At 72.4% G+C, this 57,671-nt stretch carries 35 protein-coding genes (1 of these 35 running past the window's edge); 18 read left to right on the top strand and 17 right to left on the bottom strand.

From position 1 onward, the window contains the following. Positions 1-309 precede the first annotated feature (309 nt). From ACFP3R_RS11720 to ACFP3R_RS11700, 5 genes are all read right to left on the bottom strand, one after another. Complete coding sequence (locus tag ACFP3R_RS11720) at positions 310-4,182, bottom strand: galactose-binding domain-containing protein (protein WP_380635420.1); 3,873 nt, start codon at positions 4,180-4,182, stop codon at positions 310-312. 276 nt (positions 4,183-4,458) lie between these two features. Continuing rightward, complete coding sequence (gene yjfF / locus ACFP3R_RS11715; RefSeq protein ID WP_380635418.1) at positions 4,459-5,469, bottom strand: galactofuranose ABC transporter, permease protein YjfF; 1,011 nt, start codon at positions 5,467-5,469, stop codon at positions 4,459-4,461. Beyond that, positions 5,466-6,431, bottom strand: coding sequence for an ABC transporter permease (locus ACFP3R_RS11710; RefSeq protein WP_380635417.1), 966 nt, complete (start codon positions 6,429-6,431; stop codon positions 5,466-5,468). The genes yjfF and ACFP3R_RS11710 overlap by 4 nt, the downstream gene beginning before the upstream one ends. After that, complete coding sequence (locus ACFP3R_RS11705; protein ID WP_380635555.1) at positions 6,428-7,954, bottom strand: sugar ABC transporter ATP-binding protein; 1,527 nt, start codon at positions 7,952-7,954, stop codon at positions 6,428-6,430. Before ACFP3R_RS11705 ends, ACFP3R_RS11710 begins: the two co-directional genes overlap by 4 nt. A 100-nt stretch (positions 7,955-8,054) precedes the next feature. Beyond that, entirely contained in the window at positions 8,055-9,026 is a 972-nt protein-coding gene (locus ACFP3R_RS11700) for an ABC transporter substrate-binding protein (protein ID WP_380635415.1), read from the bottom strand. 254 nt (positions 9,027-9,280) lie between these two features. Between ACFP3R_RS11700 and ACFP3R_RS11695 the strand changes: the two genes are divergently transcribed. The 12 genes from ACFP3R_RS11695 to ACFP3R_RS11640 all read left to right on the top strand — a co-directional run bounded on the left by ACFP3R_RS11695 (position 9,281) and on the right by ACFP3R_RS11640 (position 27,986). Beyond that, complete coding sequence (locus ACFP3R_RS11695) at positions 9,281-11,680, top strand: immunoglobulin-like domain-containing protein (RefSeq protein ID WP_380635413.1); 2,400 nt, start codon at positions 9,281-9,283, stop codon at positions 11,678-11,680. A gap of 854 nt (positions 11,681-12,534) precedes the next feature. Beyond that, a complete protein-coding gene (locus ACFP3R_RS11690) occupies positions 12,535-15,021 on the top strand; it encodes an alpha-L-arabinofuranosidase C-terminal domain-containing protein (protein ID WP_380635411.1) in 2,487 nt (828 codons plus the stop codon). Between the two features lie 130 nt (positions 15,022-15,151). Next, positions 15,152-16,651: a family 43 glycosylhydrolase gene (locus tag ACFP3R_RS11685; protein ID WP_380635409.1), complete on the top strand. Its 1,500-nt coding sequence runs from the start codon at positions 15,152-15,154 to the stop codon at positions 16,649-16,651. Between the two features lie 99 nt (positions 16,652-16,750). Then, positions 16,751-17,785 carry a LacI family DNA-binding transcriptional regulator gene (locus ACFP3R_RS11680; protein WP_380635407.1) on the top strand — a complete coding sequence of 345 codons (1,035 nt, stop codon included), beginning with the start codon at positions 16,751-16,753 and terminating at the stop codon, positions 17,783-17,785. Between the two features lie 201 nt (positions 17,786-17,986). Beyond that, entirely contained in the window at positions 17,987-19,645 is a 1,659-nt protein-coding gene (araB, locus tag ACFP3R_RS11675; protein ID WP_380635405.1) for a ribulokinase, read from the top strand. After that, a complete protein-coding gene (locus tag ACFP3R_RS11670) occupies positions 19,646-20,299 on the top strand; it encodes an L-ribulose-5-phosphate 4-epimerase (RefSeq protein ID WP_380635403.1) in 654 nt (217 codons plus the stop codon). A 20-nt stretch (positions 20,300-20,319) separates the two neighbouring features. After that, positions 20,320-21,831, top strand: coding sequence for an L-arabinose isomerase (gene araA / locus ACFP3R_RS11665; protein WP_380635401.1), 1,512 nt, complete (start codon positions 20,320-20,322; stop codon positions 21,829-21,831). 30 nt (positions 21,832-21,861) lie between these two features. After that, a complete protein-coding gene (gene chvE, locus ACFP3R_RS11660; RefSeq protein ID WP_380635399.1) occupies positions 21,862-22,974 on the top strand; it encodes a multiple monosaccharide ABC transporter substrate-binding protein in 1,113 nt (370 codons plus the stop codon). 8 nt (positions 22,975-22,982) lie between these two features. Continuing rightward, positions 22,983-24,509: a multiple monosaccharide ABC transporter ATP-binding protein gene (gene mmsA, locus ACFP3R_RS11655; protein ID WP_380635397.1), complete on the top strand. Its 1,527-nt coding sequence runs from the start codon at positions 22,983-22,985 to the stop codon at positions 24,507-24,509. Then, entirely contained in the window at positions 24,506-25,720 is a 1,215-nt protein-coding gene (gene mmsB / locus ACFP3R_RS11650) for a multiple monosaccharide ABC transporter permease (RefSeq protein ID WP_380635395.1), read from the top strand. Before mmsA ends, mmsB begins: the two co-directional genes overlap by 4 nt. A gap of 249 nt (positions 25,721-25,969) precedes the next feature. After that, positions 25,970-27,094 (top strand): hypothetical protein, encoded by a 1,125-nt coding sequence (locus tag ACFP3R_RS11645; protein WP_380635394.1) that lies wholly within the window; start codon positions 25,970-25,972, stop codon positions 27,092-27,094. A gap of 106 nt (positions 27,095-27,200) precedes the next feature. Beyond that, entirely contained in the window at positions 27,201-27,986 is a 786-nt protein-coding gene (locus tag ACFP3R_RS11640; protein WP_380635392.1) for a DeoR/GlpR family DNA-binding transcription regulator, read from the top strand. A gap of 339 nt (positions 27,987-28,325) precedes the next feature. Here ACFP3R_RS11640 and ACFP3R_RS11635 read toward each other — a convergent pair whose 3' ends face one another. After that, on the bottom strand, positions 28,326-29,534 hold the full coding sequence (locus tag ACFP3R_RS11635) for a hypothetical protein (RefSeq protein WP_380635391.1): 1,209 nt from the start codon (positions 29,532-29,534) through the stop codon (positions 28,326-28,328). Continuing rightward, positions 29,531-31,042, bottom strand: a complete 1,512-nt coding sequence (locus ACFP3R_RS11630) for an alkaline phosphatase D family protein (RefSeq protein ID WP_380635389.1) — start codon at positions 31,040-31,042, stop codon at positions 29,531-29,533. Before ACFP3R_RS11630 ends, ACFP3R_RS11635 begins: the two co-directional genes overlap by 4 nt. A gap of 518 nt (positions 31,043-31,560) precedes the next feature. On the opposite strand from ACFP3R_RS11630, the gene ACFP3R_RS11625 reads away from it, so the two are divergent. Continuing rightward, positions 31,561-33,432, top strand: coding sequence for an FAD-dependent monooxygenase family protein (locus tag ACFP3R_RS11625; RefSeq protein ID WP_380635387.1), 1,872 nt, complete (start codon positions 31,561-31,563; stop codon positions 33,430-33,432). On the opposite strand, the gene galK is transcribed toward ACFP3R_RS11625, so the two are convergent. From galK to ACFP3R_RS11590, 7 genes are all read right to left on the bottom strand, one after another. After that, positions 33,429-34,526: a galactokinase gene (gene galK / locus ACFP3R_RS11620; RefSeq protein ID WP_380635385.1), complete on the bottom strand. Its 1,098-nt coding sequence runs from the start codon at positions 34,524-34,526 to the stop codon at positions 33,429-33,431. The two genes, ACFP3R_RS11625 and galK, sit on opposite strands and share 4 nt — an antisense overlap. Further along, complete coding sequence (locus ACFP3R_RS11615; RefSeq protein WP_380635383.1) at positions 34,516-35,514, bottom strand: LacI family DNA-binding transcriptional regulator; 999 nt, start codon at positions 35,512-35,514, stop codon at positions 34,516-34,518. Before ACFP3R_RS11615 ends, galK begins: the two co-directional genes overlap by 11 nt. Before the next feature lie 131 nt (positions 35,515-35,645). Then, a complete protein-coding gene (locus ACFP3R_RS11610) occupies positions 35,646-36,212 on the bottom strand; it encodes a dienelactone hydrolase family protein (RefSeq protein WP_380635381.1) in 567 nt (188 codons plus the stop codon). A gap of 186 nt (positions 36,213-36,398) precedes the next feature. Next, positions 36,399-37,664, bottom strand: coding sequence for a glycosyltransferase 87 family protein (locus ACFP3R_RS11605; protein ID WP_380635379.1), 1,266 nt, complete (start codon positions 37,662-37,664; stop codon positions 36,399-36,401). Then, positions 37,654-38,901, bottom strand: a complete 1,248-nt coding sequence (locus tag ACFP3R_RS11600; protein ID WP_380635377.1) for a mannosyltransferase — start codon at positions 38,899-38,901, stop codon at positions 37,654-37,656. Before ACFP3R_RS11600 ends, ACFP3R_RS11605 begins: the two co-directional genes overlap by 11 nt. Continuing rightward, positions 38,894-40,627, bottom strand: coding sequence for a polyprenol phosphomannose-dependent alpha 1,6 mannosyltransferase MptB (gene mptB / locus ACFP3R_RS11595; RefSeq protein WP_380635375.1), 1,734 nt, complete (start codon positions 40,625-40,627; stop codon positions 38,894-38,896). Before mptB ends, ACFP3R_RS11600 begins: the two co-directional genes overlap by 8 nt. Before the next feature lie 664 nt (positions 40,628-41,291). Next, the gene (locus tag ACFP3R_RS11590) at positions 41,292-42,464 is read right to left on the bottom strand and encodes a S8 family peptidase (RefSeq protein WP_380635373.1); all 1,173 of its coding nucleotides are present in this window, start codon (positions 42,462-42,464) and stop codon (positions 41,292-41,294) included. 235 nt (positions 42,465-42,699) lie between these two features. Between ACFP3R_RS11590 and ACFP3R_RS11585 the strand changes: the two genes are divergently transcribed. Next, positions 42,700-44,544 (top strand): DNA/RNA non-specific endonuclease, encoded by a 1,845-nt coding sequence (locus tag ACFP3R_RS11585; protein ID WP_380635372.1) that lies wholly within the window; start codon positions 42,700-42,702, stop codon positions 44,542-44,544. A 6-nt stretch (positions 44,545-44,550) separates the two neighbouring features. On the opposite strand, the gene ACFP3R_RS11580 is transcribed toward ACFP3R_RS11585, so the two are convergent. The 3 genes from ACFP3R_RS11580 to ACFP3R_RS11570 form a co-directional block, all read right to left on the bottom strand. Continuing rightward, the gene (locus ACFP3R_RS11580; protein ID WP_380635370.1) at positions 44,551-45,084 is read right to left on the bottom strand and encodes a hypothetical protein; all 534 of its coding nucleotides are present in this window, start codon (positions 45,082-45,084) and stop codon (positions 44,551-44,553) included. 205 nt (positions 45,085-45,289) lie between these two features. Beyond that, positions 45,290-46,858, bottom strand: a complete 1,569-nt coding sequence (locus tag ACFP3R_RS11575; protein ID WP_380635368.1) for an ABC transporter substrate-binding protein — start codon at positions 46,856-46,858, stop codon at positions 45,290-45,292. 19 nt (positions 46,859-46,877) lie between these two features. Continuing rightward, positions 46,878-49,313: a hypothetical protein gene (locus ACFP3R_RS11570; RefSeq protein WP_380635367.1), complete on the bottom strand. Its 2,436-nt coding sequence runs from the start codon at positions 49,311-49,313 to the stop codon at positions 46,878-46,880. A gap of 527 nt (positions 49,314-49,840) precedes the next feature. On the opposite strand from ACFP3R_RS11570, the gene ACFP3R_RS11565 reads away from it, so the two are divergent. The 4 genes from ACFP3R_RS11565 to fxsT form a co-directional block, all read left to right on the top strand. Further along, the gene (locus ACFP3R_RS11565; protein ID WP_380635365.1) at positions 49,841-49,987 is read left to right on the top strand and encodes a DUF1059 domain-containing protein; all 147 of its coding nucleotides are present in this window, start codon (positions 49,841-49,843) and stop codon (positions 49,985-49,987) included. A 149-nt stretch (positions 49,988-50,136) separates the two neighbouring features. Continuing rightward, positions 50,137-52,071 (top strand): DHA2 family efflux MFS transporter permease subunit, encoded by a 1,935-nt coding sequence (locus ACFP3R_RS11560; protein ID WP_380635553.1) that lies wholly within the window; start codon positions 50,137-50,139, stop codon positions 52,069-52,071. A 128-nt stretch (positions 52,072-52,199) separates the two neighbouring features. Next, positions 52,200-53,729, top strand: a complete 1,530-nt coding sequence (locus ACFP3R_RS11555) for a VMAP-C domain-containing protein (RefSeq protein ID WP_380635364.1) — start codon at positions 52,200-52,202, stop codon at positions 53,727-53,729. Positions 53,730-53,935: 206 nt separating this feature from the next. Further along, positions 53,936-57,671, top strand: the 5' portion of a protein-coding gene (gene fxsT / locus ACFP3R_RS11550; RefSeq protein ID WP_380635362.1) for an FxSxx-COOH system tetratricopeptide repeat protein. It continues 140 nt past the right edge of the window; only the first 3,736 of its 3,876 coding nucleotides appear in the window; it begins with the start codon at positions 53,936-53,938; the stop codon falls past the right edge of the window.

Below are 57,671 nucleotides of genomic sequence, written 5' to 3'. Positions count from 1 at the left end.
CGGACGTCTTCACGCCGTCGTGGATCCGGTACCGCCGGGGGAGGTTCGGCGGTCCCGACCCGATCGCCAGCCCAGGTCCCGCTCCGGCGCGACGTGCAGGGTTCGGCCGCCGCCCCCGCCCGAACCGCCCCCGCCCCCGGTGGCGGCGTACCGGCCCTCGGTCGAGCTGCCGGCCAACCCCGCGGCTCCGTGCTGCGGCCGGGGCAGGTGCCCGAGCGGGAGCGGCTGACCGCCGAACTGGGTCTGCACGGGTGAGACGATCGCGTCCCCCGGCGGCCGTGGCCACCGGGGGACGCGGGGTCGTCGCGCTTACGGGTTGATGTCGAGGGTGAAGGTGGTGGTGCGGTTGCGGATGTCCTCCTGGTTGTTGCTCAACCGCAGGTTGTTGAACGTCGCCGAGCCCACCGCCGGGCCCTGACCGGCCTCCGGCATCTCGTTGACCCAGATGCCGATACCCGACTTGGCCTCGAACGCGTCACCGCTGAGCCGCGCCCCGGAGATCGAGACGTTGGTGAACACCGTGTCCTGGACCGGGTTCTGGGGCTGTCCGCCCACGTAGTTGGTCTGGAACATGATGCCGCTGTAGGTCGGGTCGATGATGTCCACGTCGTTGACCCGGATGCCCCGGAACGGCTTGGACGCCGAGAACATCCAGATCGCCGGGAACGTCTGCGCGCCCCAGAAGTGGCCACCGGCGCGCACCAGCGTGATCCCGCTGAACGTGGTCGGCTCGGGCCCGAAGCCGTTCATCGGGTAGCCGAAGTCCAGCGAGCTGATCGTGACGCCCGAGTAGGTCAGCGTGTCGGCCACGTAGATGTTGCGGAAGGTGTTGAGGTAGCCGCCGTACACCGCCAGGCCCGCCGCGCGCCACGGCGTCAGGGACGTCAGGTTCTCGTAGGTGTTGTTCTTCTCGTCCGCGCCGCCCGCGTCGATCGCCGAGAACAGCGCGAAGCTGTCGTCACCGGTCGAGCGCGCCTCGATGTTCTGCACGAGGTTGTCCGTGCTGCCGTTGGTCATGTTGATGCCGTCGGCGAACATGTTGCGGATGCGCGAGTTCTTGATGGTCATGAAGTCGGTGTTCGCGCCCCAGTAGAGGCACACCATGTGCTCGGCCCAGATGTTGTCGATGGTGATGTTGGCGACGTTGCTGAAGTCGAACACCTTGCCGGGGCCGTCGATCCGCGACACGTAGTTGCCGAAGAACGAGAACCCGCTGAACGTCGAGCCGTTGACGGAGGCTTCGGCGCGGAAGCCCGCGTCGGTGTTCTCCTGCGTGCTCGGCACGACGAACCTGGTGAACCACGGCCCGGCGCCGATCACGCGCACCGGCTTGCCGTACACCTGGAACTTCTGCGCGGTGGTGTAGGTGCCCGCCGGCAGGTAGACGCCGAGCAGGGTGCCGGTGGTGTCCATGCGGAACCGGTCGAGCGCGTTCTGCACGTCCTGGTGGCCGAACCCGGTGGGCGTGGTGTAGCGCGCCGGGTCCGGGTTGCCCTGCGCCGCCACCTGCTCGAAGTTGACGAAGTCGACGGCGTAGGTGGTGGTGTTGGCCGCGTCCTTCTGGAGCTTGATCTTCGTGCCCGCCGGGAACGTGCCGTTGAGCAGGACGTTGGCCTCGTCGTAGATGTGCCGCGGTCCGCCGGCGCTCGGCGAGTTGCCCGGGTTGGCCTCGTTGCCGTAGAGCCAGATGTGCCGCGAGGTCAGGTCGATGGCCTTGTGGAACGTGCCGTTGACGTAGACGTTGAGCGTGGAGTTGATCCCGCCGCCGCCCGGGGCGTCGGGGATGGAGAAGCGGGTGACCAGGGTGTTGGTCGACACGCCGGTGGTGAACTCGACGGACGCGCCGGTGCTGTTCAGCGTCACCGCGCGGCGGCCGGACGCCTCGCCGGCGAGGTCGCCGATGGTGCGGTTCGGGCCGATCTTCTGCGCGCCGCCCGCGGTCACGCCGTCCTCGGCCTCGACGTGCTGCCACGGCACGTTCGCGCCGCGGCCGACGAACAGCGGCTGGTTGGACAGGTTGTTGCCCTGCCGCGCGGCGATCTCGTTGGCGTCCACCGCGACCTGCGCGCGCACGGTGTAGTTGCCGTTCGCGGCGGTCCACGAGCCCAGGTTGACCTGCGGGCTCGACTGGCCGGGCTGGAGCGTGCCGGTGAAGCTGCCGGTCAGCGTGCGCACCGTCCCGCCGGAGGCGTTGAGCAGGGTCAGCGTGACGCCGTGCGCGCCGCCGGCCGAGGCGATGCTGCCGTCGTTGCGGATCACCGCGGTGAAGGTCGTGCTCTGGCCGTTGGAGGGGTTGCCGGGCGACCAGCTGATCGTGCCGACGAGGTCCGAGCTGGGCACCGGGGTGATCACCAGCGGAGACGGGTGCACGCGGGCGTTGTTGGCCTCGTTCTGCTCGACGACCTTCTTCGTCTCGTCGACCTTGGCGGTGTACTCGTAGGAGCCCGCGCCGCGCGCGCCGATGTTCGCGGTGACGGTCGCGGACGCGCCCGCCGCCAGCGCGCCCACCTGGGCGGTGCCGACGGACTGGGTGCCGAGGAAGAACGTCACGTCGGTGGCGCCGGACGCCGCCGTGCCCGCGTTGCGCACGGTGGCCGACAGCGTGACCGCGGCGCTCTCGACCGGGTTCGTCGGGGTGAACGAGGTGCCGGTGACGGTCAGGTCCGGGTTGGGCGCGGCCACGCCGAACACCTGGAACTCGGCGACCTGGCCGCCGGGCGCGCCGCTGTTGGCGGTGATGCGCAGCTGCACGTCCGCGACGCGGCCGGACAGCGGGATGCTCACCGAGTTGCCCGAGGCCGGGTTGAACGCGTAGTCCCGGGCCGGGACCAGGCTGGTGAAGCCGGACGCGCTCTGCTCGCGGCCCAGCACCTGGATGTTCTGCGTGCGGGAGCCCCACGCGGTCGACGGGTTGAGCTTGACCACCACGGAGCTGAGGTCGGCGTTGGAGCCGAGCTGCGTGGTGAGCGTGTTCGGGTAGGTGGCGCCCTCCCAGTAGGTGTTCAGGTCGTCGTCGTTGGCGTTGGCCGCGACGAAGGTGAACGTGTGGGAGCTGGCGGTGATCGGCCTGCCCTTGGCCAGGTTCTGGCCGCTGCCGCCCGACCCGGGCCGGGTCACGGTGTTGCTGGGCGGCGACTGGTTGCCCGCCGCGTCCTTGGCGATCACGTGGTAGCTGACCGCGACGCCGTCGGGCTGGGTGTCGGTGTAGGCCAGCACGGTGCCCGCGACGCTGGTGCGAAGCTGGCCGTTGGCGTAGACGTCGTAGCCGGTGACCCCGGTGTCGTCGCCGGCCGCCGACCAGGTGAGCCGGATCTGCCCGGACTGCGGCGTCGTGTACGCCAGGTTGGTCGGCGCGCTGGGCGCCTGGGTGTCGCCGCCGGAGGTGCCGTGCACCTCGAACTCCGAGACCTGCCCGGCGGGCCAGCCGGTGTTGCCGGTGATCAGCAGCCGCAGGTACCGCGTCGTGGTCGCGGTGAACGGGATGGTCACCGTGTTGTTCGAGGCGGGGTTGAACGTGTACTGGGCCGACGCCACCAGGTCGCTGAACGAGGTGCCGTTCGCGCTGTGCTGCACGGCCAGCGTCTGGGTGCGGGAGCTCCAGTTCGCGGTGGGCAGCTTCAGCACCACGCGGTCGACCTTCAGCGCCGCGCCGAGGTCGGCCCGCAGCCACTGCGGGAACGCGTTGTTCGAGCTCTCCCAGTAGGTGGTCTGGTTGCCGTCGCCGGCGTTGCCCGGCTGGTAGACGTCGCTGTGGCTGCTCGCGGTGTAGGTGGCGGGCAGCAGGGCCTGCGCGTCGACGACCCGGCGGACGTCGATCTCGGCCAGCTGCGCGCCGTCGTCGGCGCTGTTGCCGGTCACCTCGACCTGCACGTAGCGGACCAGGGTCGGGTCGACGTCGAACGTCACCTGGTTGCCGGCGGCGGGGCTGAACGTGTGCGTGCCGGAGGGCACGAGCGTGGCCAGGCCCTTGCCGTCCAGGCTGGTCCGGACGCTGAGGGTCTGCCGCCGTTCGCCCCAGTGCTCGGGCACCGACAGCCGGACCTGGTCGATCCGGGTGGGCGCGCCGAGGTCGAGGCCGACCGTCCGGGGGAGGGAGTCGGTCTGCCAGTAGGTGTCCCGGTCGCCGTCGTTCACCAGGGCGGTGGAGGGCGCGCCCTGGGCGGCGGGGGAGACCAGGGTCAACGCGGTCAGGGACAGTGCGAGCAGTGCTGCGGCTAGGCGTGAACGAGCACGTGTCGTCGATGACATCGGTGCCGGCCCTTCTCTTGGGGCGGTGCAGGGGGAGCCGCAAGCAGGGGGAACTTCCGAGTTGTCGATAAGTTCCGTCCGCTTGTCGATTTTTTGCGCAGTGCGCTCGAAGAGTTACAGACCGGCTGTGTGAAAGTCAACACATCAGACGCACGCCGAAGGCCGCCCGCGGAAAGCGGACGGCCTTCGGGGGAGCTCCGGGTCGGGCGGCTAGCTCCGCCGCACGATGACCCGCTGGAGCGCGATGAACGCCAGCAGCAGGGCCCCGATCACGATCTTGGTCCACCAGGAGGACAGCGTGCCCTCGAACGAGATCAGCGTCTGGATCGTGCCCAGCACCAGCACGCCCACCACCGAGCCGACCACGAAGCCGACCCCGCCCGACAGCAGACTGCCGCCCACCACCACGGCGGCGATGGCGTCCAGCTCCATGCCCACCGCGTGCAGGCTGTAGCCGGACAGCATGTAGAGGCTGAACAGCAGGCCGGCCAGCGCCGAGCAGAAGCCGCTGATCCCGTACACGCCGATCTTGACGCGCGTGGTGGCCAGGCCCATCAGCCGCGCCGAGGACTCGCTGCCGCCCACCGCGTACACCGTGCGCCCGAACCTGGTCAGGTGCAGCACGTACACCGCGGCCAGCACCGCCACCAGCGCGATCACCACGCCGTAGGTGATGGTCACGCCACCGGGCAGCTCGATCGTGCCGGTGGCCAGCGAGCGGAACGCCGGGTCCTTGATCGACACCGACTCCACGCTGATCACGAAGCACAGGCCGCGGGCCAGGAACATGCCCGCCAGGGTCACGATGAACGGCTGCACGCCGAACCGGTGGATCACCCAGCCCATCGCCAGGCCGAGGCCGGAGCCGGCCGCGAGCACCGCGAGCACCACCAGCAGCGGCGGCCACCCGGCGCGCAGGGCCGCCGCCGCGATCATCGTCGACAGCGCCACCACCGAGCCCACCGACAGGTCGATGCCGCCGGTCAGGATCACGAAGGTCATGCCGACCGCGAGCACGATCAGGAACGCGTTGTCGATGAACAGGTTCGCCACCACCTGCCCGGACGCGAACCCCTCGTAGCGCACCGAGCCGACGCCGAACGTCGCCACGAACACCACGAACGTCGCGATCACCGGCAGGAACCGCGAGGGCACCCGCCGCGGGCCGCGGGGCGCGGGCGCCCTCGGGGCCGTCTTCTCCCCGGCCGTCGTCGCCGTCATCGCAGCGCCACCCCTCGCCTCACCCGGATCCTGATCGGCGCCTGCACCAGGCACACCGCGATCACCACGACCGCCTTGAACACCAGCGTGATCTCCGGCGCGACGCCGGCCGTGTAGACCGTCGTGGTCAGCGTCTGGATGATCAGCGCGCCCAGCAGCGTGCCGGTCAGCGAGTACCGGCCGCCCGCCAGCGAGGTCCCGCCGATGACCACCGCCAGGATCGCGTCCATCTCGATCCACAGCCCGGCGTTGTTGGCGTCCGCCGCGCTCACGTTGGAGCTGATCATCAGCCCGGCGACGCCCGCGCACAGCGCCGCGAACACGTACACCGTCCAGATGATCGTGCGCGACCGCACGCCCGCCAGCCGCGACGCCTCCGGGTTCACGCCGACCGCCTCGATCAGCATCCCCAGGGCCGTGCGCCGGGTCGCCAGCGCGACCAGGCCCAGCACCGCGAGGCTGATCAGGATCGCGATCGGCAGCACCAGGAAGCCCGCGCCCACCTGCCGGTAGACGGGGGAGTCCACGGTGATGATCTGGCCCTCGGTGATCAGCATCGCCACCCCGCGCCCGGCCGTCATCAGCACCAGGGTGGCGATGATCGGCTGGATGCCCAGCACCGAGACCAGGAAGCCGTTCCACAGCCCCAGCACCGCGCACAGCGCCAGCGCCAGGCCCATGGCGACCCACGGGTTGCCGCCGGAGGCGATGTGCGTGCACGTCACCGCGCCCGCGATGGCCGCCACCGCGCCCACCGACAGGTCGATGCCGCGGGTGGCGATGACCAGCGTCATGCCCAGCGCGATCAGCAGCGTCGGCGCGCCGTTGCGCAGGATGTCCACCAGGCTGCCGAACAGCGCGCCGTCCTGGATCCGCAGCGCGAAGAACGACGGCGTGAACACCACGTTCACCAGCAGCAGGGCGGCCAGCGCCAGGGCCGGCCAGAGCAGTCGGTTCCTCACGAGGCCACCGCCTTGTCGATCGGCGCCACGACGACCCGGGCCTCGGCGGGGTCGTCGACGTGACCGGCGATCAGCTCCATCACGTCGTCCACGCCGGCGTCGCCGCCCAGTTCGGCCACCATCCTCCGGTCGCGCATCACCACCACCCGGTCGGAGATGCGGACCACCTCCTCCAGCTCGGCGGAGATGAACACGACCGCCATCCCCTCGGTGGCCAGGTCCGCCACCAGCTTCTGGATCTGCGCCTTCGCGCCCACGTCGATGCCGCGCGTCGGCTCGTCCAGGATCAGCAGCCTGGGCTCGGTCACCAGCCACCGCGCCAGCAGCACCTTCTGCTGGTTGCCGCCGGACAGGTCGCCGACCACCTTCTCCGGGTCGGCCGGCCTGATGTCCAGCGCCTCGATGTACTTCGCCACCAGCTCGTCGGCGACCTTGCGCGGCACCGGCCGGGCCCAGCCGCGGGCCGCCTGGAGGGCCAGGATCAGGTTGTCGCGCACGCTCAGGTCCGCCACGACGCCCTCGGCCTTGCGGTCCTCCGAGGAGAACGCGATGCCCGCCGCGATGGCCGACCGGGGCCCGCGCAGGTTCAGCGGCTCGCCGTCCACCAGCACGCGGCCCGAGTCGGCCCTGTCCGCGCCGTAGAGCAGCCGCGCCACCTCGGTGCGGCCCGAACCGAGCAGCCCGGCCAGGCCCACCACCTCGCCCGCCCGGACGGTCAGGTCGAACGGCTCCACCGAGCCCTTGCGCCCGAGGCCCTCGGCCACCAGCAGCGGCTCGCCGGGCGTGCCCGAGCGGCGCTCGATCTCCTCCAGCAGGCCGACCTCGCGGCCCAGCATGGCCGACACCAGGTCGATGCGGCTCAGCGACGCGGTCAGGTGCTCGCCCACCAGGCGGCCGTTGCGCAGCACGGTCATCCGGTCGGAGATCTCGTAGACCTGCTCCAGGAAGTGCGTCACGAACAGCACCGCCACGCCCTCGTCGCGCAGCACCCGGATGATCCGGAACAGCTCCGCGACCTCGTCGGCGTCCAGGCTGGAGGTCGGCTCGTCCAGCACCAGCACCCGCGCGTCCACCGCCACCGCCCGCGCGATGGCCACCAGCTGCTGCACCGCGATCGGGTGGCTGCCCAGCACCGACCCGGGGTCGACGTCCAGCCCGATGCGCGCCAGCAGCTCGGCGGAGCGCCCCCGCATGGCCCGGCCGTCGATCCGGCCGAACTTCCGCGGCTCGCGGCCGAGCAGGATGTTCTCCGCGACGGTCAGGTTCGAGCAGAGGTTGACCTCCTGGTACACCGTGCTGATCCCGGCCGCCTGGGCCTGCGCGGGCCCGCCGAACGAGACCGCCTCGCCCGCGTACCGGACCTCGCCCGCCGCGAGGCGGTGGACCCCGGTCAACGCCTTGATGAGCGTGGACTTGCCCGCCCCGTTCTCACCCATCAGGGCGTGGACCTCACCCGGGAACAGCCGGAAATCCACCTCCTCCAGGGCTCTCACGCCGGGGAACTCAACCGAGATGCCCCGCATGTCGACGACCGGCTCGGTCACCGGACAACTCCCCTCGCACGGCTGGGCGCGGCCCCCCGCCACCACACCCGGGGGGTGGCTGGGGACCGCGGTCTGGAATTCAGTACTTGCGCTCGGGGAGCGCGGCCTTGGCCTGTTCGGAGGTGAAGGTGGTCTCCTCGGTCACCACCCGCGTCGGGACCTCCTCGCCCGCCACGACCTTCTTCGCCAGCTCCATCAGCTGCTTGCCCAGCAGCGGGTTGCACTCGACGATGAAGTTGATCTCCCCGGCGGCCAGCGCGGTCATGCCGTCCTTCACCGCGTCCACGGTGATGATCTTGATGTCCTTGCCGGGCACCTTGCCCGCCGCCTTGATCGCCTCGATCGCGCCCAGGCCCATGTCGTCGTTGTGCGCGTACACCACGTCGATGTCCGGCACGGACTTCAGGAACGCCTCCATGACCTGCTTGCCGCCCGACCGCGTGAAGTCACCGGTCTGCGAGGCCACGACCTTGAGGTTCGTGCCCTCGATGGCCTTCTCGAAGCCCTCCTTGCGGTCGATCGCGGGGGCCGCGCCCGTGGTGCCCTGGAGCTCGACGACGTTGGTCGCGTCGCCGGCGTTCTCCTTCAGCCACTCGGCGGCCTTCCTGCCCTCCTCGACGAAGTCGGAGCCCAGGAAGGTCTTGTAGAGCGAGGTGTCCTCCGAGTCGACCGCGCGGTCGGTCAGGATCACCGGGATGTCGGCCCGCTGGGCCTCCAGCAGCACGGTGTCCCAGCCGGTCTCCACCACCGGGCTGAAGGCGATCACGTCCACCTTCTGCTGGATGAACGACCGGATCGCCTTGATCTGGTTCTCCTGCCGCTGCTGCGCGTCGGAGAACTTCAGCTCGACGCCCGCCGCGGCGGCCTCGTCCTGGACCGACTTCGTGTTCGCGGTGCGCCACCCGCTCTCGGCACCCACCTGGGCGAAGCCCATGGTGATCTTGCCGTCGTCGGCGCCCGACGACCCCGCGTTCCCGGACCCTCCGGAGCCGCACGCGGTCAGCGCGGCCAACAGGACCGCGCTGGCGGCGGTCGCGATCTTCTTGAGCACTGGTCTTCCTCCGTGTGAAACCGAGACACTGGCGGGGTCGGCGAACCGCGTGACGGTGGTCACCTGGGCCACAAGAGTGAACGCTCACAATCGCCACGTCAACCCCCACGAAGCGTCAACTTCATGCGCTTGACATGTTTGGAGAGACGGACATATGTTAGCGCTCACTTTTGTGACTCAGCGCACGTCGACCCCCGGCCGTCCTGTTCACGCCGCGCGGTGAACCCCGCGCTCGACGACGAGAGCGACGCCCCATGTTCTCCCTTCGCCACCGTCCACGCACCATCGCGACGGTCCTCATCGCGGCCCTCGTCGCCGCGATGACGAGCGGCACCCCCGCCGGCGCCGACCCGACCGCCGCCGATGGCCCTGCCGGCGCCGCCAACGGTCCTGCCGCCACCGCCAACGGCCCCGCCACCGCTGCCTCCGGTGGCTCCGTCGCCAACGGCCCTGTCGCCAACGGCCCTGTCGCCGTCGCCGGCAGCCCCGCCGTCGCCAATGGTCCCGTCGCCAACGGTCCCGCCGCCACCGCCGACGGTCCCACCGACGGGCTGGCCGCGCACTACCCGCTCACCGAGACGGCGGGAACCGTCGTCCGGGACGCCTCGGGCGCCGGCCGCGACGCCACCGTCCTCGGCGACGCCACCCCCGCCGGCCCGGACGGCCTCCAGCTCGGCGGCACCGACGGCCACGTGAAGCTGCCCGACCACCTCCTGCGCGGCCTGACCGAGGTCAGCGTCTCGGTCCAGGTCCGCCTCGCACCGGACCAGGCCACCCCCTACTTCATCTGGGGCCTGGGCAACTCCTCGGGCAGTTCCGGCAACGGCTACCTCTTCACCACCGGCAACGCCTACCGGACCTCCATCGCCACCGGCAACTGGTCCACCGAGCAGACCACCACCGCGGGCCGCGACCTCGCCCGGGGCGTGTGGAAGACGCTGACCTACACCCTCGCCGACGGCACCGCCGTGCTCTACGAGGACGGCGTGGAGGTCGCCCGCAACACCGGCGTCACCACCACCCCCGCGATGATCGGCAACGGCAGCACCACGGCCAACCACCTCGGCCGCTCGGTCTACCGCGGCGACCGCCACCTGAAGGGCGCCGTCCGCGACTTCCGCCTGTACGACCGGGCCCTCACCGCCGCCGAAGCCCACGACCTCGGCTTCGTCCCGGTCGAGGAGAAGGCCCGCCGCGACCTGGCCTCCCTCGACCTCGGCGACCTGTCCGCCGTCACCGCGAACCTGACCCTCCCCACCACCGGCCCGTACGGCTCGGCCATCGGCTGGCGGTCGAGCGACCCGCGGCACGTGACCGATCACGGCGTCGTCACCCGCCCCGCGGCCGGCGAGCGCCCGGTCACGCTCACCCTGACCGCGAGCGCCGCCGACCAGACCCGCCGGTTCCCGGTCACCGTGCTCCCCGGGTTGACCGACCGCCGGAAGGTCGACGAGGCAGCCGCCGCCCTGGCGGTGTGGAACCCGCAGGACATCCGGGGCAACATCACCCTGCCCACCACCGGCCTCCACGGCACGCGCGTGACGTGGAGGACGACGAAGAAGAAGGTGATCACCGAGACCGGCGAGGTCACCCGCCCCGCCCACGGCGAGCGCCCGGAGCGGGTGCTCCTCCTGGCGGTGGTCGAGAGCGGCAAGCGGAAGGCCGTCCGCCTCTTCTCCGTCACGGTGACGCCGCTGCCGCGGCAGCAGCCCTACGAGGGCTACCTGTTCGGCTACTTCACCGGCGAGGGCACGGCCACCGGCGAGCAGGTGCACTTCGCCGCCAGCCGCGGCAACGACGCGCTCAAGTGGGACGAGCTGAACGGCGGCAAGCCGGTGCTCACCTCCTCTCTGGGGGACGGGGGCGTGCGCGACCCGTTCATCATCCGGTCGCCGGAGGGCGACAGGTTCTTCCTCATCGCCACCGACCTGAAGATGCACGGCAACGGCAACTGGGACCTGGTGCAGCGCAGGGGCAGCCGCCACATCGAGGTGTGGGAGTCCACCGACCTGGTCAACTGGTCGGAGCAGCGCCACGTGCGGGTATCACCGGAGACGGCGGGCAACACCTGGGCGCCCGAGGCGTACTACGACGAGTCCATCGGCGCGTACGTCGTCTTCTGGGCCTCCAAGCTCTACGCCGCGGACGACCCGCAGCACACCGGCAACACCCACAACAAGATGCTCTACGCGACCACGCGAGACTTCCGCACCTTCACCGAGCCGGAGGTCTGGGTCGACCCGGGTTACTCGGTCATCGACTCGACCGTGATCCGGCACGGCGCGGAGTTCTACCGCTTCACCAAGGACGAGCGGAACAACACCTCCACCACCCCGTGCAGCAAGTTCATCCTGGCCGAGAAGTCGACCCGGCTGCGCGACACCTCCTACGACTTCGTCGCCGACTGCATCGGCAAGGGCTCGATCAACCAGGGCGAGGGCCCGACGGTGTTCAAGTCCAACACCGAGGACAGGTGGTACCTGTTCATCGACGAGTTCGGCGGTCGCGGCTACGTCCCCTTCGAGACCACCGACCTCGCCTCCGGGCAGTGGCGGCCCGCCACCGGCTACGAGCTGCCCAGCCGGCCACGGCACGGCACCGTGCTGCCGGTGACCAAGGCCGAACTCGACCGGGTCCGCGCCGCCCACCCCTGACCCGACGACCCGACCCCCGACACCACCACCTCCACCCCGATCCGCGGCCGGTCGCACCGACATCCACGACGCGACCGGCCGCACCCCCAGCTCCCGGGGGCACGAGCGGTGAGCCACGGGACCCGACCGGCGTTCCGCAGGGGTACTGGCGGTCCCCTGCGTGGCGCGGTAGGCGTTGCGCGGCGGCACCGAGCGTGCCTCGCGGGGCCCGGGTGTACCCCGCAGGACGCTGCCGCGCCCTGCGGGGTACGGCCGGTGCTTCGCGGGAGGCGGCACCCCCGCCACCCGCGAAGCACACCCGACTCCTGTCCTCGGAGCCCGGCCGCACGTGACCTCGAAGCTCGATTCGGCCTGGGGCCGGCTCGGGCTCGGGCTGAGACCGGGTCGGCCGTGCCGGAGTCGGAGCCGGCCGGAGCCGGAACTGACGCTGGTGCCGAGGTGGGGCCGGGCTGGTGCCAGGGCTGGGCCGACCCTGGTGTCGGTGTCGGTGCTGGTGCTGGTGCTTGTGTTGTCGAGGCGCTGGCATCGGGACGACCGGCCTGGTGGGTGGTCGGAGGTCCGGGGTTGCCGGCTTCTCCGGGCCGCCGTGCCTCGACGGCCGGCGGATTCCCGCTACCGCAGACCTTGCCGCCCCAGACCCCGCCGCCCCAGACCCCGTCCCAGACTCCGCCGCTGACCCTGCCGCTGCTGACCCTGCCGCTGCTGACCCCGCCGCCGCTGACCCCGCCCCCACAGACTCCGCCGCCGCTGACCCTGTCCACGCCCGACCCGGTACGGCCCCACCCGGTCCGTGCCCGGAGGCGGGCCCGACCGAGATGTACGCGTTGCTTTTCCCTGATCTCCCTGGAGCACGCATGTCCCGCGTAGTGATGGCCGCGGCACTCGTCGCCGGTCTGCTCGTCGCCGTGCCCGCCTCGGGTGCGGCGGCCGACACCGACTACACCCTCACCATCGACCCGAGCGGCAAGGGCGCCTCGATCGAGGACACCATGTACGGCGTCTTCTTCGAGGACATCAACCGCGCCGCCGACGGCGGTCTGTACGCCGAGCTGGTGCAGAACCGGTCGTTCGAGTACAGCACCGCCGACAACGCCGGCTACACCCCGTTCACCGGGTGGGCGCCCACCGGCGGCGCCCTCGACGTGGTCAACGACGACGGTCGCCTGAACGAGCGCAACCGCAACTACCTCCGGGTCGGCCTGCCCGCCGGCCTCATCAACGCCGGGTACAACTCCGGCATCAACGTGGAGAAGGGCAAGCGGTACGACTTCTCCGTCTGGGCCCGCACGGACCAGGCCGCCGGCACCCCGCTGGAGGTCGGCCTGACCGACCCGGCGGGCGAGGACCTCGCCGCGGAGCTGAGGCTCCGGGTGCGCGGGGACGGCTGGACCAGGTACACCGGCACCTTCAAGGCACGGGAGTCCTCCACCACCGGCCGCCTCCTGGTGACCGGCGGGGGCACGGGCACGCTCCGGCTGGACGAGGTCTCCCTCTTCCCGCAGGACACCTTCAAGGGCCGGTCCAACGGCCTGCGCAGGGACCTCGCCGAGAAGATCGCCGCGCTCGAGCCCGGGTTCGTGCGCTTCCCCGGCGGCTGCCTGGTCAACACCGGCAGCCACTACGGCTACGACGAGTCCTCCAACTGGGAGCGCAAGCGCTCCTACCAGTGGAAGGACACCATCGGCCCGGTCGAGCAGCGCGCCACCAACGCGAACTTCTGGGGCTACAACCAGTCCTACGGCCTCGGCTACTACGAGTACTTCCAGTTCTCCGAGGACATCGGCGCGATGCCGCTGCCCGTGGTGCCCGCCCTGGTGACCGGCTGCGGCCAGAACCGCGCCACCGACGACCCGGTGCTGCTCCAGCGCCACATCCAGGACACGCTCGACCTGATCGAGTTCGCCAACGGCCCGGTCGACTCGACCTGGGGCCGCAAGCGCGCGGAGATGGGGCACCCGAGGCCGTTCAACCTCACCCACCTCGGGGTCGGCAACGAGGAGAACCTGGCCGACGAGTTCTTCGAGCGCTTCACCCGGTTCCGCGCCGCGATCGAGGCGAGGTACCCGGACATCACGATCATCGGCAACTCCGGGCCCGACGACACCGGCGCCAACTTCGACCGGCTCTGGCAGCTCAACCGCGAGGCCGGGGTCGACGTGGTCGACGAGCACTACTACAACAGCCCGAACTGGTTCCTGGAGAACAACGACCGGTACGACGGCTACGACCGCACCGGGCCCAAGGTCTTCCTGGGCGAGTACGCCTCCCAGGACAACCGCTTCTACAACGCCCTGGCCGAGGCCGCCTTCATGACCGGCCTGGAGCGCAACGCCGACGTGGTCGAGCTGGCCTCCTACGCGCCGCTGCTGTCCAACGAGGACTACGTGCAGTGGCGACCGGACATGATCTGGTTCAACAACCACGCCTCCTGGGGCTCGGCCTCCTACGAGGTGCAGAAGCTCTTCATGACCAACGTGGGCGACCACGTGGTGCCCAGCACGGCCTCCGGCACGCCCTGGAGCCCCTCCCCGATCACCGGCGCCATCGGGCTCTCCTCCTGGGCCACCTCCGTGGCCTACGACGACGTGGAGGTCACCTCCGCGGACGGCCGGGAGCTGTTCGCCGACGACTTCTCCGGCGACGCGGGCAACTGGACCGGCAACGGCTACGGCCGCTGGGGCGTCCAGGACGGCGCCTACGTGCAGTCCGACGCCACCGCCACGAACCCCCTCGTCACCGCCGGCGACCCGGGCTGGAGCGACTTCACCTTCAGCGTCAAGGCCACCAAGCTGTCCGGCAGCGAGGGCTTCCTGATCCCCTTCGCCGTCAACGGCGCCGGCAACCCGTACTTCTGGAACCTCGGCGGCTGGAACAACACCCGGTCCGCGGTGGACGGCGGCAACCAGTCCCGCGTCTTCCACTCCGACAACACCACCATCGAGACCGGCCGCACCTACGACCTGCGCGTCGAGGTGCGCGACCGCACGGTGAAGCTCTTCATCGACGGGCGGCTCTGGGCCGGGTTCACCGACGAGGCGAGCCAGGCCCCCGAGCCCTTCCGCCAGGTGGTGACCCGGGACGAGAGGACCGGCGACCTGGTCGTCAAGGTGGTCAACGCCCAGGCCGACGCCGCCAGGACCAGGGTCGACCTCGGCCGGGACACCAGGGTCCTGCCCCTTGCCGAAGCCACCGTGCTGGAGGGCCTGCCGGACGACGTGAACACCGAGCACACCCAACCCATCAGGACGCGCAAGGCGCAGGTGCGGGTCTCCGGATCGTTCACGCACACCTTCCCGCCGCACTCCGTGACCTTCTTGCGCCTCAAGGACAAGCGGCGATGACAACCCCTGGACACGCGGTGAATTCGTCATGGCGCCACGGTATCGAACAAGTGTTCGACAAGGGCTCCGGGTTCTCCATGATCACTCGATCAAGTGACCGGCGAAGCCGCCCCCGATTGGAGTTCCCCTGATGCCCGACCGCAGTTCGCCCGACCGCAGATCCCTCGACCGCAGATCGCTGTTCCGCGTCGGCGGCGCGCTGGCCGTGGCGGGAGCCCTGCCCGCGTCGGTGACCGCCGCCTCCGCCGAGCCGCGGGCGCGGTCCGGCGGCGACCCGAACGGACCCGCGTTGACCACCCGCAACCCCCTGGTCGAGCAGCGCGCCGACCCGTTCATCACCCGCCCGACGGACGGCACGTACTACCTGACCGGTTCCGTGCCGGAGTACGACCGCGTCGTGGTGCGCGGCGCGCCGACCCTGGACGGCTTGGCCGGCGCCGAGGAGACCACGGTCTGGCGACGCCCGTCGTCCGGCGCCATGGGCGGCTACATCTGGGCTCCGGAGCTGCACCGCATCGACGGCAAGTGGTACATCTACTTCGCCGCGGGCGATTCCGACCAGCCCTTCCGCATCCGCACCTACGTCCTGGAGTCGGCCGACGCGGACCCCCGCGCGGACGCCTGGGTGCTGCGCGGCCGGGTGGTCACCGCCTGGGACACCTTCACCCTCGACGCCACCACCTTCGAGCACCGCGGCCGGCGCTACTTCCTGTGGGCGCAGGGCGAACCGGGCATCAACACCAACAGCAACCTCTACATCGCGGAGATGGCCTCGCCGCTGGCGCTGAAGACCGCGCCCGTGCGCATCGCCGTGCCCACGCTGGACTGGGAGGTCCAGGGCTTCCGGGTGAACGAGGGCGCGGCGGTGCTGGTCCGCAACGGCCGCGTGTTCGTCACCTACTCGGCCAGCGCCACGGACGCCCGCTACTGCATGGGCCTGCTCACCGCCGACGAGAACGCCGACCTGCTCGACGCGCGGTCGTGGACCAAGACGCCCACGCCGGTCTTCACCACGAACGACGCCACCCGCCAGTACGGGCCGGGGCACAACTCGTTCACCACCGTCGGCGACCAGGACGTGCTGGTCTACCACGCCCGGGACTACCGCGACATCACCGGCGACCCGCTGTTCGACCCCAACCGGCACACCCGCGTGCAGCGGCTGCACTGGAACGACGACGGCACGCCGAGCTTCGGCGTCCCGGTGGGCAAGGGCGGCCCGATCGCGCGCCTGTCCCCACTGGACTCCCCGGGGCTGCACGTGCGCCACTTCGCCTACCGCCTCCGGGTGGAGGGCAACGTGCGCGAGCTGGCCGACTCCCAGTTCCGGTTCGAGCCGGGTCTCCTGGGCTCCGGCACGACGTCGATCCGGTCCGTCAACCACCCCACCCGCTACGTCCGGTTCGACGGCGCCTCGCTGCGGCTGGACCCGAACGAGGGCACGGACGCCTACCGGCGGGCCGCCTCGTTCACGAGGGTGGCGGGGCTGGCCGACCGGGACGGGGTGTCGCTGCGGCTGTCGGCGGACCGGTCGGCCTACGTGGCGCACGACGGGTCCGGGCGGTTGGTGGTCGCCAGGCCGGGCCACGACCGGAGGGCGCGCGAGCGGGCGACTTTCCGGCTCGGCTGATCACATCCGCCCGGCGGGGGACGGTCCCTGGTGGACAATGAACCAGGCGCCTTTTCGGCGAAGAACACGTGTTATCGCTAACATCAAAGGTGCACGGCCATGAGCAGAGATGGGGCGGTAGTGGAGCAGAAGACCTCGCGCGATCCCGCGATGACGGATGTCGCCCGGCTCGCCGGGGTCTCGCACCAAACGGTGTCGCGGGTGCTGAACGGTCATCCCAACGTCCGGGAGCAGACGCGGCTGCGGGTGCGGGCGGCGATCGCCGAGCTGGGCTACCGGCCCAACAAGGCGGCCCGCGCGCTGGTCACCGGCCGCTCCCAGCTCATCGGGGTGGTGGCGCAGAACTCCACCCTGTACGGGCCCGCCTCGCTGCTCGGGGCGTTCGAGCAGGCCGCGGCCGAGGCCGGGTTCGCGGTCAGCGTGGGCCGGGTGAACGTGCTGGACCGCGCGTCCATCTCGGCGGCCGTGGAGCGGCACCGCGACCAGCGGGTGGCGGGCATCGTGGTGATCGCGCCGACCGCGTCGGCCAACGACGCGGTCGGCGCCGTCTCCGCGGGCATCCCGCTGGTCACCGTGGACGGCGACCCGGAGCGGTCCACGCCGCTGGTCACCGTCGACCAGGCGGCGGGCGCCTTCGCGGCCACCCGCCACCTGCTCGACGCGGGCCACCGCACGGTGTGGCACGTCTCGGGCCCGCCGGACTGGTTCGACAGCGCGGGCCGCGTGCGCGGCTGGCGGTCGGCGCTGGAGGCGGCGGACCTGGAGGTGCCGCCGCTGGTGCCCGCGGACTGGAGCGCCGCCTCGGGGTACCGGGCCGGGCAGATGCTGGCCCGGATGCCGGAGGTCACCGCGATCTTCGCGGCCAACGACCACCTGGCCCTGGGCATCCTGCGGGCGATGAGCGAACGCGGCCGCAACATCCCGCGCGACGTCAGCGTGGTCGGCTTCGACGACGTGCCCGAGGCGGCCTACTTCATCCCGCCCCTGACCACCATCCGCCCCGACTTCGACGCGGTTGCCCGGGAGACGCTCGGGCTGCTGCTGGCCCAGGTCGGCGACGGCGAGGTGGGCGCCTCGCAGCGCACCATCGCGCCGGCCCTGGTGACGAGGGACAGCGTCGCGCCGCCCGCCTGAAAAAACCCGTCCGTGAGGAGCGCGCCCGGGACGAGCCGGGCGCGCAACTTTTTCGTGTTCCTCGAACGGTGTTCGGCCGCCTAGGCTGACCTGGTGGCCGCAGCCCACGGCACGTCTTCGTTGTGCACGTTCACCTGGCTGTTAAGAGCACGTTGCGGGCGGGTCTTGACGCGGTGAATGTTAGCGATAACACTCCCTCACATGGCGAGTGAACCGTTGGTGGTGGGTGTCGACTTCGGCACGTTGTCCGGCCGCGCGGTCGTGGTGCGGGTGCGGGACGGCGCCGAGTTGGGCACGGCGGTGCACGACTACGGGCACGGCGTGCTGGACCGGGCGCTGCCCGACGGCCGCCCGCTGCCCCCGGACTGGGCCCTCCAGGTGCCCCGGGACTACGTCGACGTGCTCCGCACCGCCGTCCCGGCGGCCATCGCGGACGCGGGCGTCGACCCGGCCGACGTGATCGGCATCGGCACGGACTTCACCGCGTGCACGATGGTCCCCACGACCGGGGACGGCACGCCGCTCAACGAGCTGCCGGAGTTCGCGGGCGAGCCGCACGCCTACGTCAAGCTGTGGAAGCACCACGCCGCCCAGGGCCAGGCCGACCGGATCAACCAGCTGGCCGAGCAGCGCGGGGAGACCTGGCTGCCCCGCTACGGCGGCCTGATCTCCTCGGAGTGGGAGTTCGCCAAGGGCCTCCAGCTGCTGGAGGAGGCCCCCGAGGTCTACGCGGCGATGGCCCACTGGGTCGAGGCCGCCGACTGGATCGTCTGGCAGCTGTGCGGCACCTACGCGCGCAACGCGTGCACGGCCGGCTACAAGGGCATCCACCAGGACGGCTACCCGTCCACCGACTTCCTCAAGGCGCTCAACCCCGACTTCGCCGGTTTCGTCGCCGAGAAGCTAGACCACCCGCTGGGCCGGCTCGGCGACCGGGCCGGGTTGCTCACCGCGGCGGCCGCGGCCTGGACCGGCCTGCCCGAGGGCATCGCGGTGGCCGTGGGCAACGTCGACGCGCACGTCACCGCGCCGGCCGCGCGGGCCGTCGAGCCCGGCCAGATGGTCGCGATCATGGGCACGAGCACCTGCCACGTGATGAACGCCGACGTGCTGCGCGAGGTGCCCGGCATGTGCGGCGTGGTCGAGGGCGGCATCGTGCCCGGCCTGTGGGGCTACGAGTCGGGCCAGAGCGGCGTCGGCGACATCTTCGCCTGGTTCGTCGACCACAACGTGCCCCCGCACTACCACGAGCAGGCGCGCGAGCGCGGCATCTCCGTGCACGAGCTGCTGACCGAGCTGGCCGGGCGGCAGCGCATCGGCGAGCACGGCCTGGTCGCGCTGGACTGGCACAGCGGCAACCGGTCGGTGCTGGTCGACCACGAGCTGTCCGGCCTGGTGCTGGGCCAGACCCTGGCCACCCGCGCCGAGGACACCTACCGCGCGCTGCTGGAGGCCACCGCCTACGGCACGCGGGTGATCGTGGACTCCTACACCGACGCGGGCATCCCGGTGACGGAGCTGGTCATCGCGGGCGGCCTGGTGAAGAACCGGCTGCTGATGCAGATCTACGCCGACGTGCTGGACCTGCCGCTGTCGGTGATCGGCTCCGAGCAGGGCCCGGCGCTCGGCTCGGCGATGCACGCCGCGGTCGCGGCGGGCGCGTACGCGGACATCCGCGCGGCGGCCGGGGCCATGGGCTCGGTCCGGCGCGGCGTCTACCGGCCGGTCCCGGAGCACGTCGCGGCCTACGAGCGGCTGTTCGTCGAGTACCAGGAGCTGCACGACCACTTCGGGCGCGGCGCCAACGAGGTCATGCACCGGCTCAAGGCCCTGCGCCGCGCCGCCAAGGGGGAGGACTAGATGTCGGTCCTGGACGACCTGCGCCGCACGGTCTCCGACCTGCACCGGGAGTTGGTCCGCTACGAGCTGGTGATCTGGACGGCGGGCAACGTCTCGGCCCGCGTGCCGGACCGGGACCTGATGGTGATCAAGCCGTCGGGGGTGTCCTACGACGAGCTGGGGCCCGAGGCGATGGTCGTCACCGACCTGCACGGCACCCTCGTCGAGGGCGACCTGGCGCCGTCCTCGGACACCGCCGCGCACGCCTACGTGTACCGGCACATGCCCGAGGTGGGCGGCGTGGTGCACACCCACTCGCCCTACGCCACCGCGTGGGCGGCGAGGGGCGAGCCGATCCCGTGCGTGCTCACCATGATCGCCGACGAGTTCGGCGGCGAGATCCCGGTGGGTCCGTTCGCGCTCATCGGCGACGACTCGATAGGCCGCGGCATCGTGGAGACGCTGCGCACCAGCCGCTCCGGGGCGGTGCTGATGCGCAACCACGGCCCGTTCACCGTCGGCAAGGACGCCCGCGCGGCGGTCAAGGCCGCGGTGATGCTGGAGGACGTGGCGCGCACCGTGCACTTCGCGCACCAGCTGGGCAGGCCCGACCCGATCGAGCAGCACCACGTCGACCGCCTGCACGCCCGCTACCAGAACGTCTACGGGCAATGAGCCCACGAGGGGAGCTCCGCATGTCCTCTGCCGCTGCGAAGCCGCAGGTCTGGTTCCTGACCGGGAGCCAGCACCTCTACGGCCCGGACACGCTCGAACAGGTCGCCCAGCAGTCGCAGCAGATCCAGCGGATGCTCACGGGGTCGGGGCGCATCTGCGCCGAGATCGTGTGGCGGCCGGTGCTGACCGACACCGCCGCGATCCGCGACGTGATGCTGGCCGCCAACAGCGACCCCACGTGCATCGGCGTGATCGCCTGGATGCACACGTTCTCGCCCGCCAAGATGTGGATCACCGGGCTGGACGTGCTGCGCAAGCCGCTGCTGCACCTGCACACGCAGCTGAACGAGGCGCTGCCGTGGGCGACCATCGACATGGACTTCATGAACCTCAACCAGGCCGCGCACGGCGACCGCGAGTTCGGGTTCATCCAGACCAGGCTGGGCGTGCCGCGCAAGACCGTCGCGGGTCACGCCAGCGACCCCCGGTTGGCCGAGCGCATCGACGGCTGGGTCCGCGCGGCCACGGGCCACCACCACCTGAACGGGCTGAAGCTGGCCCGTTTCGGGGACAACATGCGTGGTGTCGCGGTGACCGAGGGCGACAAGGTCGAGGCGGAACTCCGGTTCGGCGTCAGCGTCAACACCTACGGCGTCAACGACCTGGTCGAGGTCGTGGACGCGGTGCCCGACGACGAGATCGACCTGCTGGTCGCCGCCTACGCCGACACCTACCGGCTCGCGCCCGAGCTGGCCAAGGGCGGGGACCGGCACGACTCCCTGCGCTACGCGGCGCGCGTCGAGGCGGGCCTGCGCCGGTTCCTCACCGACGGCGGCTTCGGCGCGTTCACCACGAACTTCGAGGACCTGGGCGGGCTGCGGCAGCTACCGGGCCTGGCCGTGCAGCGGCTGATGGCCGACGGCTACGGCTTCGGCGGCGAGGGCGACTGGAAGACCTCGGCGCTGCTGGCCGCGGTCAAGGCGATGGGCACGGGCACGGGCCGCGGCACGTCGTTCATGGAGGACTACACCTACCACTTCGGCCCCGGCGAGCCCAAGATCCTGGGCGCGCACATGCTGGAGGTCTGCCCGACCATCGCCGCCGACCGCCCCGGCTGCGAGATCCACCCGCTGGGCATCGGCGGCCGGGAGGACCCGGTGCGGCTGGTGTTCGACGCGGCCCCCGGGCCCGCCGTCGTGGTCGGCCTCGCTGACCTGGGGGAGCGGTTCCGCCTGGTGGCCAACGAGGTCGAGGTCGTGCCGCCGGACGAGCCGCTGCCGAGGCTGCCCGTGGCGCGCGCGGTGTGGAAGCCCGCGCCGTCGCTGTCCACCTCCGCCGAGTCGTGGCTGACCGCCGGCGGCCCGCACCACACGGTGATGACGCAGGCCGTGGGCGCGGAGACGCTGAACGACTTCGCGCAGATGGTCCGCACCGAGCTGGTCGTCATCGACCGGGACACGACCACGGCGTCGTTCGCCGACCGCCTGCGCTGGAACCAGGCGTACTTCCGGCTCGCGCAGGGCCTGCGCTAGCGCGCGCCACCACAGGGAGAGGGAGAAACAATGAGGTTTCCGCGGATCGCCGCCATCGCCGCGGCCGGTCTGGTGCTCGCCGCCTGCGGGTCGACGGAGAAGACCGTCGACCAGCAGAGCGGCTCCACCGAGGACGCGCTGGTCGGGGTGACCATGCCGACCCGCTCGTCGGAGCGCTGGATCCACGACGGTGACAACATCAAGAAGGCGTTGGAGGCGAAGGGCTACCAGGTCGACCTCCAGTACGCCGAGAACGACATCCCCACGCAGGCCAACCAGATCGAGAACCAGATCACCAAGAAGGCCAAGCTGCTGATCGTCGCCTCGATCGACGGCACCGCGCTGACCAGCCAGCTCCAGCAGGCCGCCGACGCGAAGATCCCGGTCATCTCCTACGACCGGCTCATCCGCAACAGCCCGAACGTGGACTACTACGCCACGTTCGACAACTTCAAGGTCGGCGTGCAGCAGGCGACCTCGCTGCTGACCGGGCTGGAGGTGGTCAACCCCGACGGCAGCCCCGGCCCCGCGACCGGGCCGGTCAACATCGAGCTGTTCGCGGGCTCGCCCGACGACAACAACGCCACGTTCTTCTTCAACGGCGCGATGTCGGTGCTCCAGCCGCACATCGACAAGGGCACCCTGGTCGTCAGGAGCGGGCAGACCGACTTCCGCACCGTGTCCATCCTGCGGTGGGACCCGGCGACCGCCCAGCGGCGCATGGAGGACATCCTCACCTCCAGCTACCAGGGCGGCGCGCTGGTGCAGGGCGTGCTGTCGCCCTACGACGGCCTGTCCATCGGCATCCTGTCCGCGCTCAAGAGCAACGGCTACGGCGGCGGCACCACGCCTTATCCGATCGTGACCGGCCAGGACGCCGAGGTCGCCTCGGTGAAGTCGATCATCGCCGGTGAGCAGTACTCGACCATCCAGAAGGACACCCGCGAGCTGGCCGAGGTGACCGTGGACATGGCCGACGCGGTGCTCAAGGGCGGCAAGCCCGAGGTCAACAACGAGAAGGACTACGACAACGGCGTCAAGGTCGTCCCGTCGTACCTGCTGGAGCCGGTCATCGTCGGCAAGGACAACTACAAGCAGGTCCTGGTCGACTCGGGCTACTACACCGAAGACCAGCTGAGGTAGTACGGGGCATGTCCGACGACATCCTGGTGATGCGCGGCATCACCAAGCGGTTCGGCGGGGTCACCGCGCTGCGCGACGTTTCGCTCGCCGTGCGGCGCGGTGAGATCCACGCCATCTGCGGCGAGAACGGCGCGGGCAAGTCCACGCTGATGAAGGTGCTCTCCGGCGTGCACCCGCACGGGTCCTACGAGGGCGGGATCGTCTTCGAGGGGCAGCCGTGCTCCTTCGGCGGCGTGCGCGACAGCGAGCGCCGCGGCATCGTGATCATCCACCAGGAGCTGGCGCTGTGCGGCCAGCTGTCCGTCGCGGAGAACCTGTTCCTGGGCAACGAGCGGGCCGAGCGGGGCTTCATCGACTGGAACCGCACCAACCACGCGGCGGGCGAGCTGCTCGCCCGCGTGGGCCTGCGGGAGAACCCCACGACGCCCGTGCACGACCTGGGCGTGGGCAAGCAGCAGCTGGTGGAGATCGCCAAGGCGCTGGCCAAGGACGTCCGGCTGCTCATCCTGGACGAGCCGACCGCGGCGCTGAACGACGACGACTCCGCGCACCTGCTCGACCTGCTCGACGGCCTGCGCGCCGAGGGCGTCACCTCGGTGATCATCTCGCACAAGCTCAACGAGGTGAAGCGGATCGCCGACAGCATCACCATCCTGCGCGACGGCCGCACGATCGAGACGCTGCCCGCCCGCGAGGTGGACGAGGAGCGGATCATCTCGGGCATGGTCGGCCGCGACCTGGAGCACCGCTTCCCGCCGCGCACGCCCCGGGTGGGCGAGGAGGTGCTGCGGATCGAGGACTGGACCGTGCACAGCCCGTCGCAGCCGGACCGCGTCGTGGTGGACCGGGCCAACCTGGTGCTGCGGCGCGGCGAGATCGTCGGCCTGGCCGGGCTGATGGGCGCGGGGCGCACCGAACTGGCGATGAGCGTGTTCGGCCGCTCCTACGGCGTCGACGTGTCGGGGCGGGTGGTCAAGGACGGGCGCGAGATCGACACGCGCACCGTCCGCAAGGCCATCCGCCACGGCCTGGCCTACGTCAGCGAGGACCGCAAGCGCTACGGCCTCAACCTCGTCGAGGACGTCAAGCGCAACGTCTCCGCGGCCGGGCTCGGCAAGCTCGCGAGGCGCGGCTGGGTGAACGAGAACGAGGAGTTCTCGGTCGCCGAGCGGTTCCGGCGCTCGATGAACATCAAGACCTCGGGCGTGGGCACGCGGGTCGGCACGCTGTCCGGCGGCAACCAGCAGAAGGTCGTGCTGGCCAAGTGGATGTTCACCGAGCCGGACGTGCTCATCCTCGACGAGCCCACGCGCGGGATCGACGTGGGCGCGAAGTACGAGATCTACTCGATCATCAACGAACTGGCCGACCAGGGGCGCGCGGTGCTGGTCATCTCCTCCGAGCTGCCGGAGCTGCTCGGCCTGTGCGACCGGGTGTACGCGCTGGCCGAGGGCCGCGTGACCGGTGAGCTGACCCGTGCCGAGGCCACCCAGGAACGCCTGATGCAGCACATGACCCAGGGACAGACCTCATGACCACCAAGACCGCGCCGACCCCGCTCCCGGAGCAGGCGCGACCGCAGCGGCGGTTCACCGTCAACATGCGGCAGTCCGGCATCTACGTGGCGTTCGCGTTGATCGTGGCGCTGTTCGCGGTGCTCACCGACGGCGCGCTGCTCCAGCCGCAGAACATCTCCAACATCATCGTCCAGAACTCCTACGTGCTGATCCTGGCCATCGGCATGATCCTGGTGATCATCGGCGGCCACATCGACCTGTCCGCCGGGTCGGTGGTGGCGCTGACGGGCGCGGTCTGCGCGGTGCTGACCGTGCAGCTGGGCGTGCCGTGGTGGCTCGCGGTGCTGATCACGCTGGCCGCGGGCGCGGTGATCGGCGCGGCGCAGGGGTACTGGGTGGCGTTCTTCGGCATCCCGGCGTTCATCGTCACGCTGGCGGGCATGCTGGTGTTCCGCGCGCTCACCCTGACCGTGCTGGGCAACCAGGGCATCGGGCCGTTCCCGGAGCAGATCCGCACCCTGGCCAACGGCTTCACCTCCGGCTACCTGGGCAACGTCGGCCTGGGCCCGCTGGGCGGCGCGGACCTGGTGAGCCTGCTGGTCGGCGTCGCGGTGGTGGCCGGGTTCGCGTTCACCCAGTGGCGCAAGCGCAAGGCCCGGCTGGGTTACGGGCAGGTCGTCGACCCGTTCCCGGTGTTCGTGCTCAAGATCGTGCTGGCGGCGGCGGTCGTGCTGGCCGTGGTGGTGCAGCTGGCCCGGTTCCGCAACCTGCCGTGGGTGCTGGTGCTGCTGGCCGTGCTGGCGATGGGGTACTCCGTGATGGCCGACCGGTCGGTGTTCGGCCGGCACGTCTACGCCATCGGCGGCAACCTCCAGGCGGCCACGCTGTCGGGCGTGAAGGTCAAGCAGGTGACCTTCTGGGTGTTCGTCAACATGGGCGTGCTGTCGGCCCTGGCGGGCATCATCTTCGCGGGCAGGCTCAACCAGGCCGGGCCCACCGCGGGCACCTCGTTCGAGCTGGACGCGATCGCGGCGGCGTTCATCGGCGGCGCGGCGGTGCAGGGCGGCGTGGGCAAGGTGGTCGGCGCGATCACCGGCGGCCTGATCATGGGCGTGATCAACAACGGCATGTCGTTGATCGGCGCGCCCAGCGAGCGGGTGATGCTGGTCAAGGGCCTGGTGCTGCTCGCGGCGGTGGCCTACGACGTGTGGACCAAGCGGCGGGCGTGACCCACCGCGCCGTCGAGGGCGCGCCCGAGCCCTTGACGGCGCACCGCCCATCCGGTCTACTACCGTTCTGGGAACGCTCCCAGGCGTGGTCGGCGCTTCGTGCCGCCGCGTCCGCGGTTTTCGGCGGCGGTCCGTCGTCCCCCGACGGACCGCCGCCAACCCCACCGACGAAACCTCCACCCCCGAAAACCCCAAGGACATCCGCCGCCATGTAGGAAAGCGCTTACCAAACCGATGCAGGAGACCCCGATGAAAGCTCTGCTCGCCGTGTCAGCGTTGACCGCGGCGCTCCTCCAGGTCGCCACCGCACCCCAGGCGCAGGCCGCCTGCGGCGACGGCTCGTACAACGCCGAGGTCACCGGTTCCGGGAGCAGCTTCACCGCCCGGAACGGCAGCCGGACCGTCTACACCGGCAACAGCCTGCGCGCCGCCCTCCAGGCCGCCAACGACAGCCTCACCGCGAACCGCACCTCGAAGGAGCGGATCGTCGTCCGGGCCTCCGGCTCCATCCCGGCGGGCGAGCGGTACTCGATGCGCAGCTACACCACGATCGACCTGTGCGGCACCATCGACGTCACCGGATCCGGCTCGGGCGACTACGCCCCGGTGTACGCGCGCGGCGTGCGCGACATCGAGGTCCAGAACCTCACCCTCACGGGCACGCCGCTCTACGGCATCTTCATGCGCAACGTCACCAACGTCGTCATCGGCACCGTGAACATGCGCCTGTCGCGCGGCCTCGGCGTGCGCATCGACAACCGCGGCGACACCAGCCAGTGGACCCGCAACGTCCGCATCGACTACGCCTACGTGCAGGGCGCCAGCTCGCACGCCGTGGAGACCTACGGCGTGGACGGCCTGACCATCGGCACGGTCGTGGCGCGCGGCGTCGGCGAGTCGGGCCTGCTGCTCAACCAGACCATCAACGCCACCGTCGGCACCGTGGACGCGGAGAACGCGGGCACCGGCACCGGCTACGCCGCCTTCCGCACCGCCAACCGCAACGGCCGCGTCGGCAGCAGCTACCCGATCAACGTCCGGGTCGGCCAGGTCATCGCCCGCGGCGGCGGCCGGGGCATCTTCTGCGTCTCGGAGAGCGGCGGCCTCCAGATCGACCGGGTGGACATCGCCAACACCGGCAACAACGCCATCCTGATCGAGAACTGCTACAACGTGACCATCGCCGCCCAGAGCGGCACCGTCTCCGGCCCCGGCGACATCCGGCTGGCGGCGCGCAGCGAGTTCCCGGTGACCAGCGACATCGTCATCCAGAACCTGCGGGTGTCGAACTCGGCCATCCGCGAGAGCCCGTGCGGCAACAACACCACGTTCCGCAACAACACCCTGGTCAACACGAGCCAGAGCATCTGCTGACCCGGCCCGACCGGGACGCGGGGCGGGGCGGTACCGCCTTCTGAACCGTTCCGCCCGGCGTCCCGGAATCGGTACTGTGCGGTGCCTGGGGTGCGGGAGGTGCCGCGTGAACCGTTACGACCGGTTGAACGCACTGCTGGAGCTCGTGGCCGAACGCGGGCGGGTCGAGGTGGACGACATCGCCGTCGAGCTCGACGTCTCCGGCGCGACCATCCGCCGGGACCTCGACCACCTGGCCGAACAGCAGCTGCTCACCCGGACCAGGGGCGGGGCGGTCGCCCACGCGGTCGCCTACGACCTGCCGCTGCGCTACCGGACGGTGCGGCGGGAGGGGGAGAAGCAGCGCATCGGGCGGGCGGCGGCCGGGCTCGTCACACCGGGCGCGGTGGTCGGCATGAACGGCGGCACGACCACCACCGAGGTGGCCCGCGCGCTCGCCACCAGCGCGGAGTTCGGCGGCGCGGACGGCGACGGCCTGGTCACCGTGGTCACCAACGCGCTGAACATCGCCACCGAGCTGGCCGTGCGGCCGCAGGTGAAGCTGGTGGTGACCGGCGGGGTGGCGCGGCCGCAGACCTACCAGCTGATGAGCCCGCTCGCCGGGAAGATCATCAACGAGCTGAGCCTCGACGTGACGTTCCTCGGGGTGGACGCGATCGACCCCGACTCGGGCGCCTACTCCCACCACGAGGGCGAGGCCGACGTGAACCGGCTGCTCGCCACCCGCGCCCGACGCGTGGTCGTGGTGGCCGACTCCGCCAAGATCGGGGCCCGCGCGTTCGCCGAGGCGTACCCCATCAGCGGCGTCCACGTGCTGGTCACCGACACCGACGCCGCCCCCGAGGACGTGCGCCGGTTCCGCGCGCGCGGGGTCGAGGTCAGGCTGGTCTGACCGGCGGTCCACTGTGGTCCGCACATGAGGTTCCCTCGCGGAGGGACCGGCCCGGTTGCGGTCCGGTCACACCGTCGCGCGGGGTGCTTGACACCGGCCTGTGCCGCGGGACACAGTAGCCGCCGATTTCGGACGTCGGATCTGGGGAGCGTTTCCGGGACGAGGGGCCCGGCACGGCACGCTCGGTGTTCACGTCTTGACCGCGGTGGGAGGACGAAGTGCCACGCGGTTCTCGGGCCGGTTGTCACGTGATGGGAGAGCCGTGACGACCGGCCACTAACGGAAGGGGGTGCGCCGCGCCGGCGCGGCGCACCCCCGGTACCACCGTCCCGCCCGGGGTCACCAGGTGCTGTTGACCAGCCCGGTGCCCAGGTAGACCTGGTCGAACCCGTTGCCGTCCTGGTCGTCGGTGTAGGCGACGGTGATCCGCCCCCACGCGTCCACGCCCAGCGCCGGCTCGTCCTGCCGCCCGGTGGCGGTCGAGACGGTCGCCTGCCGCGGCAGCCTGCCCTCGACCGTGCCGTCCGGGTTCAGGCCCTGCGTGACCACGTCCTGCGCCCGCACCCAGGTCACCACGACGTTCAGCTGGTCGTCGAGGCCGATCCGCGGGTCCGTCCCGGCCTGGTCGGGGTCGGCCAGCACGGTGTCGGCGGCGGTCCGGGGCACCCCGGCGGCGGTGAACGACCGGGCGGCCACCGCGGCGACGCCCGGGTGGTCGGTCTCCCAGGCCACCGCGAAGTCGCCGTTGAAGTTCGCCGCCACCACCGGGCGCCGCTGCTGCCCGTCACCGGCGGCGTTGGCCGTGCCCTGCGCCAGCCTCACCCCGCCGGCCGGGGTCAGGACCTTGCGGCCGATGTTGAAGAACCCGTTGCCGTCGCCGTCCTCGTCCCACACCACGACCGCGTTGCCGGCCGCGCCCACGGCCACGTCGGGCCGCTGGTGCGTGCCGCCCGCGTCGTTCACCCGCACCTCGTAGGTCTTCGACGTCACCGACGCGAACCCGGCGGCCCGCACGGTCGGCTCCGCGCCGGTCTGCCGGTCCTCCCACACCACCGCGAACCCGGCGGTGTCGGGGTCGGTGGCCACCGCGGGGGCGAGCTGCTGGCCGTCCGCGCTCGCGTTGGCCCGCGCCGAGCCGGTCACCGCGCCGGTGGCCGACAGCGCCCGCACCTGGATGTTGTAGTAGCCGTTGCCGTCGGCGTCGTCGGCCCACACCACGACCGCGGTGCCGTCGTCGTGCAGGGCCACGTCCGGCCGCACGTGCCGCCAGTCACCGCTGCCGCCCGCCGAGAGCTTCTTCTCGTAGCGCGACGCGCCGTCCTTGAACAGCCGCACCCACACGTCGCTGTGCACCGGGTCGGTGGGCGTGGCGGCGTCGCGGTCGTCCTCCCAGACGACGGCCGTCCAGCCGTTGCGCACCGCGGCCACCGCGGCGTTGTCCTGGTCGCCGGTCGCGGTGCTGTTGGCCGTGGTCCACGTGGCCGCCGCCGACGCGGTGCCCGCGCCCAGCAGCAGGAGCCCGCACACCAGGGGGACGATCTTCTTCATGGCGCCTGCAATCCGGGGTTGCCCGCTTCGACGACGTAGCTCTGGAGGGTCCGGACCGGGTAGTCGCGGGTGGTGACCCGGTCGACGAAGCGGAAGTCGACGTCGACCCGCGTGGAGGTGGTCCGGGTGCGGACGTAGCCGCGGAGGTTCTTGTAGAACCTGACGTGCGGGTTGAGGGCGGACAGGCCGTTGTCCGCGGCGTTGCCGTCACCGCCCGAGGTGATCGAGGTGGTGACCAGCTCGGTGCCGACCACCCGGTCCCGGGCGTCGTAGTCGAGCAGCAGGTCCGCCGCCCACGACCGGTGCACGTCGCCGGTCAGCACGACGGTGTTGCGCAGGCCCGCCGAGTCCCAGCCGCGCTGGAGCCGGTCCCGGTTGGCGGTGTAGCCGTCCCAGGAGTCCATGGACCTCGCCCCGTCGGCCGAGGCGAGCTTCTGCGCGAAGAACACCTGCTGGCCCAGGAAGTCCCAGGTGCCCAGCCGCTGCCGCATCCCGTCGAGCAGCCACGCCTCCTGGGTCGCGCCGGTGAGGGTGCGCGCCGGGTCGTCGGCGTCCGCGCAGACCTTGGTGCCGTCGCCGCACGCCTGGTCGGCGCGGTGCTGCCGGGTGTCGAGCATGTGGAACGTGGCCAGGCCGCCCCAGCGCACCCGGCGGTAGAGCCGCATGTCCTCCGCCACCGGCCGCTGCGCCGGCCGCAGCGGCATGTGCTCGTAGTACGCCTTGTACGCCGCCGCGCGGCGCGCCCGGAAGTCGCCCGCGGGGGAGGTGTTGGCGCGCACCAGGCCAGCGTAGTTGTTCTCCACCTCGTGGTCGTCCCACACGACCAGCCACGGCGCGGCGGCGTGCGCGGCCTGGAGGTCCACGTCGGTCTTGTACTGCGCGTGCCGCACCCGGTAGTCGGCCAGGCCGGCGATCTCCGCCGACGGCGCGAACCCGCGCACCCGGGTGGTGGTCGCGGCGCCCTCGTAGATGTAGTCGCCCAGGTGCAGGACCAGGTCCGGGTTCTCCTCGGCCATCCGCCGGTAGGCGGTGAAGTACCCCTCCTCGTAGTGCGAGCAGGAGGCGAACAGCATGGTCAGCGCCGGGCTGGTGCCGGGCGCGGGCGCGGTCACGCCGCGGCCGACCGGCGAGATGTGCCCGGCCGCGCGGAACCGGTAGGAGTACTCGCGGCCGGGTTGCAGGCCGGTCACCTCCACGTGCAGGCTGTGCGCCCAGTCGCGCGTCGCGACGGCGGAGCCGCTGCGCACGACCTGGGTGAACCGGTTGTCGGTGGCGACCTGCCACTCGACGGTCACCGGGTCGGCCGCCATGCCGCCCAGGCCGTCGGCGGCGAGCGGGCTGGGCGCCAGCCGCGTCCAGATCACGAAGCCGTCCGGCGCGGGCTCGCCGGAGGCGACGCCCAGGGTGAACGGGTAGGCCAGGGCGTTCGCGACGGCGGGCGCGAGGATCGTCGCGCCCGCGCTCGCCACGCCGCCGGCGATGAGCGCTCGTCGGGTCAACGGGGACATCGGCACTCCTTCGGTGCAGGGCCGGGAAGAACGCTGCCGAAACTTCTGCGGGCCCCTGCCTACACCCACCAGGTGATCGACGCGTGTACGCGCGGTGGATCGGGGTGGGCGACGGGGCACGGCAAGACGGGATGCCGTAGCGGGCCCGTGGGGTGGGCGCACGCCCGGCGGGCAGCGGCCGCGACGGGTTCCCCGCCGGGGAACGGGACAGGCGGGTCCGGGGCGCCGCGACCCGGGTTCGTCCACATCGGACGACCGGGCTCGACGCCGACGGGCTCGGCCGCGGCGGACGACCACCGCGCCGGCCCGCTGGGAGCGGCGCCTGCGGCGGCGGACCCGGGCCGGGGGCCTCGGCGGAGTCCGGTCGCGGGCGAAGGGCATGATCACCCTCGTCGCTTGACGGTCCGTGGCGGGTTGGGTGAAAAAACCGCCGACAGGGTGTATCTGGAAGGGCCTCTGGCGCGTCAACACACCGGGTGAACCATTTTGGATCACCGTACGTGTTGGAGCAGCACTCGATGTCCATCCTTGAGGGGGAACCGGTCGTGACCGAGGCCGAAGCCAGGACCACGTTGATCAGGATGCCGCGGCGGCCGGCCGGGACCCCCGCCGGGGACTGGGCGACCGGCCTGTTCCCCCGGCTCGACCCGCTGCCGGGTGACCGCGAGCCGCTGCGCGTGGTGGTGGCGGGCGGTGGCCCGGTCGGGCTGTCCTTCGCCTGCGCGCTGCGGGCCATGATGGGCGACCAGGTCGAGGTCCGCGTCCACGACCGGCGGTGGCGGCGGCAGGGCGACCGGGTGGTGTGGCTGGGGCAGGCCGAGGGCAACTTCCGGCGCGAGCAGGTGGTGACCCTCCAGAGCAACGTGTGGTCGACGCTGCCGCACCGGGTGCAGGAGCGGCTGTTCACCGAGGGCCGCTTCGGGGAGATGTGGCCGCTGGGCCCGGACTCGCCCGCGGCGAAGGGCCGCCCGCGCAACGTCCGCATCCGGTGGGTCGAGGACTGCCTGCTGGACATGGCCCAGGACGTCTACGGCGTCGAACTCGTGCCCGGCCGCTACGAGGTCCCGGCGGCGTGGGGCGACACGCACATCCTGGTCGTCGCCGACGGCGCGAACTCGCCGACCCGCGACCGGCTCAAGGACCACTTCGGCAAGCCCGACCGGGACTTCTACTCGGTCGACGGCGAGCAGCTGGTGGAGACCGTGCTCGGCATCCGCGTCAAGGGCGTGTTCCCCGACGAGCACACGGTGCCGCTGACGGTCAGCCAGAACCGGTACCTGTTCAACTCCCTGGGCGGCGGGTTCATCAACATGCGGCTGACCGCCGAGGAAGCCTCGGAGATCGTGGCCATCGGCGAGCACAGCCCGGTCGACTGCATCCGCACCTACCGCTGCACGATGCTGCCGCGCGGCGACCGGTTCGCCTGCGACCGGCACCGCGCGGTCTTCAAGCCCTCGGTCGACCGGCTGTCGTTCCTGTGGCCGCGGGTCCTGGAGGGCGTGCGGTTCTTCGGCGCGGCGCCGCGCGACATCCTCGGCGTCACCATGTTCAACCTGAGCATGACGCAGAACGCCCGCTTCACCGCCCAGCTCGGCCCGGCCACGTTCGGGTTCCTGATCGGCGACGCGGCCAACTCGCTGCACTTCTGGCCCGGCCGCGGCCTGAACACCGGGGTGAAGAGCGCGCTGTCGCTGGCGGGCGCGCTGCGCTCGCGGTGGCGGGGCAGGCAGTTCCGCGCGTCGGACTTCTCCGGTCACGAGGGCCTGATGCAGCAGCTCCAGTACCGGGAGAAGTCGCGAGCCTGGACCACCATGCTCATGCCCGACGAGGACGGGGTGGCGCGCGGCATCGAGGCGCGGCTGCGCGACGGCCTGGACGGGCCGTACGACCGGGCGGCGCTGACCGCCGTGCTGTGGGAGCGGGTGAAGGAGGTCAAGGCGCGCCTGGCCGGCCGGATGGGGCAGCTGCCGCCGGACGAGTGGTACCTCCAGCGCGTCAACGGCCTGCACGTGAGGACGCTGAAGCAGCTAGTGGAGACCGGGCCGTGGATCACCCGCGAGATCGGCGGCGACGAGGTGTCGGTGGACGTGGAGTTCCCCGAGTCCTACCTGGCGGCCGTCCCGGTGCCGGTGCCGGCCGCCCCGCCGACGCCGATCGTGCCGCAGGTCGACCCGGACCCGACGGTGTTCAGGCCGCGACCGGTGCCCCCGTCCCCGGTGCCCCCGTCCCCGGTGGCCCCGTCCCCGGTGGCCCCGCCTTCGGGCCCCACGCCTTCGGGCCCCACGCCTTCGGGCCACGCCGAGCAGACCGTGCTCAAGCCCCTGCGCGACGTGCTGCCGCTCGACCGGCCCGCCGACGGCGGTTCCCCGGTCCGGCTCGCACCGGCCTAACCGGGCGGTTCCACGACCCGGCGCGCGCCGCCGGCGGCGGTGGCGGTCCAGCTCTCGGGCTTGGTGTAGCCGTGGCCCGCGAAGGCCGAGCGCACCGCCGCCGCGCAGGCGTCGGCCGCCGACTCCTCGACCAGGGCGACGACGCAGCCGCCGAAGCCGCCGCCGGTCATCCGGGCGCCCAGCGCGCCCTCGTGCAGCAGCGCCTCCACCGCCACGTCCAGCTCGGGGACCGTCACCTCGAAGTCGTCGCGCAGCGACTCGTGCGAGGCGGTCAGCAGCGGCCCGACCTCGTGGACGCGGCCCGCCCGCAGCAGGTCCGCCACCTCCAGCACGCGCGCGTTCTCGCCCACCACGTGCCGCACCCGCGGCACCAGCTTCTCGGGCAGGTCGCGGGGCTCGCCGACCAGGTCGCGCAGCGCGGCCACGCCCAGCAGCTCGGCGGCCCGGTGGCAGTCGCGGCGGCGGGCCGCGTACTCGCCGTCCACCAGCCGGTGCGGCGCCTTGGTGTCCACGACCAGCAGCGCGAGCCCGGCGGCCACCGGGTCGAACGGGATGTGCTCGACCGCCAGCGTCCGCGTGTCCAGCAGCAGCGCGTGCCGCTCCCAGGCCAGCAGCGAGGCCGACTGGTCCATGATCCCGCACGGCACCCCGACGAACTCGTTCTCCGCCCGCTGCGCGATCCGCGCCAGCTCCCGGCGGTCCAGCGCGATGCCCGACAGCTCGGTCACCGCGAGCGCGGTGGCGCTTTCCAGGGCCGCCGACGAGGACAGCCCCGCGCCCGGCGGCACGGTGCCGTCCACCAGCAGGTCGAACCCGCCGATCGGGTGCCCGGCCTCGCGCAGCGCCCACACCACGCCCGCCACGTACGCGGCCCACCCGGTCACCACACCCGGCCGCAGGTCCGCCACGCTCAGCTCGGCGGTGCCGCCGACCTGCCGGGAGGCCATCCGCAGCACGCCGTCGTCGCGCCGGTGGGCCCGCACCCGCACCGAGTGGGACAGGGCGATGGGCAGCACGAACCCGTCGTTGTAGTCGGTGTGCTCACCGATGAGGTTGATCCTGCCCGGAGCCTCGAACACCCCGTCACGCGTCACCCGTGCTCTCCCTCACCCGCAGCGTGAACGGCGTCCGCACGTGCTCCGGCGGCCGTTCGGTGTCGTCCACGCGCCGGCGCAGCAGGTCCACCGCGGCGTGCGCGATAGCCGCCTTGTCCGGTGCGACCGTGGTCAGCGAGGGGAGGCTGTAGGCACCCTCCTCGGTGTTGTCGAAGCCTACGACAGCGAGGTCGTCCGGGACCCGGACGCCCCGCTCGGCGGCGGCCCGCACCGCGCCCACGGCCAGCAGGTCGTTGAAGCAGAACACCGCGTCCGGCGGCTCGGGGGAGGCCAGCAACCGCGCCATGGCCTCCGCGCCGTCCCGGCGGTGGTAGTTCAGCGCGGTCGCCACCAGCTCGTCGCGCACCGGCAGGCCCGCCTCGGCCAGCGCGAGCCGGTAGCCGGTCAGGCGCTGCGCGGCGGTGCCGCGGTGGGGGTGCGCGCCGATGGCGGCGATCCGGGTGCGGCCCAGTGAGACCAGGTGCGCCACGGCCTCGCGCGCGGCGGCCACGTTGTCGATGCCGACGTGGTCGAACGGCACGTCCACGTGGTGCTCGCCCAGCAGCACCACCGGGATGCCGGGCGCCAGCTCGCCGAAGTCGCGCCCCTCCAGCGCCTCCGGGCTGACGATCGCGGCGTCGATCATGTGCGGGCCGAGGGCGGCGAGCGTGTCGCGCTCCCCGTCGCGGGTGCCCCGGGTCTGCTCGATCAGCACGTTCCACTCGTGCTCCTGCGCCGCGCCGAGCACGAGGTTCGCCAGCTCCGCGAAGTAGGGCACCACCAGCTCCGGCAGCACCAGGGCGAGGAAGCCGGTCCGGCCGCGGCGCAGGTTGCGGGCGCCCAGGTTGGGCCGGTAGCCCGTGGCGGCGAGCGCCTGCTCGACCCGGCTGCGGTTCTCGGGCTTCACGAACGCGTAGCCGTTGACCACGTTCGACACCGTCTTCACCGAGACGCCCGCCAACGCGGCGACGTCCTTGAGCGTGGCCAACCAGCGCCTCCCCGAACTCGGTTCCCGGTAACGACCGGGATGGTAGTCGGTTCCCCCGAATCGCTTACATCGTTGTAAGAACGGGGTGGGCCACGGTACCCGGCGCCGGCGCCGATCGCGGTCCGGACGCCCTAGGACCAGCGGGCGAGCAGGGCGAGGCTGCGCTCGACGACCAGCGCGGTGGCGTCGGCGTCGTACGCCTCCAGGCTGCTGTCGGTGAACAGGTGCGCCGAACCGCGGTAGGTGAACAGCTCGGCGTCGGGCACCAGCCCGACCAGCTCCCGCATCACGCCCAGGTCGCCCCAGGCGTCCTCGTCGTTGACGTGCGCCTGCACCGCCACCCCGGCCGGCCAGGACGGGGAGAAGGCCGTGGCGGGCACCGCGCCGTGGTAGAGCAGGACGGCGAGCGCGCCGGGGCGGGTCTGGGCGAGGTTCTGGGCGGGCATGGCCCCGAGCGAGAAGCCCGCGTAGACGACCCGCTCGGGCAGGCCGGCCACCGCGTCGGCGCCGCGCCGCACGACCGCGTCGACGCCGATCTCCTCCACGTGGGCGACGCCGTCCTCCACGGTGGTGAAGGTCCTGCCCTCGAACAGGTCCGGCGCGGTGACCCGGTGGCCCGCCGCGCGCAGGCGGTCGGCGAAGGCGTGGACGCCGGGGGTGAGGCCCTGGGCGTGGTGGAACAGGGCGATGTCGGTCATGGTGGTCCTCGGGGCCGGTGGGCGATGCCGAACAGGGGTCCCCCGCGAGAGGGGACCCCCGTTCTTGATCCTGCCGGCGGGGTACGACATTTCCGGGCCCGCGGCCTTCGCGACCTGAGCGGCCTTCGCGACCTGAGCGGCCTTCGCGATCGGAGCGACCCGCGCCACCTGAGCGACCCGCGTGACCTAAGCGGCCTTCGCGCCGTCCAGCCCGTCGACCTCAGCCGAGGCCGGTCCGCGGTCACCGCCGAGGCGGTCCTTGAGCACGAAGGCGACCGCCGCCAGCGTGAGCAGGGCGAACGCCGGGTAGGCCCAGCCGACCAGCGACAGCCACCCCGGCCGGCTGATCGTCCAGATCGTCGGCTGCCGGTCGAGCTGGAAGGCGATCAGGTCCCAGAACATGATCGGGCACCACAGCGCCAGCAGCGTCCACCGCACCCACGGCACCACCCGCGAGTGCGCCAGCCAGATCAGCAGCGCGCCCACCCACACCCAGTGGTGGTCCCACGAGATCGGCGACAGCAGCAACCCCAGGAACTGCACCACCAGCACCCCGAGCAGCGCGTCGCGCGCCCGCACCGCCACCCGCAGGGCGAGCCCGGCCACCACCACCGACACCACCGCGGCCACGATCCACGGCCACGACGTGCCGACGTCGTAGCCGAGTGTCCGGGACAGCGCGCCCCGCAGCGACTGGTTGTGCGCGGTGGCGACCGGGCCCACCCGGTCGGCCGCCCCCAGCAGCTCGAACCAGTAGCGCCTGGCCTGCTCCGCGTCCACCAGGAAGCTCAGGGCGACGCTCACCGCGAACGCCACCACCGACCACGCCGCGGCGGCGAACCGGCGCGTGGCCAGGAAGTACAGCCCGGAGATGGCGGGCACCAGCTTCACACCCGCGGTCAGCCCGATCCCCGCGCCCGCGACCCGGGGGTCCCGGGCCACCATGGCGGCCAGCACCACACCCGCCAGCACCAGGTTGATCTGCCCGAACTCGAAGGTGTGGTAGACGGGTTGCAGCCACAGCAGCACCGCGGTCCACAGGATCGCCCGCCGCCGCCACACCCTCGGCTCCGCGGTCCACCCGGGGCCCGCCACGAGGCGCAGCGACACCCGCACCAGCCAGTACAGGCACAGCCCGGACAGCAGCCGGAAGGTCCACTGCGCCGCCACCCACGGCAGCCACGTCATGGGCAGGAACACCAGCGCGCCGAACGGCGGGTAGGTGAACGGCAGCGGGAAGTCGGGCGGCGAGTGCGGCGAGGTGACCTGGTAGAGGTCGCCCTCCAGCACGTGCGGCGCGAGCGCCCAGTACACGTACAGGTCGATCGTCTCGTTGCCGAACCCGGTGACGATGGTCCAGGTGCGGACGAGCGCGGAGGCGATCAGCAGCCACGGCGCGACGGCCAGCAGCCGCCGCTCCCAGGTCACCGGGGCGGACGGGTCAGAGGGCACTGCGCTCGGCCTTCGAGGTCGGGGTGGGGGTCGCGCCGGCCTGCCCGCCCCCGCGGAGCAGCCTCGGCACCACCGCGAGGGTGAGCAGCCCGAGCGCCGGGTAGGCCCACCCGAGCGCGGCGAGCGGCCACGGCCGGGGGATCTCCCAGATGGACGGCTGCTGGTCGATCAGGAACGTGATGAGGTCCGCGCCGGTCACGACCACCCAGGCCGCGGCGAGGGCGACGGCCCGCCACCCCCGACCCGGCACGCCGTGGACCAGCCACAGCACCAGCGGGATGACCCAGAGCCAGTGGTGGCTCCAGGAGATCGGCGAGAGCAGCAGCCCGAACAGCTGCACGGCCACCACGGTGATCAGGGTGTCGCCGGCCCGGACCGCGGCGCGCAGGGCGAACCCGGTCAGCACCGCGGACACCGCCACCGCGAGCAGCCACGGCCACGACGTGCCGACGTCGTGGCCGAGGGTGCGCGAGAGCGCGCCGCGCAGCGACTGGTTGATCGCGGAGCCCACCGGGCCCACCCGGTCGGCCGCGCCGAGCAGTTCGAACCAGTAGCGCCACGAGTCGCCCGCCGAGGCGGCGAAGCCCAGCGCCACGGTGACCGCGAACCCCGCCACCGACCAGGCCGCGGCCGCGAACCTGCGGGTGACCAGGAAGTACAGCCCCGAGATCGCGGGGGTCAGCTTCAGTCCGGCGGCGACGCCGACGCCCAGGCCGGCGACCGCCTGGCGGGTCGCCACCAGGGCCGCGAAGGTGCCCGCGACCAGCACGAGGTTGATCTGCCCGAAGTCGAGGGTCTTGCGCACCGGCTCGCACCACAGGGCCAGTCCGGTCCACAGCAGCGCCCGGCGCGACCAGGTGGCGTCGTAGGGCTGCCCGGCGCGGGAGGCCAGCAGCCCGAGCGACGTGCGCACCAGCCACCACAGGCAGATCAGCGACAGCACCTGCCACAGGATCCGCGCGGCCAGCCACGGCAGCGCCGACACCGGCAGGAACGCCAGCGCCGCGAACGGCGGGTAGGTGAACGGCAGCGGGAAGTCCGCGGTGAACGGCATGGTGACCGAGTAGAGCTGGTCGCTGAGCAGGTTCGGCGCGAGGCTCCAGTAGACCTTGAGGTCGATCATGCCCCAGTCCGCCGGGTTGCCCAGCCGCCACGCGTACCAGCCCAGCGACAGGACGAGCACCAGCGGCGCGAACCCGAGCACCCGCTCCTCGGCCGCGCGCACCCGGTCAGCCACCGGTGCCCCCGCGCCGCCGGGCTTCGGCCACCTCGTCGAAGTCGACGTCCCGGAAATCCGCGTCCCGGAAATCCCCGTCCCGGAAGTCGATCTTCTTCAGGTCGGCCAGGTCCTTCAGGTCCACCCCGGTGAGGTCCACGCCCGTCAGGTCCACGCCGGGCAGGCCGACCCCGGGCGACGCCGCCCCGGCGGCCGCGCCGCGCGCCGGTTCGGGCTCGCGCTGGAGCAGCGCCCGGCCCACCCACACGCCGACCAGCACGGTCAGGGCCAGGTAGGGCCACCACACCCACGGGTTCATCGAGCCGTAGGTCCACCGGGCCACGATCGTGCCGTCGGGCAGGGTGACCAGCACCATCCACACCGAGACGCCCGCCGCGACGGCCAGCCACCTGTCCTGCCAGGCGAACACCGCGGCCAGCGCGAGCGCCCAGGTGAAGTACCAGGGCAGCACCGACGGGGCGAGCACGGAGGCGGCGAGCAGGGCGATCGCGGCGCGCCGGACCGCTTCCGCACCGCCCTCCCTGGCCAGCCACCACTGGCGGACGAGCACGGCGACCAGCAGGTACATGCCGGCCGACCGGAAGAAGCCCAGGAAGCCCTCGTAGGTGAACAAGCCGACGTGGCGGCCGACCGCGTGGTAGCCGAGCTCCGCCACCGCGCAGGGCAGCGACATCCAGGTCAGCAGCGGGGTCTGGGAGCGCAGCACGTCGATCCACCCCAGGTCGACGCCCGCCACCACGGTGGACAGGGCGAAGACGACCGCGAAGGCGGCGCCGCCGGCGGCCGCCCCCTTGAGGAAGCGGTGCCGCGCCGGGCCCGACATCCGCGCCACCCACACCCACACCAGGAACGGGGCGACCAGCAGCGCCGTGGCCTTCACCGCGGCGGCCAGGGCGATCACCGCGAACCCGAGCAGGTGCCTGCGGTCGAGCACCAGCAGCACCCCGGCGGCCATCAGGCCGACCATCAGGATGTCGTTGTGCGCGCCGCCGATGCCCACGGCCACCACCAGCGGGTTGGCCACGGTCAGCCACAGGGCGACCGGGGCGCGCCCGCCGAGGTGGCGGGTCAGGCCCGGGATGGCCCAGGCGAGCAGCACCAGCCCGGCGAGCACGGCCAGGCGCATGAGGATCGCGCCGAGGATGACGTTGTCGCCGACCACGGCGACCGTGGTCTTGGCCAGCAGGAGGAACAGCGGGCCGTAGGGCGACGGCGTGTCCTGCCACAGCCCGGCCACGTTCCCGCTCAGCGGCAGGTCCAGCGCCGACGCGCCGGTCGCGTAGGGGTCGAACCCGCGCAGCGCGACCGCGCCCTGCGCCAGGTAGCTGTAGACGTCCCGGCTGTAGAGGGGCGGGGCGATCACCAGCGGCGCGGTCCAGGCCGCGGCGGTCAGCGCCACCGCCCGGCCGCCGATCCGCCCGGTGCGCACCAGGCGGCCGAGCCGGACCCACGACACCACCATCAGCGCCAGTCCCACGAACAGGACGGCGAAGGCGAGGTCGTGCCCGTGGCCGTAGCGCATCGCGTTGAGGAACGTGCCGCTCAGCAGCGGGTCCCGGCGGACGACCGCGCCCGCGCCCAGCCCGCCGAAGGTGATCAGCACAGCGCCGAGCACGCCCGGTCGCAGCACCCGCGGGGGCACCTGCCGGACCAGCGTCAGCCACGCGCTCTGCCGGGGAGGGAGCAGTTCCGTCCGCTCGGCACTTCCGCTCAGATCAGCGGTCACAACCGGATCCACCTCGTCGATCCCGGGATCGGTCCGCTTACACGCCGACGGGGCCGGATGTGCGCGGCACCGTCGCTGAGATCAGGGACGTGTGGGGCCATAACCAGGAATCTTGGCACGACAACCCACCGTAGATGACACGGACCGGCCTTTTGACCTCGTCGTTACACAGTGGTGTGACGATCCCCACTGGGGCGCAACCTCGGCGGAACAGGCGCCGGCGGTGGCGACGGGCTCCTTGCGCGGGAGTTCCGCCGACCCGCCGGCAGCGGGTCCGATCTGGCGCGACCGGGACCGGAAGCGCAGGTCCGGGCACATCTCCTGCCTGCCGGGCGCGGCCGCGTCGAGGTCACCCGAGTGCATTACCCCGGCGCGATCGGGTTCAAACCGGATCCGGCCGGCGCCTTCGGGTGGAACGCTGTTCGACGAATCAGGTGTCGCCGCGGCAGTGCTCGACATCATGCCTGTGACGAACCGAGCCCTCCTCGCGACCGCGGTGTCACACGGTTGTCGGCGAGGCGCATTCAGCGGGAATCACCCGATCCGCGCAGAAGCGCGTGATTCACCTGGTTGTGTAATAGTTTTCGTGTTGCGGGTGTGGTGTGCCCAGGTCCGCGCGGCCGCGGCGCCCGCCCGCCCGATCGAGCGCCGCGGCCCCACGCCGTCACACCGGGATCATGCCCGTGAACAGCAGCAGGTTGGGCGAACCCGCGCCGGGGTTGACGACCACGCCCGGCGTGGCGTTGGCGCTCAGCGCGGCACCCACCTGCACCGCCGAGTCGCCCGGGAAGCGGTGCCGCCACAGCGCCGCCGCGCCCGCCGCGTGCGCGGACGCCGCCGAGCCGCTGATGGTCGAGTACGCCGTGTCCGACGTGCCCCACGCCGAGGTGATGTTCACGCCCGGCGCCCACACGTCGATGCAGCTGCCGTAGTTGGAGAAGCTCGCCCGGTTGTCGTTGGCGTCGGTCGCGCCCACGGTCGTGGCGAGCGGGGTGCTGCCGGGGGAGTACGCGCACGCGTCGGCGTTGGAGCCGCCGGACACGACCGAGTAGTGCACGTTCGCGTTGATCGAGGCGGTGATGGCGTCGTTGAACGCCTGGTGCCGCGCCCCGCCGGGCGTCATGAGCGCGACCGCCCGCCGCCCGCCGGCCGCCGCGTCCCTGGTCACCCAGTCGATGCCCTGGATGATCTGCGAGTACGAGCCGGAGCCCTGGCAGTTGAGCACCCGCACGGACACCAGGGTCACGTCCTTGGCCACGCCGGTGGTGCGGCCGCCGATGATCCCCGCCATGTGCGTGCCGTGCCCGTTGCAGTCGTTGCCCGGCGGGGTGACGCCGCCGATCGTGTCCAGGCCCGGCACGGCCGCGCCGTCGAACTCCTGGTGCGTGTAGCGGATGCCGGTGCCGAAGACGTAGGCCCGGACGTCCGACGCGGTGTTGGCGTAGTGGTACCGGGTGTCCAGCGGCAGGGCGCGCTGGTCGATCCGGTCCAGCCCCCACGACGGCGGGGCGGGCTGCACCCCGAGCGCCTGCGCCGAGAGGTCCACCTCCAGGTCCTGCGCCACGTAGTCGACGCGCGGGTCGGCGGCCAGGCGGCGGGCGGTCGCGGCGTCGGCGCGCAGGGCGAAGCCCGCCAGGGCCGTGGTGTAGGTGCGGGTGACGCCCCGGACGGCGGTGCGCGTCGCCGCCAGGTCCTCGTGCCGCTTGAGCACCACGATGTAGCTGTCGGCGACCGCGTCCGGGTGCCCGCTGTAGAGCACCGGCGCGGCCGCGTGCGCGGGCGGTGCGACGAGCCCGGCTAACAGCGCGCTCGCCACCACGACGTGTCTGGTCCTCATGGCTCCTCCTAGAGCAGGGCCGGCCGGTGGCCGATTTTCAGGGGAACTCGCCCCTGCACAACAGCACGCCGGGCGGAACGCGCGGCAGGGCCGAACAGTGGTTGGTCACACCTCCGTCGTGTTCGGGTCCCCCTGTTGGGCCGAACGGTTGACCACACCGAGTTCGGGCTAACGCTCGTTCGGGGGACTTCGACAGCAAGGCCACCGACGCGCGCACACCAGGGGGACGCCGCTCATGGCCAGGAAGAAGAACGGGACGCCCCGGTCGCTCCGGCAGTTCGTCCGCGCGAAAGGCGCCGGTTACCTGCGCGACCCGAACGTGACGTCCATCGGCATCGGCCACAAGGTGACCGGCGGCCGGGTGACCGGCGAGGTCGCGGTCCAGTTCACCGTGCGGCGGAAGGCCGCGCCGGAGGAGCTGGCCGCGCTGGGCACCGCGCCGCTGCCCGAGGCGGTCGAGGTGGACGGCGTGGCCGTGCCCACCGACGTGCTCCAGCGCGACTACCGCGTGGAGTTCCGGGTGCTGGAGGAGGCGGAGGTCGACCCGCGCAAGACGCGCGTCGACCCCGTGGTGCCCGGCGTGAGCGTGGGGCACGTGCGGGTGTCCGCGGGCACCGTCGGCTGCGTCGTGCACGACCGCGAGGACGGCACCCCTTACGTGCTGAGCAACTGGCACGTCCTGCACGGCCCGCAGGGCGCGCTGGGCGACGACGTGGTGCAGCCGGGCGCGCACGACGACAACCGCACCGGGCGCAACCGCCTCGGCCGGCTCGTCCGGTCGCACCTGGGCGCGGCGGGCGACTGCGCCATCGCCACCGTCGAGGACCGCGGGTTCGCCGCCCACGTCCACGGGTTGGGCGTCACCGTGGACCGGCTCGGCGAGCCGGACCTGGGCGACAAGGTCGTCAAGAGCGGCCGCACGACCGGTGTGACGCACGGCGTCGTCCGGCGCGTGGACGTGCTCGCCGAGATCGACTACGGGCCCGGCGTCGGCCCGCGCGGGATCGGGTGCTTCGAGATCGGCCCCGACCGCGCCAAGCCCGCCCCCGACGGCGAGATCAGCCGGGGCGGCGACTCGGGCGCGGCCTGGGTGTTCAAGTCCGCCAACGGCAAGCCGGGCCGGACCCTGGCCGGCCTGCACTTCGCCGGCGAGGCGGCGGACAGCCCGGACGAGCACGCGCTGGCGTGCCTGCCCGGCTCGGTGTTCGAGAAGCTGGGCATCTCGCTCACGCCGCCCGGGACCGCGCGCCCGGAGCGCCCCGCGTCGCGGCCCGGCTTCGACCCGAATTTCCTCGGCCCGGATTTCCCGGGTACGGCGGTCGGCCTGCCGGTGCTGGGGGACCGGGCGCGGGCCGACGCGGTCGAGCTGGACGGCGTGCCGGTGATCGACTACACCCACTTCTCCCTCGCCCAGTCGACATCCCGGCGTTTCGCGTACTGGGTGGCCTGGAACATCGACGGCGGCGACCTCCGGGACATCAGCCGCACCGGCATCCCGTTCGTCCTCGACCCGCGCGTGCCCGCCGAGCACCAGGTCGGCGACGAGCTCTACCGGGACAACCGGCTCGACCGGGGCCACCTGGCGCGGCGCGCGGACCTGCTGTGGGGGCCGGACGCGGCGCGGGCCAACGTCGACTCGTTCTTCTTCACCAACATCACCCCGCAGGTGGACGACTTCAACCAGAGCTCGCGGCGGGGCCTGTGGGGGAGGCTGGAGGACGCGGTGCTCGCCGACGCCAAGGCGGACCGCCTGCGCGTCAGCGTCTACGGCGGCCCGGTGTTCCGGGCGGACGACCGGGTCTTCCGCGGCGTGGCCCTGCCGCGCGAGTACTGGAAGGTGGTCGTGTTCGCCTCGGGCGGCGCGCTCACCGCGCGGGCGTTCCTGCTCACCCAGAACCTGGACCAGCTGGAATCGCTGGAGCTGGACGAGTTCCGGGTGTTCCAGGTCGGGGTGGCCGAGGTGGAGCAGCGGTGCGGGTTCACCTTCCCGGACGCGGTGCGGGCCGCGGACGCGCTCGTCGTGCCGTCGTCGGCCGACGAGCGCGCGCCGCTGGAGGACCTGGGTGACATCCGCTGGTGACGGCGGTCAGGCGCCGTGCACGGTGAGGGTGGTCGGCCCGGACACGGAGGCCACCCCGCCGACCAGGCACTGGAGGACGTTCGGGGTCACCAGGGTGATCACCTGCTCCGCGCCCGCCGGCGCGAACCCGCCCGCGGTGATCACCCCGGTGTTGGTCACCACGACCTGACCGGCCACGGCGCTGGAGGTGACGTTGTACTGGAACGTGCTGGGCGCCTCCGTCCCGCCCCAGGTGAACGTGCGCAGCGCCGACCCGGAGTCGAACAGCACCAGGCAGGACGCGGTGAGCGGGAACGTCTCGGCGTAGGTGGCGGTGATCGCGCCCGGGTTCGTGCAGGTGGTGTAGACGCCGCTGACGGTGACGGTCGTCGGCCGCGCGGTGAGGGTCAGCGGCGGGTCGAAGGTGGTCACCTCGGTGCCCACGCACACCTGGTCCAACCCGGCCGCGTGCGCGGGCGCGGCGACCGCCGCGGTGGCCACCGCGGCGGCCAGGACCGACAGGAGCGCCGCGGCGCGGCGGAGCGGTCTCGACGACATCATGGTTTTCGTCTCCCTCGACGACCGGTGGTGGGGCGGCACCCGGTGAGTTCGCCGCGCCCGACCCGCCGTTAGCCGACCGGGCCGCGCACCACCCGGTCGGCGGTGCGGTGTCCCGCAGGACCGCCGGCTCCCGGCCGGGGGTCGGGCCGCGAGCCCCGCCGCCGCGGCTCGCGGAGGCCCACCGGGGCGCTCCCCGGCCGTCCCGTCAGCGGACGTCCACCAGCTCGTGCCCCTCCGCCGTGCGGCTCATCAGGAACACCGTCTTCCGCACGGCGTTGCCCTGCGTGTCGTAGGACAACCGCCCGCTGGCGCCCTGGACGGCGGTGAAGTCCCTGATCGAGTCGATCACCGCCCACACGTCCCGGGCGGTGACGGCCTCCTCGCGGTCCGGCTCCACGGCGTTCTGCACCAGCGTCGTCGCGGTGAACACGGCGTCGTAGGACAGGACCTCGCCGTCGTCCGCCGGCTGCGCCGCCGACGCCCCGTCCCGAGGTCCCAGGAAGCGCTCGACGCCGGCGTCGGTCATCGCGTCGGGGGCGATCGAGCCCTCGGGCTTCGCCCGGACCAGGTCCAGGGCTTCCCACAGGTCCGGCGGGGCGAGCTCGGTGTTGATGATCTCGATGCCCTTGTCGAGCGCCTCGGTGAAGTTCTTCCCGGCGACCTGGTCCTCCGTGGGGCTGTCGTCCCCGCTCAGCACGACCAGGTCCGGGGCGATGTCGCAGTAGACGTCGCTCAGCGCACCCACGAACGCGCTCAGGTGCAGACCGCGCCCGGCGAAGTAGATGACCTCGGCCTTCTCCGAGCAGATGTTGAGCCAGTGGTTCCGGAACGTGCCGCTGACCTCCCCGAGCCCGCTGTTGTAGAACAGCGGATCGGCCACCTGGCCGCCCAGGCGGCCGAACTCGACCTCGAAGGTCTCCTTGAGATCGCTCGGGTACGGGTCGCCCTCCTTCTCGTCCGTGATGATGACGGCCTTCGGCTTCTCCGGGCCGGTCGAGGCGCCCGGTAGCGGGGCCGCGGTGCTCCCGGTCCCGGGGACGCCCCTGCGCGCGAGCTTCCCGCGGGCTATCTCCGCGGCCTTCTCGGCCGCCACCACGGCCTGCTGCGAGTTGTTCGGCGCGGGGCGGAGCAGCCCCCGGATGCCCTGCAACGTGCTGGAGGTCAGGGTGGAGGCGACCATGGGGACCTTCTCCTCCGCCAGGGCCCGGATGGCGTCCGTCACCTTCGTCAGGCTCTGGCCGAACCCGGTGACCGCGACCAGGTTGTCCGGGGTGCCGCGCCTCCGGAGGAGCTCCTCGACCGCCTTCGGCCAGTGCTCGAACCCGTCACCGGCGTTGGCCAGCAGCAACTCGACCCGGGGGAGGTGGCCGCGGTCCTCGTTGTGGGCGGCCTGGGCCCGCAGCGCGCCTTCGAGCTGCTTGCGCAGCTGCGTCGGCGGTTCGATCGCGTGGTCGCCCGGCGTCAGGTTGAGCAGCACCGCGATGCCCACGTGGTGCTCGTCGTCCTGCCTCGCCCCGGCGTTCGCCTCCCGCAACCGCACCGCGACGTCGCGCAGCTCCTCGTGGCCGAAGTCGTACACCCGATCGGTGTCGGCGACCCCGACGCACTGGCCGTCGACCGGCGTCAGCCCCACCTGGTCGTCGCAGACCGGTTCGTGCGAGGGCCACGCCCACACGACGATCGCGGCGGCCACCACGACCGCCGCCGCGCACCAGGCGACCACCCGTCGCGCGGTCCGCTTCGGGCGGGCGTCGGGAATCTCCACTCGGGTCACGGCGCGTCCTCTTCCGTCTTCAGGGGTTGGGGCGGTGGGGCTGCCTGCGCGCCCGTTCCTCGTGCCACTCGGCGGCCTCCAGGAACGCCATGTGCCCGTCCTGGGCCTGGCCCGCGACCTGCCTCAGGTGCGAGGCGGTCTGCGCGTGGTGGTCCGCCCACCGGTCCACCAGGTGCGGGTCGTTGGTGGCGCGCCACGCCGCCACCAGCGCCCCGACCGGCGAGCGGGAGGCGGCGTCGTGGTCCTCGCCCGGTGGGCAGGGGCAGGTCGCGACGGTCTCGACCAGGCTCAGCCACCGCCGTCCCGAGCCGTTCACCAGGCGCTCCTCCAGCTCCGCCACCACCCGGTCGACGTCCCCGGAGGCGTACCCGTGGTATAGGGCGCCCGCCTCGTCCCGCCGGCGTGCCGCGGACCCGGCGAGCCGGGTGAACACGGCGCTCCACCCGTCCGGCGCGTCCGCCGGCCGCTCCGCCAACCGCCGCAGCAGCAGCAACCGGGCCAGCGGGTGCATCGTCCGCGTCCCGGCCGGCCCGTCGCACGGCCACACCGCCGGGGTGAACGCCCGGGTCCTCTCCCGGATGATCCCGTCGTTCATCAGCGCGGCGGCCTCCGTCTGGTTCCTGGCCGCCGCGCACGTCACCGCGTCGTCGGCCTTGTCGACCTTCTTCTGGAGCAGCCGGTCCAGGAGGTACTCCGACAGGGGGACGGACCTGCCGGGGGGCCGCGTCCCGAGCAGCCGGGCGGGCCGGACGTCCTCCGGCGCGACCGCGGCGGCCCGCACCAGCTCGACCGTCGCCTCCAGGTGGCTCGCGGTCACCGCGAGCACGTCGTGCGCGACGGGTTCCCTCAGCTCCTCGGGCACCCCCGCGCCGGCGGCCGCGCGCCGCACCTGCGACTCGGTCAGCCCGGACAGCGGCAGCGCGGTCCACGCCCCGCCGGAGGAGGGCTCCCCGCCGTCGGGCCGCCCCCCGTCCGGGCCGTCGTCGAGCACCGCCGCGCGGTCGGTCGACCGCAGCCGGTCCACCAGTTCGCGATCGCCCACCGCGACGAGGGTCATCCGGGCCGGCCGGGCCCTCGTCACCACCCTGCCCCACGTCCGCACCAGGGCGGTGGCCCCGACGGGGTCGTCCACCACGACCACCGGGTCCACCAGCTTCGGCTTGGCGTGCGCGTTCGCGTGCGCGTCGAGGTCGGTCAGGAACGACCGCAGCACGATGTCGTCGACCTCGGCGTGGGCCTCCGGGACGTCGCGGCGGGACAGGGCGTCGACCTCGCGCAGCTCGGCGGGCCGGACGGCCCGGTCGAACCTCGGCCGCAGACCGAGCCAGTTCCGCCCGGTGAGGCGGGAGGTCAGCACGGGGACCACGTGGGCCCACGCGGTGAGCTGCCTCTTCACGAGCAGCTCGTGCAGGGCCGCCGACATCGCCGTGGGCGAGGCCAGCTCCGCGATCAGCGCGTCGGGGCCCGCGCGACCGGGCAGGACCTTGAACAGCACGGCGCAGCACCCCAGGAACCCGGCGAAGTCCCACCGGCCCCCGCCGTCGACCAGCCTGACCGCCGCCTCCAGCAGCAGGTCCGGCACCGGGCGGGAGCGGTGGCCGGTCTCCTCGGTGAGCAGGGCGTTCGGCTGCCCCTTGGCCTCCAGCTCCCCGCACACCAGCCGGGCGAACCGCGTCCGACCCGACCCCGGCGGCCCGTGGAGCACGGGGGCGGTGGTGCGGTCCTGCCGGGTCGTCGCGTCCGGCGCGCCGTGCACGACGACGGCCCGGACGAGGGTGAACGCCGGGTCGTCCTCGTCCGGCGGGAGGTCGAGCGGCGCGGGTTCGACGGCCCCGCCGGGGGCGGCGCGGCGCGGCGCCGACGGCCTCGGGGCCCCGCTGCCGAACAGGCACAACCAGGCGCCGACGGTGCCGTCGCGCACCACGTCGGAGAAGGGCTCGAAACCCTGCTGGCTGGCGACCGGGTCCTCGTGGACGACGTTCCCGTAGAAGTCGTCGGACGCCACGAGTGCCAGCGCGAACCCCGATTCCCTGAGCTTGCGCTTCACGTACGGGGCGTCCCGGATCCGGGTCGCGTGCTCCACCGCCTTGGAGACGTGGGAGACGCCGAACGTGGTGACCTCCCCGTAGTGCAGCGCGACCCTGAGCCGCAGGGTGGCTTCCTCGTTGGCCACCGAGTTGTACCGCAGCAGCCGGTTCCTCAGCTCGTGGACGAACCTGTCGGCCAGCCGGATCTTCGGGACCGAGGCGTTCACCAGGATCTGCCAGCCGTCCCCGCGGTCGAGGAAGTCGCACCTGTCCGGGGCGATGTCCGCCGCGGCGAAGGACTCCCGGAGGAAGTCGTGCAGCCCCTCGACCATCCGCACCTTGTGCGGGGTCCGCCGGGTCTCCGCGCTGGAGTCGGCGATGTCCACCGAGACGATGGAGGAGTGCAGTGGCTCGGAGTGGCCCGACATGAACCGTCCCTCCCATGGTCTCCGTACCTCGACCCGGTGCCGTCCACCAGCGTGACAGCGGGTCTGCCGTGAGTTCTGCGTCATCTGACCCACACGACCCGGACGGGTCTCGACCCGGTGCCGTCGGAGGCTCCCCACGCGCGGGCGGGCCTCACCGGCCGCCACGTCGTTCCTCCTCCTGGGTGAGGAACGACGTTAGGACCGCGGTCCGGCGCGGCCCCCGCAAATCTGCGGCCTTCCACGATCGGGCCCGACCACCCCGCGCGAGTCGTACGTCCAGACCCACCGTGTCGTACGTTCCGGACCCCCGAGTTCAACGTTCAGGTACCCCTCGACGGGGCTTGGCCGGGCCGACGGTGTGCGCGAACGTAGAACTCGGGGGTCCTGGACGTACGACACGGTGGTCCTGGGCGTACGACTCGCGCGGTTTGGGGGGTTTGGGTGGGCTGGCACAGTGGGGAACCGTCGTCGTCCCCGGGCCGCCGTCAGTAGAGTCCGGGGTGACGTGATCTCCAGCGGAGGAAGCGATGAAGACGAACATCACCTGTCCGTGCGGTGAGCGCATCATCGGCCAGGACGAGGACGACCTCGTGGCGAAGACCCAGCAGCACCTCAAGGAGAACCACCCGGGGCACGACTACTCGCGCGACGAGATCCTGTTCATGGCCTACTGAGCCGGGAGGGCCTCACCCGGCCGGGTGAACGTGCGCGGGCGGCGGTCGGGTGAGCGCCCTATGGTCCACCCGGGAGGTCCGCCGTGGTCCACCAGGCCGAACGAACCGGGGTCCGCCGGGGCGCGCGCAACGCCGTCGTCGCGGTGATCATGCTCGGCATGCTGCTCGCCGCGCTGGACCAGACCATCGTGGCGACCGCGCTGCCGACCATCGTCGGCGACCTGGGCGGCGGTGGCCACCTGTCGTGGGTGGTCACCTCCTACCTGCTCGCCGAGACGATCATGACCGCGCTGATCGGCAAGTTCGGCGACCTGTTCGGGCGCAAACCGGCGTTCCTGGCGAGCGTCGCGCTGTTCCTGGTCGGCTCGTTCCTGTGCGGCTGGGCCGACTCGATGACGTGGCTGATCCTGGCGCGCGCGGTGCAGGGCCTGGGCGCGGGCGGGCTGATGGTGACCTCCGCGGCCGTCATCGCGGACGTGGTGCCGCTCGCCCAGCGCGGCAAGTACCAGGGGTTCATCGGCGCGGTGTTCGGCGTGGCCACGGTCGTCGGGCCGCTGCTCGGCGGTCTGTTCGTGGACCACCTGAGCTGGCGCTGGGCGTTCTACGTCAACCTGCCGCTCGGCCTGGTGGTGCTCGCGGTCGCCGCGGTCGCGCTGCCGACCGGTCGCACCACCGCCCGCCCGCGCGTCGACTACGCCGGCATCCTGCTGATCGCCCTGGCCGCCACCGGCCTCACGCTGGTCACCTCGTGGGGCGGGGTCGAGTACCCGTGGTCCTCCCCGACGATCCTGTGGATGGCCGTGGGCTCGGTGGCCGCGCTGGTGGCGTTCGTGCTCGTCGAACTGCGCGCCGAGGAGCCGATGCTGCCCATGCGGCTGTTCCGCGGCCGCGTGTTCACCGTGTGCACGATCCTCAGCTTCGTCGTCGGCTTCGCCATGCTGGGCGGCGTCACGTTCCTGCCGACCTACCTCCAGTACGTGCACGGCGCGTCGGCCACCCGGTCGGGCCTGGAGATGCTGCCGCTGGTCGTCGGCCTGCTGGCGGCGTCGGTCACCACCGGCACCATCATCGGCAAGACCGGCCGCTACCGGGTGTTCCCGCTGGTCGGCAGCCTGCTCATGGTCGCCGGGATGCTCCTGCTGTCCCGGCTGGGCGTCGGCACGACGTTCTGGGAGGCGTCGGTCTCCATGCTCGTGCTCGGCCTGGGCGTGGGCATGTGCATGCCGGTGACCATGGTGGTCGTGCAGAGCACCAGCAGCTACGAGGACCTGGGCGTGGCCACGTCCGGGGTCAGCTTCCTGCGCACCCTGGGCAGCTCGTTCGGCGTGGCGGTCTTCGGCACGATCTACGCGGGCACCCTGCCGGACCACCTGGCCACCGCGGTCCCGCCCGGCGTCGACCCGCGCGTCGCGACCGACGTCCAGGCCCTGCACGCCCTGCCGGCCGAGCAGAAGGCCCCGATCATCGCCGCCTACGCCGACACCCTGCACACGGTGTTCCTGTCCGCCGCGCCGGTGGCCGCGGTCGCGTTCGTGGTGGCCCTGTTCCTGCGGGAGGTGCCGCTGCGGGACACCGCGCGCGCCGCCGCGAACGAGGTCGGCGACAACTTCGGCGAACCCCGGACCTGGAACTCCGAGCGGGAGCTGGAGAAGCTCGTCGCCCTGGTCGTCGGCCGGGAGCGGCGCGACCCCACGCCCGACGTGCTCACCGCGTCGGACGTCCCGCTCACCCACGCGCAGGCGTGGCTGGTGGTCCGGGTGTTCCGGCAGAGCGTGGCCGGCGGCGCGGCCGACCTCGACCGCCTCGCCGAGGAGACCGGGGTGCCGGCGGGGGTGTTCGAACCGGTGGCGCGCCAGCTCCAGACCCGCGGCTACGTGGTCGAGGACGGCGGTCGGTACCGCTTCACCCCGCAGGGAACCGAGGTGTTCGCCCGGTTGGTGGATGCCTGGCGGCGCTGGCTGCTGGTCAGGCTGGACGACTGGAACTGCGACGCACCCGGGTTCACCGCGGCGGTGGACCGCGTGGCGACCGAGCTGACCACCACGGGCCGCGCCCTGTCCGCCCGGCACCCGGCGGCGGTGTGACCGCATTTTGCGGAAATGGCCCCTGTTCGGTGTGGAACAGTTGCTCCTGCGGTGAGCGGGGGGCGACGATCCCTTCTTCGTCGACGCTCGCCGCGATCCGGCTTCTGCGGTGGACGGGGGATGGTCGCATGGTCACGGATCTCGGTGCGGGCACCGCCCAGCTCCGCTTGCAGGGCGACCTGGTCTCCGCGCTGGAGCGGTGCGAGTGCCTGCGCACCGAACGCGGGCGGGCGATGCTGGTGGGTCTGCTCTCGGACCTCTTCGGCGAGTCGGTGCCCCTGGAGGGGCAGGAGGCCCACCTCCAGCTGCTCGGCCTCGTCCGCTGGTGCTGCCGCCGCGGTGGCGGCCTGGCCGCCCTGGTCGACTGCCTGTCCGTGCTGGAGCCCCACGCGCCGGAGATCGCCCTGATCCTCGACCTCGGCGACGAGTGGACGGCCTGCCGGGCGCTGCCCGCGCGGGACTGGGACCGGTTCGCGCAGGTGCTGCGGTCCGTGCGGCTGGCCGACGACCCGGCCGAGGAGCTGCGCCTGCTGCGCCGGCTGGCCACCGTCGCCAGCGCCGGCCGCTGCGACGACATGCCGGCGCGGTGCCGGTCGGTGTGGTCGGTGTTCCTCCACCTCGCCGACCACAACGCCGGCCCGGACGCGCTGCCGCCCGCCATGGTGTTCGTGGACTGCCTCGCGGGCCGGGTCGGGGACAGCGCGCTGGCCGACGAGCTGCGGCGGTACAACTGGCGGTGGGCGGAGCGGTTCGAGGTGACGGACCTGGTGGAGCGGGCGGACTGGCGCGCCGAGCCCGGCGCCCGGCAAGCCGACGTGGTGCACCTGGTGTTCGAGGTCGACCCCACCCCGGACGACCCGGAGAAGGTCGTGTTCTCGCACTGGCGGTACTGGGCCGGGTCCGACGGGAGCGGTCCCGGCGGGAACACCGCCCGCCGCGGTGACGCCCAGGTCCACCGGGCGGACCTGGAGGCCGAGGTCGACACCGTGATCGCGGAGCTGGAGGTCGAGCTGGGCACCACGGCCGCGGGCGCGCGGGTCAGCGCGATCGTGGTCGAGTTCACCCTGCCGTGGGAAATGATCAACACCCCGGTGGAGTTCTGGCGGAAGGCGTCGCTGTCCGACATCGCCGTCCCCCTGGCGATGGATCACCCGGTGGTGGTGCGCAGCCTGGACCGGATGCGCGCCCAGCGCTACTGGCTGGCGTGGAAGCAGCGCTGGAGCACGATGTCGGGCGACCAGGCCGCCCCGCCCAGGCTGTACTGGAGCGACGCCAACGGCGGCTGGGACCTCACCGGCATGGCGGTGGAGCTGAAGGACACCTCGATCGTGTCGCTCGTGCTCAGCGAACCCCCGGGCGACCGCCGGAGCCGGGCCTGGCAGGAGGCGGCGCTGGCGTTCCGCGCGGGTGTCCCGATCATCATCTGGGACCGCGAGGATTGCTCGAACCCGCGTTTTCGGGAAGCCGTGACCGGGATGTTCGAGGCGGGCGGGGTGCACGGACTGCCCCACCGGTTGGCCGAGTTGCGCACCGAGGCGTTGCGTTCGCGTAACGCGGTTGAGCCCCACGCGGGTCGCAGTCTTGCCGTATTGTGGGATGACGCAGAGCGTCTACCGGAACCGCTGACCTACGGGTGGGGTTCGCAGGGAGGGATCTGAGGCATGTCCCACCGACGCGCGGCGGATACCGGGAATTTATCGGTCGACTATTCACCGCGACCGCCCGCGCGGACGCCCCGTGAGCGCGGTGGGACGACAGCCCGTTCGGTACGGATTTGCGGGGTGTGCGGCTCGCCGCGGTCGATGATGACTGATTCAGGTGAATATTCGCGTCAATTGCCCCGTCGATCCGGGAGGCGGTGACCGTGGGCGCGCTCGATCAGGGCGCCGACGGCAGAGCGGCGACCGGTCCGGGCGCCTCCGGGTGGACCCCCGACCGGGTGCGGGAGGCGCTCGCGCCGCTCGTCGGCCGCGCGCACGGGCTGGTGGTGGCGGTCGACGACGGTCCCGCCATGGCGATCTGGGCCCCCACCGTCGACGAGGTCGTCGGGGCCCTGCGCGGGTCGGGCGTGTTCGGCTCCGTCACCACGTGCGCCTTCGGCCCCGACGAGACGGGGCGGGTGGCGCTGCGCGACCCCGACGCGGGCCACGTCCTGGAGCCCGCCGGCCGGCCGCTGGTGCTCGTGCTCACCGACGCCGTCGACCCCGGCTGGCGGTCCGGCCCGGCGTGGGCGGGACTGCGCGAGCTGGGCGCCGCGCACTCGGTGGCCGTGGCCAGCCCGCTGTCCTGGTCGATGGCCCGCCGGACCGGCCTCGACCTGCACCGGGTGCGGTTGAGGGCCCCCGAGCCGGGAGCGCCGAACACCGCCCAGGAGTGGGCACCCCAGGCGGACGTGCCCGGCCTGTACGACGCCCTCGGCGACGTGGTGCCCGTCTGCTTCACCGGGCTCGGCCCGCCGGGGCTGCGGAGGTGGGCCGAGCTCACCGCCGCGACGGGCTGGACGGACGCGGGCGCGGCCCTCGTGCCCGCCGGGGAGGACCCGGCCGGGGTCGAACCGGCCCGCCGCGGCGAGCCGCTCACCGCCGTGCGGCTGGTCGCGGCCTACCGGGCGTCCGCGTCGAGGTCCGCGGCCGCCCTGGCCGTGCACTTCGCCACGGCCCCGCTGGAGGTGGCGCTGCTGGCGCGCATCCAGGAGCACCTGCTCCCCGATGCCGGCCCGGCCGCCGTCGCCGAGTTCCTGGGCGGTCCCCTGGTGGTGCCGCCGGCCCGGGACGCCCGCGTCGACCCGGGACGCGCGAGGTTCGACTTCGCGGTCGAGGGGGTCCGCGAGGAGTTGCTGGCGCACGGCCGCCGCAGCGAGACCGAACGGGTGTTCCGACTCGTGCGCGAATACCTGTACGAGCACGAGCCGGAAATCGCCGCGACGCCCTTGCCCGCGGACGAGGAATTGGTGCGGACCGTGGGTCCCGTCATCGCGGCGCCCCGCCACGTGGTCGAGGTGGACCGGGCGGTGCACCGGGCCCTGTCGGGTATTTACCTGCGCTATTCCACTCCGACGGACCCGGCGTTCCCGGCTCGCGGTGATCGCGGTAAAAAAGACGGCACTGGAGTCTTGCATTCGGATGAGCGTGATCGAACACTTGTTCGAACGGGGGCTGATGGTGACCGGCGAAACGCAGGAGGAGTAGACGTGACCTCGACCGTCGACCGCGAAGAAAGGAGCAAGAGCCTCACCGCGCCCGTTTTTGGTGGCCTGCCACCCCGGAACCCGAATTTCACCGGGCGGACGGACCTCCTGGAGGAGCTCGGGCGGCGGCTGGTCCGCGGCTCGACCGCCGCGGTGCTCCCGGAGGCGCTGCACGGCATGGGCGGTGTCGGCAAGTCGCAGCTGGCGATCGAGTACGCCTACCGCAACCGCGCCAAGTTCGACGTCGTGTGGTGGATCCCGGCGGAGCGGTCGGTCAAGATCGTGGACTCGCTGGTGGAGCTGGGCCAGCGGCTGGAACTGAACGTCGGCTCCGAGGCCAACGTCGCCGTGCAGCAGGTGCTCGACGCCCTGCGCAGCGGCAACCACCCCAAGGTCCCCGCCAACTGGCTGCTCATCTTCGACAACGCCGACAGCCCCGGCGCCGTCCAGCGCTACCTGCCGACCGGCGGCACCGGCCGCATCCTGGTCACCTCGCGCAACTCCCAGTGGCTCAGCGTCGCCCGCCCCCTGGAGGTCGACGTCTTCCGGCGCGCCGAGAGCGTGCAGCTGCTGCGCCGCCGCGACCCCGACCTCACCGAGGTGGACGCCGGCCGGCTGGCCGAGGCGCTGGGCGACCTGCCGCTGGCCGTCGCGCAGGCGGCCGCGTGGCGCGTGGAGACGGGTATGCCCGCCGCCGAGTACCTGGAGCTCCTGGCGGAGAAGCAGCTGGAGCTGCTCGACGTCACCACGACGCTCGACTACCCCAAGTCGGTCGCGGCGATGTGGGACCTCTCCCTCAGCGAGCTCAAGCGCAAGAACCCCTCCGCGCTGCGGCTGCTCCAGATGTGCGCGTTCCTGGCCCCGGAACCGATCAACCGCACGATGTTCACCTACAACAGCCGCAACATCGTCGACGTGCCGCCGGAGCTGTCGCGCGTCCTGCGCGACCGCCTGCGGCTCAGCGAGGCGATCCGCGACATCCACCGGTTCGCCCTCGTGCGCGTCGACCACCGGACGAACTCGATCGAACTGCACCGCCTGGTCCAGGCGGTGCTCATCAGCCAGATGAACGAGGACGAGCGGGCCACCATGCGCCACGCCGCCCACCAGATGCTGGCCGCGAACGACCCGGAGTCGCCGACCGAGTCGGACAGCTGGCGCAAGTACGCCGACCTGAGCGCCCACCTGGCCGCGTCCGACGCCTACGAGTGCGAGTCCGAAGGGGTTCGGGCCCTGCTCTACAACCAGGTGCAGTTTCTCTACTACTGGGGCGAGCACAACCGGAGCCTGGAGCTGTCCGAGCGGATCTACCGGATCTGGGTCGAGCGCCTGGGCGAGGAGCACCAGGACACCCTGCGGATGGGCCGCTGGTACGGCTTCATGCTGTGGGTGCAGGGGCTCTACGCCGAAGCGGCGTCCCTCAACCAGGTCCTCGTGGAGCGGCACCGCGACGTCTTCGGCGAGGAGCACGAGGAGACCATCGCGGCGATCAGCGCCGTGGCCGCGGACAAGCGGGCCAAGGGCGACTTCCCCGGCGCGCTGGAGCTCTCCCGGGGCAACTACGAACTCTGCGTCCGCTACCTGGGCGACGATGACCCGATGACGCTGAACGAGGCGCACAACCTCGGGGTGAGCCTCCGACTCGCCGGCGACTACCGGTCGGCCTACGCGCTGGACGTCGACACCTGGGACCGCAAGGTCCAGATGTACGGCCAGGAGCACGAGATGGCGTTGCTCACCCAGATCAGCCTCACCCTCGACAAGCGCGAGCTGGGCGACTACCACGAGGCCCGCGTCGAGCACGAGGAGATCGTGCGCGCCTACCAGCGCCAGAGCGAGGAGCGGCCGCTCAACCCGATGGAGCTGCGCGCGGTGCGCCACCTCGCGGCGATGCGCCGGAAGGCGGGCGACCACGAGGGCGCGATGGCGGCGGCGGACACCGCCTTCGAGGGCCTGAAGCTGCGGTACGGCCTCGACCACGCGGACACGCTCGCGGCCGCGCTGGCCAAGTCCATCGAGATGCGCCACCTCGGTCGGCACGGGAAGGCCGCGCAACTGGCCCAGGAAACCCTGATCCGGTACGCGAAGACGCTGGGTCCCGAGCACCCGCACACCCTGGCCGCCGCGGTCAACGTGGCGATCCTGCGGCGGCTGGCGGGCGATCCGCAGGGCGCGCGGGAACTCGACGAGAACACCCTGGAGAGCTTCCGCGCCCGCTTGGGGCCCGACCACCCGTTCACCCTGATCACCACGATCAACCTGGCCAGCGACCTGCACGACACGGGTGACGCGCAGCGGGCGTTCGAGCTGGGCGGCGAGGTGCTGCGCCGGGCGGTCGAGGTGTTCGGCGCGGACCACCCGACCACGCTGACCTGCCAGGCGAACCTGGCCCAGGACCTCCGCTCGCTCGGGC

Source organism: Saccharothrix lopnurensis, assembly GCF_042658445.1.
In the GTDB taxonomy this organism is placed as follows: domain Bacteria; phylum Actinomycetota; class Actinomycetes; order Mycobacteriales; family Pseudonocardiaceae; genus Actinosynnema; species Actinosynnema lopnurensis.
The sequence above is the reverse complement of the archived record's forward strand: the minus strand, read 5'-3'. Positions and strand labels throughout refer to the sequence as shown.

Excerpts from the sequence above, each read along its gene's own strand:
- yjfF (WP_380635418.1), bottom strand. The coding sequence starts at position 5,469 with ATGACGGCGACGACGGCCGGGGAGAAGACGGCCCCGAGGGCGCCCGCG.
- ACFP3R_RS11705 (WP_380635555.1), bottom strand. The coding sequence starts at position 7,954 with ATGCGGGGCATCTCGGTTGAGTTCCCCGGCGTGAGAGCCCTGGAGGAG.
- ACFP3R_RS11695 (WP_380635413.1), top strand. The coding sequence starts at position 9,281 with ATGTTCTCCCTTCGCCACCGTCCACGCACCATCGCGACGGTCCTCATC.
- ACFP3R_RS11690 (WP_380635411.1), top strand. The coding sequence starts at position 12,535 with ATGTCCCGCGTAGTGATGGCCGCGGCACTCGTCGCCGGTCTGCTCGTC.
- ACFP3R_RS11685 (WP_380635409.1), top strand. The coding sequence starts at position 15,152 with ATGCCCGACCGCAGTTCGCCCGACCGCAGATCCCTCGACCGCAGATCG.
- ACFP3R_RS11680 (WP_380635407.1), top strand. The coding sequence starts at position 16,751 with ATGAGCAGAGATGGGGCGGTAGTGGAGCAGAAGACCTCGCGCGATCCC.
- araB (WP_380635405.1), top strand. The coding sequence starts at position 17,987 with ATGGCGAGTGAACCGTTGGTGGTGGGTGTCGACTTCGGCACGTTGTCC.
- ACFP3R_RS11670 (WP_380635403.1), top strand. The coding sequence starts at position 19,646 with ATGTCGGTCCTGGACGACCTGCGCCGCACGGTCTCCGACCTGCACCGG.
- araA (WP_380635401.1), top strand. The coding sequence starts at position 20,320 with ATGTCCTCTGCCGCTGCGAAGCCGCAGGTCTGGTTCCTGACCGGGAGC.
- chvE (WP_380635399.1), top strand. The coding sequence starts at position 21,862 with ATGAGGTTTCCGCGGATCGCCGCCATCGCCGCGGCCGGTCTGGTGCTC.
- mmsA (WP_380635397.1), top strand. The coding sequence starts at position 22,983 with ATGTCCGACGACATCCTGGTGATGCGCGGCATCACCAAGCGGTTCGGC.
- mmsB (WP_380635395.1), top strand. The coding sequence starts at position 24,506 with ATGACCACCAAGACCGCGCCGACCCCGCTCCCGGAGCAGGCGCGACCG.
- ACFP3R_RS11645 (WP_380635394.1), top strand. The coding sequence starts at position 25,970 with ATGAAAGCTCTGCTCGCCGTGTCAGCGTTGACCGCGGCGCTCCTCCAG.
- ACFP3R_RS11635 (WP_380635391.1), bottom strand. The coding sequence starts at position 29,534 with ATGAAGAAGATCGTCCCCCTGGTGTGCGGGCTCCTGCTGCTGGGCGCG.
- ACFP3R_RS11630 (WP_380635389.1), bottom strand. The coding sequence starts at position 31,042 with ATGTCCCCGTTGACCCGACGAGCGCTCATCGCCGGCGGCGTGGCGAGC.
- ACFP3R_RS11625 (WP_380635387.1), top strand. The coding sequence starts at position 31,561 with ATGTCCATCCTTGAGGGGGAACCGGTCGTGACCGAGGCCGAAGCCAGG.
- ACFP3R_RS11610 (WP_380635381.1), bottom strand. The coding sequence starts at position 36,212 with ATGACCGACATCGCCCTGTTCCACCACGCCCAGGGCCTCACCCCCGGC.
- ACFP3R_RS11590 (WP_380635373.1), bottom strand. The coding sequence starts at position 42,464 with ATGAGGACCAGACACGTCGTGGTGGCGAGCGCGCTGTTAGCCGGGCTC.
- ACFP3R_RS11585 (WP_380635372.1), top strand. The coding sequence starts at position 42,700 with ATGGCCAGGAAGAAGAACGGGACGCCCCGGTCGCTCCGGCAGTTCGTC.
- ACFP3R_RS11580 (WP_380635370.1), bottom strand. The coding sequence starts at position 45,084 with ATGATGTCGTCGAGACCGCTCCGCCGCGCCGCGGCGCTCCTGTCGGTC.
- ACFP3R_RS11570 (WP_380635367.1), bottom strand. The coding sequence starts at position 49,313 with ATGTCGGGCCACTCCGAGCCACTGCACTCCTCCATCGTCTCGGTGGAC.
- ACFP3R_RS11565 (WP_380635365.1), top strand. The coding sequence starts at position 49,841 with ATGAAGACGAACATCACCTGTCCGTGCGGTGAGCGCATCATCGGCCAG.
- ACFP3R_RS11560 (WP_380635553.1), top strand. The coding sequence starts at position 50,137 with ATGCTCGGCATGCTGCTCGCCGCGCTGGACCAGACCATCGTGGCGACC.
- ACFP3R_RS11555 (WP_380635364.1), top strand. The coding sequence starts at position 52,200 with ATGGTCACGGATCTCGGTGCGGGCACCGCCCAGCTCCGCTTGCAGGGC.